Consider the following 57671-nt stretch of genomic DNA (forward strand, 5'->3'; position numbering starts at 1 on the left):
GGATAAGATGAAAGACGAAGCTAAAGAAGAGGGATCGTCTAAGGCTAAAGGGAAGAGGGGTAAGAAGGGTAAGGGAGAGTAAAAAGAAAGAATATATAAAATAGGGAAAGGGCGTAAATTGGACTTCTCCCTTTGTTTTTATAAAAATTTATAAAGGGTATGACTCTATATTTTTCGGAGGCAGATAAGATTGTAAATTTTAGCTATTGTTTTGTCTGGGTTTTGGCAGAAATTGTTATGTCTAAGCATATTAACTTTATTTACTTCTCTGTTATTTTACCTAGTTGCTTTATTGCTTTTACAATTACTTTAGATTTTGAATAATTTATTCATAGGTAAATTTAAATCCGCATAATTTATTTATATTGTTTATTTGCTTTTAAATTTTTGCTGGATACAATTATACGATCTAAATTTTTAAAGGATTTTGAGCTTAAGACTATGAGCAACAAAATAAAATTTATCAAAAATATTTTCTGGCTTCTGTTCGAACATGGTATTAGGATCGGCGGCAGTATTGTGACGGCGTCGATTTTAGCCAGAGTTTTAGGGGTTGAAAAATATGGAATTTTTCAATATTTATTGGGGCTTATAGTTATTTTCAAATCGCTTTCATATGTCAATCCGGCAGAGATTATGGTGCCTAGGCTTACGAACGCGGATGCCATGCAGCGCAGATATTTAATGGGAGGCGGCTTTTTTATAAGAGCGTTTTTCTGCATAGTAGCATACATTGCTTTTTTGGTATTCGTATATTTTGGTGATGATATAAAAGTATTTTATTTGGGTTTGGTTCTTGGATTTTGTATATTGCTAGACGAGGCATTTGGTATAGTCACGGCTTTTTTACAATCTCAGACGATGATAAAATATAGAAGCGTGCTATATATCTGCTTTACGATCATCAAGATTACTATTTTGGCATTACTATTTTGGCTGGAAGTCACGAATATCTATCTTTATGCTTTTGTGTATATATTGGAGAGTATTTACATGGCGTTAGGTTTACTTTGGATCTATAAATTTTTAAATAAAGAGCTATTTTTTACATTTGATTTTAATAAAATTTTGTCTCTTCTTAAAGATGGATTGCCATTTTTTCTAGGTATCTGCTTTATGTGTATATTTTTGAGGGCGGACATCGTTGCGACGCGTTATCTAAGCGATGGCACGACTTTGGGGTTATATGCCTCGGCGATTCAGCTTTTTGGTAGCGTGACTGCTATCGCGCCAATTATAGCGGTATCATTTGCACCTTTATTTGTTTATAAATTTGACGAACTATACGCCATAAAGAAAAATATATGGCTGCTTGCTTGCGGTATGATTACTATTGCGCTTTTTACGTCTATGGCGATGTATTTTTTATCGCCAATTTTAATAAGCTTAATATTCGGAGTTAAATTTAACGACGCAGTAGAAATTTTTAGATATCTATTATTTATTTTGCCGCTTATATTTTTAAATGAGGCCTTAAATTTATATATAATTAAAATGAAGTTGGGTAAACTCCTTATTTATAAATGGGGGCTTGCCCTAGGCAGCGCTGTTGCGGCTTATTTATGTTTTATACCGCTGTACGGTGCCGTAGGGACGGTGATCGGACTTGGAGCCGGGTATTTAGTGGCATGTATATTCGGCGTCGCGGCGGTTTTAATGATTAATGAAATTTAACGGGGACTGCGTGTGAATGGGGTTTTAATATCCATAATAGTACCAATATATAATGTCGAAAAGTATTTTAGAAAATGTATCGATAGCATCATAAATCAAACTTATAAAAATTTAGAGATAATATTAGTTGATGACGGAAGTACCGATGGTTGCTTTGAAATTTGTGATGAATATGCGTTAAAAGACGGGCGTATAAAAGTAATCCATAAAGAGAACGGCGGTCTTAGCGATGCTAGAAATGTAGGCATCGATATTGCAAGCGGTGAATATTTAACTTTTATAGATAGCGATGATTGGGTAAGTAAATTTTATATACAAAATTTATATTGCTTGATAGATAGATGCGATGCGGATATGGCTATCACCTCAATTAGGCGTGCTTATGAAGACAGCGAGGATAAAATTTATGAAAAAAGTATAAACGATGAGCCTATTTTAATCCATACAGCTAAGGAATGCGTAGAAAATCTATTTTGTGGTAAATTTTATAATGTCGGTGCGGTTGCCAAAATTTATAAAAAAGAGTTATTTGCAGGCATTAGGTTTCCAAAAGGTCAGATATACGAAGACCTTTCGACCACACCCATAATAGCTTCAAAAGTAGACAAAATAGCTTTTTGCGACTTGAAGGATTATTTTTACTTTATAAGAGATAATTCTATCATGACGAGCAAAGGCGATATTAAAGATTTAATTATATTTAATATCCTAGACGAGCTAAAAAAATATTTCCGCGATGATAAAGATATCGTAAAATCCATAGAGATCAGAAAGCTCAGAGACGCATTTATGACCTTTTATAAATTTAAGGATAATTTAGACGATTTGGGCAGGGGTACTCTAATAAAAATGGATAAGATAATAAAAAACAATTCCGCGATCGCGCTGAAAGATAAAAATTCTAAGACGCAGGATAGGATCGGGGTTATTATATATAATTTATTAGGATTAAAAGCCTATCTAAAATTTAGAGAGATAGCTCTTTGGGTTAGGAAAAATACCTCTAAATAGACAATGAGTTAAAATATGCACACTTTATACGCAATTTTTATATTTTATTTTTTCGCCGCTTTAGCATATGGTTTTTCTATAAAATGCAGACAAATTCGACCTCCGCTATACTATGCTTTTTTATCTATCTTTTTTATTCTGGTGGCATTTCAGGATAATTACGGGACCGATTACGAGCTTTTTAGAGATATATTTTTAGGCAAGATTGAGCTATTTCCCCTATACAAGGGGATAATTATGTACTTTTTAATAAAATTTTTAAGCCCTTTGACCACAAATTATGTGCTATTTTTTACTATTTGGGCAGTGGTGCAGACCATCGCTTTAAATTGCATGATCAAAACATATGAGAAATTCTACCGTTTTGACGATAGACTTCAAATTTTTACATATATACTTTTTACTTTATCGTTTTTTGCTATGTCTTTTAATGCCTTTAGATCAATAATTGCTACAACCTTTATACCGATAGTTTTCATTTTATATTATGAGCGTGAAATTTTAAAATCTTTTGTGATTACTGCCGTAGGAGCGCTTTTTCATCCGACCATTATTATTATAATACCTCTATTTTTGATATTTGATTTATTTAAAAAGCACTATAAAGCCGCCTTGATGATTTTTACATTTATGCTATTTTTTGTATTTAATAGGATTGGAATCATTCAGATGGTTGCGGAATTTATCTATAATCACATCCCTGCCAATATCTACACGGACTATCTAGTCTCTTATCATATGAAACCGTATAGCGAAAGCATTTTTAGCTATTTGGGCATCTATTTTATTCTTTTTACGAATATGCTGTCTGTGCTGTTTTACAAAAAAGAGACGGATAAAAAGAGCATATTTTTATACAATCTCGCGTACTTTGCGGCACTGCTGCGGATTTTATTTTACGGCATCCCTATTTTAGGCAGAGTTTATTTGCTATTTAGCGTTTTTGAATTTTTTATCCCCTATGTTTTATTTAAAAATTTAAACACAAAAAAAACCTTCTACTTGGGGTATTTTATCCTAATAGCTTTTTTTATCACCGTGATAAAATATCTATTATTTAATAACAGGGTCTCGTTTTGAAAAAAATTTTTATTATCGGCGGAGCCGCTTCTATGATGATAAATTTCAGAAAAGAATTTATCGCTAGGCTCGCCGGGCAAAATTTTAAAATTTATTGCCTAGCGGATGATTACGACGATACTTCACGCAGCAGGATCAAGGAGCTCGGAGCGACGGCTTTGGATTACAGGCTAAATTCCAAAGGCTTAAATCCGCTTAGAGACGCCATTGCGGTATATGATTTGATAAAGCTCATTAAAAAACATAAGCCGGATATCGTATTTAGCTTTTTCGTCAAGCCCGTGATTTTCGGCACCATAGCGGCAAGATTAGCTGGGATACCGCGTATCGTCGGTATGCTTGAGGGGCTAGGCGGGGCCTTTACTTTGCATAAAAACGGATCTTCCGCTAAGGCTAAATTTATAAAATTTATTCAAATTTTACTTTATAAGTTTAGCCTTCCTCTGCTCGATAAACTCATCTTGCTAAATAACGACGATAAAAAAGACCTCGTAGATAGATATAAAATCGACGTAAAAAGCGTTGAAATTTTAGGCGGCATCGGGGTCGATCTGGTTAAATTTAAATACTCCAGGGCGCCCGCAAAGCCCGTGAGTTTTATATTTGTAGCTAGGCTTTTGGCGGAGAAGGGGGTGTTTGAGTATCTGCGGGCCGCAAAGATCATAAAGCAAAAGCACAAAGAGGCGAAATTTTATATTTTAGGCTCCTTTGACGAGACAAATCCTTTCGGTCTGAAAAAACGACAGCTAGATATGTATCTAAACGACGGTATCGTGATATATCCGGGCTTCGTGGAGAATGTGGATGAGTGGATCGCGGGCTCTAGCGTGTTCGTACTGCCGTCGTATTACAGAGAAGGCGTCCCTAGAAGCACGCAGGAGGCGATGGCGATAGGCAGGGCGGTGATCACGACCGATAGCGTGGGTTGCAAAGAGACGGTCGCGGACGGACTGAACGGCTTTTTGGTGCCGCCGTACGAATATGAAGCCCTGGTGCAGAAGATGGAGTATTTTATACAAAATCCAGGAGCGATCGATACAATGGGACTGGAGAGCAGAAGGATAGCGGAGGAAAAATTTGATGTTCATAAAGCAAACGATAGGCTTTTAAAGATGGTTTTGGGAGATTAAATTTCATAAACCCTTTTTTCTGATCATAACGGCGATCGTCACAAAGATCGTCTTGATCTCCAGCCACAGCGACCAGTATTTGATGTAGTAGAGATCATACATTAGCTTTTGCTTGGCATCCTCGATGTTTTCTCCATATGGGTAATTGACCTGCGCCCAGCCGGTGATGCCGGGGCGGACCAGATGGCGTTCGTTGTAATAGGGGATCGCTTTTTCGTAGTTTCTGACCAAAATGTCCCACTCCGCGCGAGGACCGATCAGGTGCATATCTCCGCGCAGTACGTTGATGCACTGTGGCAGCTCGTCCATCCTGGTCTTTCTCATAAATTTGCCGAACTCAAACACCCTACTATCGTTTTTCTGCGTGTATGGATTATGAACGCAATGCTCGTGCATGGTTCGAAATTTATAACATCTGAAATTTTTCAAATTTAGTCCTACGCGATTTTGGATGAAGTATAATTTCCCCGGTGACTGCTCGTCTATCTTCTTTTTTACGTGAAATTTGATCGCAAAAAATATAACGTACAGGATCGCTCCGCCTATGTAGTCTATGACGCGCTTCGTAGCGTACTCGAAGTCGTTATACGGCCTAATGTTGCTTAAAAATTCCAAATCCCTATCGTCGTCGGGAATATAGCATTTATGAAAGAATTTTTCTAAAAATTTTTCGATAGTTAGAATTTTGAGCCGCTTGTGATTGAAGCGAAACTGCAAAAGCGTGAGGAATTTTATCATTTTAGGATCGATAAATTCTTTGGTGTTTATGATCAGAAATTTATAATTGTGATTTTTAAGTAGGTTTTCGATCTGTAGCTGGACCTCTGCAAAGGGGCGAGCGGCGTATTTTACGATGTCGACCTTATCGAATTTTTTATTAAGCCTTCCTAGCTCCGCGTCGGTAAATTTGTATTTTTCACCAAGAATTAGCATGCTTTTACCGCTTTTGCCTTTCGTAAAATTTTGTTATTTTAGCATTGTTGTGTTAAAAGATATTTAATTCGCGATTGCTTTTTGTCTAAGCGTGGGTTCATTGAAGATATATGGGGTTATGGGGTGGTGGTTAGAGGCAGAATCGAACTGCCGACACGCAGATTTTCAGTCTGCTGCTCTACCGACTGAGCTATCCAACCACCAAAAAGAAAAAGTAATTTTAGCCATGCAATACTTAAATCTCGGTTAAAATTTGCGATTTTGCCGTATTTTTACGCGCCGTGCGGCAAAACGGCCGGTCGCTCGCTCGGAATTTAAACCGAGATCTAGCGGTAGGCCTTTGCGTTGACGAGACAAGCGATCGCTCTAGGAAATAAATTCGCCGTCTTGTTCGGTTAAAATTTAGCGCGGCACGCTGCGGCTCCGCGCCTGCTCATATCGGCGTAGCGGGTCTATTTGGATAGGCGCCCGCTCGGGGCCGATTTTAATAAATTTCTTTTGACCCATGGGCATTGCGGCGTATTTAATGAGCCCACTCAATCCGCGAGCGCCGCGACGCACTTTTTAAATTCCTCACCGCGCTGTGCATAGCTTTTAAACTGATCCAAGCTCGCACACGCGGGGCTTAACAGCGCGATCTCTTTTTCTTCGCCGTCGTTTGTGCGGCGTTTCGGCGAAGAGGCATTGTCGCTTGCAGCAGATGAGCCGCCGCCTTTTTGCAGCGTATTTTCGCCGATCTTTGCGCTTTCTTTTGCCTTGCTGTCGCCGTCACACCTGCTATCCGTGCTTGAATTTTGTACTTCTAATTCGCTTGCGCCGCTTTGTTCAAAGCCTACGTCTCGGTAGCGCTTCGAAATTTCGCTCACCGCCGTTTGTAAAATTTCGCAGCGCACGCAAGAAAGTTCGTATTCGTCGCACAAACGCACGATTTTATCGGTATTTGAGCCGATCGCGTAAATTTGCAGATCGTATTTTTTAAACTCCGCAAAAAGCGGGTGCAGATCCACGCCTTTATCGTCACCGCCTAGGATCAGATGTATTTTGCGCCCCGCGTATCGCTTCAGCGCCTGCGCGCACGCATCGATGTTGGTCGCCTTCGTGTCATTGACCCAGAGCCTGCCGCGCGCGTCGGTAAATTCCTCGAGTTTATTGCCCTCGATCACGAAGTCGTTTAGTCGCGCGACGTCGCATCTGTCGAATAAAATTTTCTCCACGCACAGCGCCAAAAGCGCGTCGATCAAAAATGGCGTGCGGAATTTTATCTCGCCTAAATCGATGCCGAATTTTTGCGCCAGATCCGCTTCGTCATCATAGCAGATTACGCGAGCTAGGCTGTTTTGCGCGGCAGCGGAGCTTTCGTAGGCGCGCGGGATCAGCGCCACGGAGCCTTCGCGCATCGCTAACAGCGGCGAGAGTTTGGCGCGCTCATACTCCGCGAAATCGCCGTGCCAGCTGAGATGATCGGGCGTGATCGCAAGTAGCACGTAGATATCGGGGCGCGCATGCTTGGTGTAGTGCAGCGTAAACGAGCTCGTCTCCAGCACCCAAATTTTGGCGCTTTTATCAAGCTTTGCAAGCGGGACGCCCACATTACCGCCCATTTGCGATCCGTATCGCTCGAGCAGGTGCTGTATCATCTTCGTCGTCGTGGTCTTGCCGTTCGTGCCGCTGATCCAAATTTTAAGGCCTTCGTAATCGTCAAAATAATCATATTCGCTGATTAAATTTTGCGCCTTTCGCACCAGCTCGTGATGCGGCGGGAAGCCTGGGCTTGGGATTTCAAGCTCGCTTGCGGCGGGATTGAAATCACTCGGGTTTAAAAGCGCGTTGCCGAACTCATCCAGCTTCGGCGCGCCCGAAGAAATTTCAAATTTATCGTCGTAGATCTCCCAGGAGCCGTCTTTGTGGCAGCACTCGGCGATCGCGCGCGTCGTAAGTCCGTAGCCAAATAGCGATTTTTTCATTTTTCTCCCCTTTTGCCCCATAAAATTTGAGTTATCTCATCCGCGCTAAGCTCGCTTATTTCTCCGCTTCTCTCGCATCTTTCAAAAAGCCGCGGATCGTAAGTATCCTTAAAATTTAACTTTAAAAACTCGGTAAAATATCCACCGTCTGCGGCAAAATTAGGACGGTAGTAAAAAGCGTCTAAAAAAGCATCTCCCGTCTCGCACGGCTCAAAAGTGCTCATCCGCTCCACGATCTCGCGCAGTTCGTCCTTTGTGATATCCGATACCAATTGCGGCTCCGGTAGTGCGATATCGAAAGCCAAATTTTCCGCGCCGTCCGCTTCCCACCACTCCCAAAGATCAAATTTACTCATATCTTTGCCCGTGATTTCGTGTAGCGTCGCCTCTAGCTCGCGGTATTTTGCGCCGTCAGGATCGCCGTTATCGTCGCAGTAAGCCGTGTAGGCTAAAATTTGCTTTAAAATTTCGCCGTATCTTTCGCGCGCCGTTTCGAAGTCGGGCTTGATCTGCGCTCGCATTTTATCTCAGTTTCAGCGATGTCAGCGCTATGATATTTGCGATCAGCGCGATGATCCAAAAGCGGATAATGATTTTGTTTTCGACCCAGCCTTTAAGCTCGAAATGGTGATGTATCGGCGCCATCAAGAAAATTCTGCGCTTGAAAATTTTAAAGCTGCCTACTTGCAAGATCACGCTGAGCGTTTCGATGACGAAGACGAAGCCGATCATTATGAGTAAAATTTCATTCTTCGTGATGACCGCGCAGTATCCTAAAAACGCGCCTACGCTGAGGCTGCCGCTATCGCCCATAAAGACTTCGGCGGGGTAGCAGTTAAACCACAAAAACCCAAGCAGCGCGCCGATGAGTGCCGAGACGATGATGCAGACCTCGCCTGCGCCTGCGACGCGCGGTAGCAAGAGATACTGCGAGTAGATCGCATGCCCGCAGAGATAGGCGAACACGCCCAAGCTGCAGAGCGAAAATACCGACGGAATGGTTGCTAATCCGTCCAGGCCGTCGGTTAAATTTACCGCGTTTGAGCTAGCGCTTATCACGATCGTCCAAAACAGCGGCGCGAAGATCCATAAATTTAGCAGAGGGTACTTAAAAAACGGCACGAAAAATTCCCCGCCCAGATCGCTAAAAGCATAAAGCGTCGCCCCGATCAGAAAGGCCAAGAAATTTTGCAGTGCAAATTTAGCCCGCGCGCTAAGGCCTGCGTGGTTTTGGCGGCCTAAAATTTTAGAGATGTCGTCCTTAAAGCCTATGTAGCCGAAACCTACCAAGCAAAGCAGCCCGCATAGCACGAAGACGTTGTTTAGCTTGGCGCACAGCAGGCTTGCGAACACCGCGGCGGTAACGAAAACAAGCCCACCCATCGTCGGGGTTTTGCTCTTTTTCTGATGGTTTTGCGGCGCGAGCTCGTAGATGGGCTGCGCGGCGTGTCTGGCTTGCGCCCAGCGGATAAACCGCGGCATAGCCCAGACCGAAAAACAAAAAGCGATAAAAAACGCGATTCCTGCGCGCGCGGTGATGTATTGGAAAAAATTTATATTCGTAAGATGGTAAAGATAATAAAACAAAGTTTGCCTTTTAAATTTTATGAAATTTTATATGAAAACGCGCATTTTAGTATAAAAGAGGTAAAATTTAGCTTTTAGGGCGGATGAAATTTTGCCGCATTTGCCAAAAAAAAGTATAATGCCGCTCGTAAAAACAGCGCCGCAGAACCTGCTTCAAAAGACCTGTGCGGCGAAATTTAGACGAAATTTAGGAGCCAAAATGGGGCAAAAGACGATTTTACTTATCACCGACGGCATCGGCTTTAACGCTAGCGATAAATTTAACGCGTTTGCAAACGCGAAAAAGCCCGCCTACGATTATCTTTTTAAAAACGTGCCCAATACGCTGCTGCATACCTCTGGGCTTGCCGTGGGTTTGCCGCAGGGGCAGATGGGAAACAGCGAAGTGGGGCACATGACGATCGGAAGTGGTAGAATTTTATATCAAAACCTAGTCAAAATCGATCGCGCGATCGATGAGGGCTTGCTTGAGAAAAACGAAGCGCTGCAAAGCCTGCTTTCAAAGTGCCGCAGGGTGCACGTCATAGGGCTTTACAGCGACGGCGGCGTGCATTCGCATCTACGCCATTTCGACGCGATCTGCGAGATAGCGCAGAATGCGGGTTGCGAGACATGGGCGCACGCTATCACCGATGGGCGCGACGTTTCGCCGAGCAGCGGAGCGGAATTTTTAAAGCATTTGGAGGCTAAATTTAAAGTTGCGAGCGTGTGCGGGCGCTTTTACGCGATGGATCGCGACAAGCGCTTTGATCGCGTAAGGCGCGCTTACGACGTGCTTATAGGCGAAGCGGCGCCACTTAAAATTTCGCCTAGCGGGTACATACTGCAAAGCTACGAGTGCGGCGTGAGCGACGAGTTTATCGAGCCTGCGAGCTTTAACGGCTTTAGCGGTATCGGCGCGGATGACGGAGTGATTTTTATAAATTTTAGAAACGATCGCGCTAGAGAGCTTTGCGCGGCTTTGGGTGATGAGAGCTTTAGTGAATTCAAGCGGAAGTTCGTCGTACAAAATTTAATCACGATGAGCGAATACGACGCGAGCTTTAAATTTCCTCTGCTATTTGAGAAGCCCGTGCTAAAAAACACGCTTTGCGAAGTGATCGCGGAAGCCGGTCTTACGCAGCTTCACACCGCCGAGACCGAAAAATACGCACACGTGACGTTTTTCTTTAACGGCGGCGTCGAGGAGCCGCTGCCAAACGAAACTCGCGTGCTAATCCCGAGCCCAAAAGTAAAAACCTACGACGAGCAGCCGCAGATGAGCGCGCCTGCGGTGTGCGACGCGGTGATCCGCGGCATCGAAGCGGGGATCGATTTCATCGTCGTAAATTTCGCAAACGGCGATATGGTCGGCCATACGGGCAACTACGACGCCGCGATAAAGGCGGTCGAGGCGGTGGATGAGTGCATCGGTAAAATTTTAAGCGCGGCGAGGGCGCATGATTACGCCTATGTGCAGATTAGCGACCACGGCAACTGCGAGGCGATGCGAGACGCGGACGGCGAAATTTTAACCAACCACACGACCTTTGACGTATTTTGTTTCGTGCTAGGACGCGGCGTGCGCGAGCTAAAGAGCGGACTTGGACTTAGCAACGTCGCAGCGACCGTGCTAAAGCTAATGGGGCTGCCGAAGCCTGCGGAGATGGACGAGGCGCTATTCTGAAATTTCAACGGCGCAGGTTATAGCTAAATTTAAACGGCTAAAATTTAGGTAAATTTGGATAAATTTACGCTAGAAATTAAAATTTTAATAAAAGGACAAATATGAAATTTAGCGGGAAAAACGTTTTAATCACGGGCGCGAGCCGCGGTATCGGCGCACAGATCGCAAGGACTTTGGCCTCTTACGGACTTAAGGTGTGGATCAATTATCGCTCTGCACCAGAGCCTGCCGACGCGCTGCTAGAGGAGATCCGCGCAAACGGCGGAGAGGGCGCCGTGATAAAATTTGACGCGACGAACGAGGCGGAATTTAGCGAGGCGCTAAGCTTGATCGCGCAAAGCGACGGCGAGCTAAGCTATCTCGTAAATAACGCGGGCGTCACTAACGACAAGCTCGCGCTTAGGATGAAGCTGGAAGACTTCATGGGCGTGATCGAAGCAAATTTAAGCAGCGCCTTTATCGGCTGCCGCGAAGCTCTAAAGCTGATGAGCAAAAAGCGCTTCGGCGCGGTCGTAAACATCGCCTCGATCGTCGGCGAAATGGGAAACGCCGGGCAGGTCAATTACAGCGCGAGCAAGGGCGGAATGATCGCGATGAGCAAGAGTTTCGCAAAAGAGGGCGCCGCGCGCGGCATCCGCTTTAATTGCATAACTCCAGGCTTCATCGCCACCGATATGACGGACGCGTTAAGCGACGACGTAAAAGCAAGCTACGAAGCAAGCATCCCGCTTAAGCGCCTCGGAAACACGAGCGACGTCGCCGAAGGAGTTGCGTTTTTACTCAGCGACGGCGCGGGCTACATTACGGGCGAGACGCTTAAAATCAACGGCGGACTCTATATGTAGCGTTAAATAGCGGAATTTAAGGTTAAATATTATAGAATTACGCGGTATTTTTTTAAAGGAGTGCTAAAATGGCAGTATTTGAAGATGTAAGAGACGTAGTTGTAGAACAACTAAGCGTTAGCCCGGATCAGGTTAAACTTGACTCTAAAATTATCGAGGATTTGGGCGCGGACTCTCTTGATGTAGTTGAGCTAGTAATGGCTTTAGAGGAGAAATTCGGTATCGAGATCCCTGATAGCGAGTCCGAAAAATTAGTAAGCATTAAAGACGTAGTAGATTATATAGAAAATTTGCCTAAGAAATAAAATTTTAAGGAAGCGGTTTTGAAACGAGTCGTAGTAACGGGCATCGGGATGATAACCTCTCTCGGGCTTGACAAACAGAGCAGTTTTGAAAATATCTGTAACGGAAAAACCGGGGTTGATAAAATTTCGCTCTTTGACGCTAGCGAATTTCCGGTTCAAATTGCAGCTGAAGTAAAAGGTTTCGATCCTTCGAGCATAATCGAGGATGGAAAAGAGATAAAAAAGATGGATAGATTTGTCCAGCTGGGGCTTAAAGCCGCGGGCGAAGCTATAGAGGACGCTAAATTTAGCGGTTTCGATAGCGACGAATTCGGCGTTAGCTCGGCTAGCGGTATCGGCGGTTTGCCGAATATCGAGATAAATGCCAATACCTGCTTGCAGCGTGGCCCTAGGCGAATTTCTCCGTTTTTTATCCCCTCTGCGTTAGTAAATATGCTCGGCGGCTTTGTTTCGATATATTATAAATTAAAAGGTCCGAATTTATCCAGCGTTACGGCTTGTGCGGCTTCTGCGCATGCGATTATGGACGCTGCAAGAGTTATCATGATCGGTGAAGCGAAAAAGATGCTTGCAGTGGGAGCCGAGGCTGCGGTTTGTCCCGTAGGTATCGGCGGATTTGCTGCGATGAAGGCGCTTTGCGCTAGAAACGACGATCCTGCGCACGCTTCACGTCCGTTTGATGCGGAGCGAAATGGCTTTGTAATGGGCGAAGGCGCGGCGGCTTTGGTTTTAGAAGAGCTACAGGACGCAAAAGCGCGCGGCGCTAAAATTTACGGCGAGCTCGTAGGGTTCGGCGCTAGCGGCGATGCCTATCATATCACTTCGCCTAGCCTAGACGGCCCGATCCGCGCGATGAAAAAGGCCTACGAGATGGCGGGATGCCCGAAGATTGATTATATCAACGCTCACGGAACGTCCACTGCGATAAACGATAAAAACGAAACCGCGGCGTTAAAAGAGCTTTTCGGTGAGGGCAAGGTGCCTGCGGTCAGCTCCACTAAGGGTCAGTTAGGACACTGCCTGGGTGCTGCTGGAGCTGTAGAGGCTGCGATCAGCCTTTTAGCGATGCAAAACGGCATCATACCGCCTACGATAAATCAAATTTCAAAAGATCCCGATTGCGATTTGGATTACGTGCCAAACGTCGCTAGAAAAGCCAAACTCGATTGCGTTATGAGCAATAATTTCGGTTTCGGCGGCACAAACGCGTCGCTTATTTTCAAAAGAGTAGATTAATGGCGAGTTATTTGGACTTTGAAAAGTCTATAAAGCAGATCGACGAGGACATCACCGCTGCAAAAATTCGCGGCGATGAGGAGGCGGTCGAAATTTTAAATAAGAACCTCGAAAAAGAAATTTCCAAAGTTTATAAGAATTTAAACGAATACCAAAGACTTCAGCTTGCGCGCCACCCGGATCGCCCTTACGCGATCGATTATATTCGTGCGCTTTTGCAAGACGCTAGGGAGCTTCATGGCGACCGCGCCTTTAGAGACGATCCTTCGATCGTGTGCTATCTGGGCATTATGGGCAACCGCAAAATCGCCGTGATCGCCGAGCAGAAGGGTCGCGGTACTAAAAACAAGCTGAAGCGAAATTTCGGCATGCCCCATCCGGAGGGCTATCGCAAGGCTCTGCGCGTAGCAAAACTTGCAGAGAAATTTAACCTTCCTATTTTGTTTTTGATCGACACTCCGGGTGCATATCCGGGGCTTGGCGCCGAGGAGCGCGGTCAGAGCGAGGCTATTGCGCGAAATCTGTATGAGTTTAGCGATATTAAAACCCCTACGATTGCCGTAGTTATAGGCGAGGGCGGCAGCGGCGGAGCTTTGGCTATCGGCGTGGCTGATCGGCTAGCGATGCTTCAAAACTCAATTTTTTCGGTTATCTCTCCAGAGGGCTGTGCTGCGATTTTGTGGAACGATCCAAGCAAGAGCGAGGCCGCTACAAAGGCGCTAAAGATCACCGCTGAGGAGCTAAAAGAGCTGGGCTTGATCGACGACGTGATCAAAGAACCTAAAACGGGCGCCCACAGAGATAAAGACGGCGCGATAAAAGCGCTTGGAAACTACGTTTTAACCGAGCTGCATAAGCTAGACGATCTTAGCATAGACGAGCTCATCAGCAGAAGACAACAAAAAATTTTAAGGTTCGGTGCTTATAAAGAAAACTAAATTTTAAATTTCACGACTTTTTTAAAACCAAATTTAATAACTTCACACTCTAAGAGGACAAATGGAAAATACAAATCAAAATTCCGCTCAGACCGCCGTTTCAAATTCTAATCAAAACGGCAGAAAAACTTACGCTAAAACGCACGTTCCCGTCGAGGGCTACCAGATCGAGGAGCTCCGCTCGATGGATCTTGAAAATCTCATCGCCATAGCAGACGAGCTAGGCGTCGAGAACCCGCGCGAATTCCGCCGCCAAGCGCTCGTTTTTGAAATTTTACGTATGCAGACGAAGCAGGGCGGCTTCATACTTTTTACGGGGATTTTGGAGGTTACCGCCGAGGGCTACGGCTTTTTGCGCGGCATAGATTCAAATTTAAGCGACAGCGCTAACGATGCCTACGTGAGCCTAAGCCAGATCCGCAAATTTGCCCTGCGCGTCGGCGACATCGTCACGGGCCAGGTGCGCGAGCCGAAGGATCAGGAGAAGTACTATGCGCTTTTAAAGATCGAGGCGATCAATTACAAATCCATCCAAGAGGCCAGAGAGCGCCCGCTATTTGACAATCTCACGCCGCTTTTCCCGACCGAAAAGCTCAAGCTTGAATATGACCCGATGCGCCTTACCGGTCGCGTACTAGATCTTTTCACCCCGATCGGCAAGGGGCAGCGCGGGCTCATCACGGCGCCTCCGCGTAGCGGTAAAACGGAGCTTATGAAGGAGCTTGCCAACGGCATTACGCGCAACCACCCCGAGGTCGAGCTTTTAGTGCTGCTAGTCGACGAGCGCCCAGAGGAGGTAACCGACATGGAGCGCAGCGTGCGCGGCGAAGTGTTTAGCTCGACTTTCGATCAGCCTGCGTTCAACCACGTTCGCGTCGCCGAGCTCGTCATCGAAAAGGCAAAACGCGCCGTCGAAAACGGCAAGGACGTCGTCATCCTGCTTGATAGCATCACCCGCCTTGCGCGCGCCTACAACACCGTCACGCCTAGTAGCGGCAAAGTCCTAAGCGGCGGCGTGGACGCAAACGCCCTGCATAAGCCGAAGCGCTTCTTCGGTGCGGCGCGAAATATCGAAAACGGCGGCTCGCTTACCATCGTCGCTACCGCGCTCATCGAGACCGGCTCACGAATGGATGACGTGATCTTCGAGGAGTTCAAAGGCACGGGCAACAGCGAGATCATCCTCGATCGTAATATCTCGGACCGCAGAATTTACCCCGCGATCAACATTACCAAGTCGGGTACGCGCAAAGAGGAGCTTTTGCAAGGCAGCGAAAATCTGCAAAAAATCTGGGCGTTGCGCTCGGCGATCTCGACGATGGACGATGTCGAGGCGCTGAAATTTTTATACGCCAAGATGCTAAAAACCAAAGACAACACCGAGCTGCTATCGATAATGAACGGTTAAATTTTATTAAATTTAGCCTTATTTAAAATTTCGCTCCAAATTTAGCGGCATGGTTTATACCGCTTGTCGCAAATATTGCCACGTAGCTTCGTACGCGCTTTGAAGGCGTCGCGTCTTTTCTTTCAAGTTCCACTATGATAAGTTTAAATTTATCGCGATATTTGCTAAACGTTTTGCGCTCGCAGCACGAGGTGCGGCGCCGTCCGATAAAATTTTACTTCGGTAAAATCTATTCGTAAGATGTCAAGCGTAAAATTTTACGAGGAATTTTATGTTTTGCTACGCACGGAGCTAGGGCGCTTGATATCGTTACTTCAAATTAATATAATACTGCCAACATCATATCATTTCATAAGCTCAAAAAGCTTCATAAATCCTATATATCTGCTTCCGTGGTTGTCTAATCTAGCCTCATAGCAATCAATAATACCGAGGCAGCTTTCTTCAGAATCTATATTTTTTAAAAATATATCAAAATTCCGTTTCGTGCTATTGAATATAAAATTTGGATCGTCACGATACCGCTTGCTCGGCTCATACTCATTGGGGATACGTTTTATCGCTATAAATTTCATACAAAATTGGCTTTCGCCCAGTATTCTATCAATAAACGATGTTTCTTTACGACATTCTTTTATGGTGAAAGTATCTGATAAATAAATATTTGATAAGTAATGTTGATCAAGAATAATCACTCTACCTTTTTCTTTTTTATAGTCTATTTTTCTATTACCTTCAAATGGTCTATACGTGTAATTATCTCCCGCATCGACATTATTGACAGTATGGTGGTAGATAAAATCTGAAAAAGTCCATGGGATTTTTTCATCCGATACCATTTCGTCTGTAATATCTCTAAAAGGGAGTGAAGAATTTAGATCATGTATTGAATTAAAGTCCTTGTCATTTGAATGATTTTCAAAGATTCCGTTGATTTTAGAAATAGCTTCGTGAAATGTTAAGTTGGTATCTATGGTGTAAAGTTTATTGTATTTGGACTTCCCTTTATAATAATAATTTTCCAATTCGTCCTGTACGAAATTTTGCACCATCTCATCTTTGCTAAGCCATTTTAGATCGCCGAAGCTAAACCCGCTGTAATTAAGCGCGCCGACGATCACACAAACGCCGAGCGCCGCGATTAGGGCTTTGGCTATAAATTTAAGAGCTTTCAAAATTTACTCCTTTAGCAAAACGCTAGTTAAAATACGAGCCTAGCGGGTTGCGGTGTTAACGTTTAAATTTAGCTCACGCAAAGAGGGTTAAATTTAAACCCATGCCGCTTTAAATTTAACCGAATCGCTTCCTACTTTCCGCCGAAAAACAGCAGATTTGCCATTATGATCACGATCGCGACGGGCGCTACGAAGCGCAGCGAAAAGTACCAAATTTTAAATCCAAGCTCGCCCATGTCGGCGCCAAAAAGCCCGCGCAGGCGCTGCGCATCCATCACAAAGCCCACGAAGATCGCCGAGGTTAGCGCGCCTAGGGGCAACATGACGTTTGAGCTTACGAAGTCCAGGCAGTCAAAAAAGCTTGCGCCGAAAAGCCTAAACCTGCTCGCATAATCCGCGTGCATCGATAGTAGCGAGCATGCGCCTAGCACCGCTATGACGCACCCCGAGATGCAGACTGCGCGCAGGCGCGAAATTTTAAATCTGCCGATGAGATAGAAGACGAAGGGCTCTATCATCGAAACTGCGCTCGTGATTCCCGCGAAAAAGAGCGAGACGAAAAACGCGACTTCAAGCACCTGCCCCGCTAGCCCCATTTTTGCAAACATCGTAGTGAGCGATACGAAGACCAGCCCCGCACCCTGCGCGGGATCGGCATGGAATTCGAAGATGAAGGTAAAGACGATTAGCCCCATCATCAGCCCGATCGCGATATTGATAAATACGATGTTTACCGAGCTTCGCACGAGCCGCACCCCTTCGCTAAGCGACGCCGCGTATGCCGCGATACAGCCGACGCCCACGCACAGGGTAAAGAGAGCGAGCCCGAGCGCGGATAGGACGGAGCTAACGGTGATTTTGCCGAAATCGGGGTAGAAAAGAAATTTCGCCGCCGCGCCGAAGCCCTGCATCGTGCACGCATACGCAAGCATCGCGAGCAGCAGCACGAAAAGAAGCGGCATCATCACGACGTTTAGCCGCTCGATACCGCTTTTGATGCCGCGCGCGACGACGGAGAGCGTCAGCACGAGCGCAAGCGCGTAAAAGCCGAGGCTCGTGGCTAGCGAATGCGAGATGAGATCGTCAAAGACGGCGCCCGCTTCCTCGGCGGTTGCGGGCAGCGGGGAAAAGCCCAAAAATATATAGCGGATCACCCAGCCGAGGATGACGAGGTAAAACGACAGCACCAGCATGCCGCCCGCGATGAAAACGCCTCCCGCGCGCCATTTGCGTCCGCCGCGCGGCGCTAGCGTCTCGTACGCGCTCGGTAGATCCCTCCCGCTCAGCCTGCCTAGCGCCATCTCGGCTAAGAATATGCTAAAGCCCACTCCCAACGTGAGCGCGAGGTATAAAAGCACAAAGGCGCTGCCGCCGTTTTGACCCACGAGGGTGGGGAATTTCCATGCGTTGCCAAGCCCCACCGCCCCACCTGCGACGGCAAGTATGAAGCCGATTTTGCTAAATTTATCGTTCATTTTCGCTCCGATGATTTTTAAATTTTAAAGCCGCGAAATTTTAAAATTCCGTAGCGCAATCAGACACGGCTGCGCTACGGCGTCTTTGCCGCGGTCTTGCGCAGGTTGCCGCGCAGGTTAGCGCGGTCACGCCGAAGGCTGATTGCGGTCGCCGCATGCTCCTATCTAGACGTAAAATTCCAAGCGCGATTTTTGACAGCCGCCATGGCCGCTCACGGATCGCCGCAAGTTTGCTATGAAATTTTGCCCGTCGCTTTTGGACTGCTTTAGCGCCAAATTTTAACTTCCATGCTATCCATCCGCTTTGCAAATTTTAAAAATTTAAAATTTTTAGCTGATTGAGCGCGATCACTACGATCGCGACTGGCGCCACGAAGCGCAGCAGCACGAAATACCACAGCTTAAAGCCCATTCGTCCCATATATGGGCGCAGTAGAATTTCGACGGCTCGTTTTTTGATCACGAAGCCGACGAAAATCGCCACAATTATGCCGCTAAGAGGCATTAAGATATTTGAGGTTAGGTAATCAAGCACGTCAAAAAAGCTCTTGCCACCTAGGCTAAAGTATTCGCTCGTGCCTCTGTAATAACCCGAAATGCAGCATATCCCTAAAACATACGTCACGGCAAAAACTAAAAGTGAAGCGCGCTTTCGGCTTAGCTTGCGGGAGTTTACGAGATAATAAATCGCAGGCTCCAGCATCGAAATTGCAGAAGTAATCGCCGCGAATAACAGCGAGGTAAAAAATAAAAAGGCTAGGATGTTTCCGATCGCACCAAGCTTTGAAAAAAGCACCACCAGCGAGACAAACACTAGTCCCGGACCTTGCGCTTTGGGATCGCCACCGAATTCAAAGATGAAAGTAAAGACGATAAGCCCCATCATCACGCCGATTAGGACATTAATGCAGACGATATTTATGCTTGAGGTTAGGATATTAGTGCGCGCAGGCAGGCTTGCAGCATAGGTCATAATCGTAGTAACGCCAAGTGAGAGTGTAAAAAACGCAAGTCCTAGCGCCGAAAGAACGCTATCCTTATTAAGCTTGGAAAAATCAGGTACTAGCAAGAATTTCGCGCTACGTCCGAATCCATCGAAACTCGCGGCGTACATTAGCATTAAAACCAGCAAAATAAATAGAGCGGGCATCATCCAGACATTAAGCCGCTCGATGCCGCTTTTAACGCCCTTAGATACGATGAAAAAGCAAAACGCCGACGCTACGGTGAAGCACACCGCCACGCTTGAAAAATCGCTGCCTAAAAGTGCATTAAACGCTGCGCCGCTTTCATCTATGCTTTTTGGCAGATACAAAGCGCTTGAGACCACGTATTTTAGGATCCAGCCCATTACGACGCTGTAAAAAGCATAGATCAAAAGCGCACTAATCATAAAAAATCCCGCGTATTTCCATACGCCTTTGTATGAGGGTGCGAGCTTTTCAAATGCGCGCACCGGATCACTTTCGCTTAGCCTGCCGATGACGATCTCGGCTAAAAAAATCACGAAGCTAACCAAAAGCGTCAGCAAAAGATATAGCAAGATAAATGCGCTGCCGCCGTTGGTGCCTACTAAAGTGGGGAATTTCCACGCATTACCGAGCCCCACGGCGCTGCCTGCGACTGCGAGGATGAAGCCGATTTTGCTAAATTTATCATTCATATTATGCCTTGTGGCGGAATTTAAAAGGGCAATATTAGCAAAATCTAGCTTAACTCGCCAAGCTAACCGGGTGGAATTTAGGCAAACCCGCTATAATGCCGCGAATTTTAAAGGAGATAAAATGAAATCGATAAAAGAAGTGATGCTCTCTCGCCACAGCTGCCGTAAATTTTGCAGCGACAAGCTAAATAGCGAGCTCGTGCGCGAGATACTTGATCTTGCGCACTTAAGTCCCAGCTCATGCGGATTGGAGCCGTGGAGGATGATGATAATCTCGGATCCTTGTGAGCTAAAAGAGCTTTCTGTAGCCTGCAACAGCCAGCCACAAGTAGCCGAGTGCTCGCACGCCGTGATTTTAATCGCGCGTAACGATCTGCGCGTGGGCGAAGCGTATTTAGAGCGCACCGTCCGCCGCCGCGCAAATACTCCGCAAAAATATGAAGCTGCGATGAATTATTTCCGCGCGAAATTTGCGGGCTTAGACGACGAAGCGCTGATGAACTACGCGACCAAGCAGCTTTATATCTTAGTGGCAAATATCGCTAATATCGCCGAGGGCTTTGACGTGCGCTCGTGTATAATGACTGGTTTTGACGCCGCAGCTTTGGAAAAATTCTGCGCTTTAGAGGCGAAATTTCGTCCTGCGATCATCGTGGCTTTGGGGCGTGGTGAGCCTAGCAAATATTCACACACACGCTACAAGCTGAATGAAATTTTAATCTCTCGCGGCGGCAGCGAAAAAAGATAAAATGAAGCATTTCTGCTCGCAAAGCTTAGGCGCAAGCTTCGTTTATTAAAAGCATCGTTTTGCGAAATTTTATCGGTTTAAAAGTGCGATAGCGTTAAAATGCGCTTAAAATTTCAAAGGATAATCATGCAAGTCAAACTCCTAAATTTCACTCCGCTTTGGGTCTGCTCAAATGCGATCCGCACCTGCTGGCAGAGCTTTGAGCGCGGCGATTGCGGCGGCGCCAAAGACCTAGCGCTCATTGACCGCGTCGGCAACCAGCTCAAGCACTCAAGCACGCTCGAACACCTCTACTACAACTTCTACATCAGCGGCATCTCGCGCGCGCTGCTTCAGGAGCTGGCGCGCCACCGCCTAGCAAGCCTTAGCGTAAAATCCACGCGCTACACTCTCAAAGAATTGCGCGGCGAGGGTAGTTTCGCGCAAGGGGATTTCGAAAACGCCGCGCGATACATCGTGCTTACCGGCAACGAAACGGTCGATAATGCAAGTATCGCGGCTCTTGAAAATCTACGCGTAATCTTACAAAGCCCAATCAGCCTTGATATTGCCAAATACTGCCTGCCCGAGTGCTACAAGAGTGAGCTTAGCTGGAGCATAAACGCGCGTAGCTTGCAAAACTTCCTCGCTCTGCGTTCTAGTAAGGCGGCACTTTGGGAGATCCGCGAGCTTGCCGGTAAAATTTACGAAGCGCTGCCGCAGGAGCATAAATTTATATTCCAAAGCTGCATGGCGGGCGAGAAGACGCAGGACGAAGAGTAGCGAGCGGGATAAAATTTAGATACAAAAGGGCTGCGATGATAAAACTTACGCAGATGAGAGCGGCTTTTGAAAAAGAGGAGCCGAACGCGCTTTATCTTAGCTACTTAGGATGGGTAAAAACCCTGATTCCGTTTTGGAGGCAGGCCGTTGCGAGGATCGCGGAGCTAAGCGGCGCGGCGGATGAAAAAAGAGACAAGCATTTGCGAGCTATCGATAGCTCTTTGCAGCTGATGCAAGCTTGGCGATTTAAAAAGATAAAATACGTGCAAGCAAGAAGAAAAGAGATCGATAGCGCCATAAGTTTTATTCGAAACGGTGCCTTAACGCAGCAGGCATGCAGATACGCCTTTGCGCCCGTTTGCAGAAATTTAGCGAGCATTTTGCGCAGCTTTTTATACGTTTCGACTTTTGGCTATTCGGACGAGCAGCTTCCGACCGTATTCGCTCAAAAAATTTACGGCATTGCGCTGTGTCATACTCTCTTTCCCTTTGATACGGGCGATTTTGTGTATTATCTGCCGCGCGAAAAATCCATCCACACCGAAGACCCCGCCGATTTGGATAACTGGCATTTGATGATGGAGATAGCGGGCGGCGATTTAGGGATTTCTGCGTTGATTGAGCGGCTAAACGAACGCGCGTATGAAATTTGGACGAATTACAAAACGCCGTTTGAATGGAAATACGACGAGGGGATTTGGAATTTAGAATTTGAGAATGCTTCAAAAAGGCTGCACTATGCGGGCTTGCGGGCTTTTGCAAGTCTGAATAAAGCGGAATAAAAGGCACGCAAAATTTAAACCGCTTCTGAAATTTCATTCGCGGGCGGTAAAATTCTGTAAGTTTTTAATGCGTGTAAAATTTAAAATTTATTTGAGCGGGTTTTTTTTGGGTAGCCTGTGGTATAAATTTTAGCTGCCGCGTATTTTACGACTTGCGGCGCCGAGAATTGCAGCAGCGGCAAACCGAAAGCTCATAGGCGAGCGATAAATTTAAAGGACGGATCATGAAAAATCTAGCGCTTGTGATGTTTAGCGGACAGACGCACCTCGATTTCGTGGGATTTTACGATTGTATGCTAAGGCTCAAAGCCGTCCGTCCGCAGCTTGAGATGAGGTTTTGCTCGCGCGAGCAGCAGGTTTCGGACAGCGGCGGCCTTACGATCGATGGGGGCGAGATCACGACGGATCTAGGCGGCTTTGATGCGGTTTTTGTGCCCGGCGGTATGGCGACGCGCCGCCTGAGGGACGATGCGGGCTTCATCTCGTGGCTCGCGACCGCCCGCGATGCGAAGTATAAGTTTAGCGTTTGCACCGGTTCGCTGCTTCTGGGCGCGGCGGGGTTTTTGCGCGGAAAGCGCGCTACCACGCACCCGTTTTGCTACGATCTGCTGGCGCCTTACTGCGCGGATGTGGTGCACGAGCGACTCGTACGCGAAAGCCTGCCAGAAGGAGGCGAGATCATCACCGCAGGCGGCGTGAGCAGCTCTATCGAGCTTGGTCTTTGCGTGATCGAGAAATTCGCAGGCGCCTCTGCGCGAGAGGCTGCCGCTGCGGCGATGGATTATCCGTATTACGGCCTTAGAGGCAAGCCCGCGCGATGAAATTTTAAAGCCGCTAAGGTCGGCGGTGCGGTTTATAAATACCGCAGTAAATTTTAAAATAGAGAGGAGGTAAATCTTAATGCAAGCAGTAAAGATATTAAAAATATTGTGGAAAGTCATCAAGATCGTCATACTCGCAGCATTGATATTACCGTTTGCGGCATTGATATTGTTTGTTTTGTTTATAGCCTTTCTATTTTCACCCCTTAATACGGATTTTTCATATATAGAAAATAAAAATCTGGCTAAATTTGAAGCCTTGACAAATACGAAGGGAGAAACTTTGCTTATCTATCGCAAAAAAAGTCCTCCTTTATCGTGTAGTGAAAAAATACAGACTTGTATCTGTTACGCGCATTTTATAAAGGCGGATAAGCCTTTTATTTTGACGCAACAAAAAATGTTGCAAGAGGGCTACGAGTTTGTTTCCGAGTCCGATTGCATAGCTGAAACTACAAATTTGCATGAATTTAAACTATCGTGGGCGATGCCGTCTTATCATTATGCCGGCAGTCGGGAGTATTTGATATATGGTTCGATCAAAAATTTAAATATAACGGCAATAGTGAACGATAAAAGGCGAATATGGCACAAAAAAGAGCATGAATGGGGACAACCGAGCGATTATGATCACGAGGTTATTTTTTATCCGGAACTTAATATAGTTCAAATAAATAAAATGGGGTATTAATGGACGCATCTGTAATTGGTCGCGACGCTATTTTTAAAATTTATTGTAAAATTATGGCGTTAATTCGTTAAATTTAAAGGATTGGTATGCAGATAAACTTAGACGACGTGAGGATCGAGAGCGGCTGGAAAGAGGCGCTTAGGGAGGAATTTTTAAGCGAGTATTTTGCGAAGATCAAAGAAAATCTGCTCGCCGCAAAGGCGCGCGAGATCGTATATCCGCCGGGAAATTTGATCTTCAATGCCTTCAATCTCACTCCGTTTGAGCGGGTGCGCGCGGTAATTTTGGGGCAGGATCCCTACCACGGCGCGCATCAGGCGATGGGGCTTAGCTTTTCGGTGCCGCGCGGCGTGCGAATCCCGCCCAGCCTCGTAAATATCTACAAAGAGATTAAAAGCGATCTGGGTATCAGCGAGCCTGCTAGCGGCGATCTGAGCTACTGGGCGAAGCAGGGCGTGCTACTACTTAATGCGAGCCTTAGCGTGGGTGCGAACCGCGCGAACTCGCACAGCGGCTTTGGGTGGCAAATTTTTACCGACGCCGTGATTAAAATTTTAAGCGCTAGGCGGCAAAGCTTAGTCTTTATGCTGTGGGGAAATTTTGCCAAAGCAAAATCGGCGCTGATCGATGCGCAGAGGCATCTCATTTTAACCGCCGCGCATCCTAGCCCGCTTGCAGGAGGGGCGTTTTTCGGCTGCAGGCATTTTAGCAGATGCAACGAATATCTGCGCGCGCACGGTCTGGGAGAGATCGATTGGGATCTAAATCACGGCGCAGATTAAATGTATTTTAAATGAAATTTGCGTAAAATGCGCCGCAAAATTTCAAAGTAAAGAAATTTTAAAAAATGTCGAAAGGAGAAGTGAGCGAATAATATACGACCGGCTTAAGACGGCTTGCCGAAGCGACGCGAATGCGCGGCTAGGCTAATCATTGCAAATTAAAGGAACGATATGAAAAAGATAATTTTGGGAATTTTCTTGCTATTTACAAGTAGTGTAGTGGCAAATACCCTATCAGAGATCAGGCAATCGGGCAGTGTGCGTGTAGGCGTATTTGAGGCGCAACCCCCTTTTAGTAAATTCGAAGACGGCAAATTTCAAGGATTTGAGGTTACTCTAGCCGAGGCGCTATCAAAAGATATATTTGGCGGCAAGGCAGGCAAGGTGGAATTCGTGCCCGTAAAGGCTAGCGAGCGTTTAAAAGTGTTGGAAGAAAATAAAGTAGATATGGTGCTTGCGACCTTTACGATCACAAATGAGCGTAAGCAGCTAGTTGATTTTACGACGCCGTATTTCGCAGTAAATATCGGCGTGCTAACCCGCAAGGGAGATAAGATCAAAACTATGTCTGATTTACACGGTAAGCCGATCATCGCAGAAACCGGAACTACGGGCGAAGCGTATTTTAGAAAAGAGGGTTTTGAAATTGTAAATTGCGCTACCGCAAACGAATGCTATAAAATGCTAAAGGACGGTAAAGGCATCGGATATGCGACAGACAATCTGATAGTTTTAGCTTATGCCGTAATCGACAGCGACACCGAGGTAAATATCAAGAATTTAGGCGTTTCGGATTTCTTAGGCATTGCGGTTTCTAAGGGCAATAAGGATCTGCTTGAGTTCTTAAACGGCGAGCTAGTCAAGCTAAGCAAGAACGGCTTTATGAAAAAGACCTATGACGAGACGATTGAGCCGTATTACAAGGGCACTGCGGAGAAAAAATATTTCTTGCTGGATGATCTTTATAGCCTATTTTAGGTGGTCGTAGCGGTACAGCTCGCCTGAATTTGCTTGCAGTAAGCATAGCTGTGTGCTCTCGCCAGGTAAAATTTAAAAGGCTCGCATAGCCTTGCTATTTTGCCAGACTTTGCTAGCTTGGTTTAGATTGTAAATTTTACTAACGCACCGTTGCAGAATTTATAAAATTCCATAGAATTTCGCAGCGGCGTGCTATTTTTGCGCGGCGCTAATAGACGCACAGAATTTATAGCGAAGCGCTAAAATTTAATGAGAGCAGGCGGAGCTTGGCGCAAGGCAGCAAAATTTAAAAAGCCTCTATCATTATGCTTAGAAATTTTAGTTGCGAAATTTTATCGCTAAGCTCGCAATTTAGGGAATAATTTCAGTTTTGGTAAAATGAAATTTTAAGAAAATTTACATTACAATTACGAAAAATTTAAAATTCAAGGAGGAAATTATGAAAAAGTCATTTTTTCTTATTCTATTGTCGGCGATCTTTGTTTTTGCGAATTCCTTAAGCGAAATAAAGCAAAGCAAGGTTATCAGAGTGGGCGTTTATGAAAATGAGCCGCCTTTTAGTAAGTCGAGCGAGAAAGGATTTGAGGGATTTGAGGTCGAGCTTGCCAATGCGCTAGCCGGTAAAATTTTCGGCAACAGCGGCGGTCGTATCGAGCTTATACCGGTAACGAACGAAGTGCGCTTTCCGATGCTGCAAAACAATCAGGCCGATATGATAATCGCAGCCGCAAGTATCACTGAAGAGCGTAAAGGCAGCGTGGATTTTTCGATGCCGTATTTTACGGTGAATTTGGGAATTTTAACGAAAAAAGACTCAAATATTCACAAAATAGGCGATCTGATGGGCAAAAAGATCGGCATCATCCGCAAGACTACCGGCGAAGCGTATATCAAAAAAGACGGCGGTTATAATGTTTCTTATTGCAACGATTCGGTCGATTGCTATAGGAGATTAAAAAGTGGCGAGATCGACGGGTATTGCAACAACAACCTTTTTGTAATGGTCTATCCGATCGTAGATCCTGCGGTCGAGGTCAATATAAAAAATTTAGGCGATAATGTATTCTTAGGCGTCGCGGTGCAAAAGGGTAACGCGGAGCTGCTAGAAGCGATCAATAAAGGCTTGATCGCACTTAGCAAAGAGGGCTTTTTCAAAAAGGCCTATGAGGATACTTTCGAATCCTTCTATAAAGGCACCGTCGATAAAAAATACTTCTTGCTTGACGATCTTTACAGCTTTTTTTAATAAAAAAAGGAATTTGAAATGAAAAAATCACTGTTTTTAATTCTTCTATCTTGTATCTTTGCGCTTGCGAATTCTTTAAGTCAAATAAAGCAGAGTAAAGTCATTCGTATCGCTGTTTATGAAAATGAGCCTCCATTTAGTAGAGTTACGGATAACGGCTTTGAGGGCTTTGACGTAGAGCTTGCTAATGCAATCGGAGGCAAAATTTTAGGCGATACCGGCGGCAGGATCGAGCTCATACCGGTATCGGCGCAAGCGCGCTTTCCGTCCATTCAAAATAATCAGGCGGATATGCTTATCGCGGCTGCGAGCGTTACTGAGGAGAGAAAGAAAAATTATGAGTTTTCGATGCCCTATCTTTCGGTAAATTCCGGAGTTTTAACCAAAAAAAGCGACAATATCCAAAAAATGAGCGATCTACGAGGTAAAAAAGTAGGCGTCATCCGCGGCTCGACGGGCGAAGCGTTTATGCAAAAGGATGGCGGCTACAATCTAGTGTATTGCAAAAATTCCTCCGATTGCTACAAGCGGCTAAAAAGTGGCGAGATCGACGGTGCGTGCGACGATAATCTATTTGTGATGGTCTATCCGGTCGCAGATCCTAGCGTCGAGGTTAATATCAAAAGTCTTGGCGAGAATGTATTTTTGGGTATCGCGATGCAAAAGGGCAACGCAGATCTCGCAGAAGCCGTCAATCAAGCGCTCATCTCGCTTAGTAAAGAGGGCTTTTTCAAAAAGGCGTATAATGATACCTTCGAGCCTTTCTATAAAGGCACCGTCGATAAAAAATACTTCCTTTTAGACGACATATACAGCTTCTTTTAGAATTTTAAATTTGATGTGGGTTAGGATTTTAAGCTTTGCGGCTTTAAATCCTAACCCGCGCATAAGCGGTGCGTCATTAAAATTCCATCTCAAAATTTTGTCCTAAAATTTCATTTCAAATTTTATTAGTCCCACTGCCGCGCCTAAGCCCAGCGTGCACACGGCAGTCGTAATCTTTAGTATTTGCGAGTATTTACGGCGCGCAAAGCTAGATCGAGCTAGGCTTTAAAATTTTACTTCGAGCCCTTGGAATTTTCCAAATCCCGCATGCTCTCCTGCTGAGCCTGCACGAACGCCCCGTATCTCGTAAAAAGATAATCCTTGATCTCAAAAATCATCAATGTAAAAATCGAAGGCAGCGTAAAAAATCTAATCGTCATAAATACCAGATCAAGCGCATTTAGTTCGTCGCTGCCCGCGCGATACCCTCCCGCGCCCGCGGTTAAAATCCCATGCAGTGCCTCGTAGTTATAAAGGATGAAAATCGTCACGAAAAGCGTCGAGAGCTTCGATACGATCTTATTCATGATCTGCGCCACATCCTCATCTGCGATCACCGACATCGCAAACCACACGAGGGTGAAAAACAGCGGAAAGACGATGTTGAAATTTAGCGAGTTATCAAGCTTCTGTGCGCCCGTCACCGCGATGATCGCAAACACCGCCGCAAAGGGGATCACAAATAGCGCGAAGGTCATCGCCGATTTTATCGCCTTAAAAAAGCTATATGTAAGCAGAGGTGCGCCCAAAGCGAGCAAAAAGAGTGTCAGCGCGTAGTTTGCTTTGGCAAAACCATATAAATTAAACAGCGCAAATGCCGATGCTACGGCAAGTAGCGGCACGCTTAGCCTAAACAGCACCCCGTATTTGGCGTAAGCACGCGATACGACGGCATCTAGCCTGCTAAATTTGACGTTTAAGCTTTGCGCTCTGATGAAAAACAAAATGACGAATTTTACGATTACGTTTGGGCTCATACACACCTTTCCGTTTAAATTTATGAAATTTTATCCACTCTAAATTTGCGAAATTTTATCCGCGGAGCCTGTCCGTAGAATTTCACCGGCAAAATTTTCAGATAAAATTTTCCGCGTTAAAATTCGCTCTGCGCTAGCCTGCATAGGAATTTTATCTATGCCGTTCGCACGGGGCTTTCGTGCTATTCATACGACGGGATTTGAAATTTTTACTCACGCAATCCATGTTTAAAATTTCCGCTGCGTTTAAGACTTGCGCGGCAATAAAATTTCCGCAATGTAAATCGCAGTGCTAAAATTTACGGCCTCTGCGCCGCGCAGCTCGCAGTAAAATTCTCCATGCGAATAGGGCTTGCTGCTCAAAGTCTATTTCCGCTTGCTCGCGCCGCCCGCCAAGCTGAAGCCAAGAAGCGCGCCGTCTCACATCCAATCTAAAATTTGCGTGATCTCGGTGGCGTGAAAAATTTTAAGTCCCTGCGCATTTTGCGGCTTCATCGGGACGATCGCGTTTTTAAATTTCTGCATCGCGGCCTCCTTCAGGCGCGCATCGAGGTTGAAGATCTCTCTGATCTCGCCGTTTAGGCTCACCTCGCCGATGAAGACGCTCTCTTTACTGATCGGGCGGTTTTTGAAGCTACTTACGATCGCCGCGACGACGGCGAGATCGCACGCCGTTTCGGTGATCTTGACGCCGCCGCTTACGTTTACGAAGACGTCGTATCCGCCAAGCCCGATCTCAAGCTTGCGATCAAGTAGCGCTAGAAGCATATCGAGGCGGTTTTTATCAAAGCCCGTAGCGCTGCGCTTCGGGTAGCCGCTCTCGCACACGAGCGCTTGGATCTCCACGACGAGCGCGCGCGTGCCCTCCATCGTGATCGTGATCGCCGAGCCGCTTACCGCCTTGCCGCGCGTAAAAAATTTACTCGCGACGTCCTTGGCGCTTACGAGCCCGTGCGGCCCCATCTCGAAAATCCCCACCTCGCTCGTAGCCCCGAAGCGGTTTTTAAAACCGCGCAAAATTCTAAGCTGCTTGCTCGCATCGCCCTCGAAATACAGCACCACATCCACCATATGCTCTAATATGCGCGGGCCCGCGATCGAGCCCTCTTTGGTGATGTGGCCGATGATGAAGATCGAAATCCCGCGCGCTTTGGCAAGTCGCATCAGCTCGAAAGTGATCTCGCGCACCTGTGTGATCGAGCCCGGCGCAGAGGAGGCTTTGTCGCTAAAAAGCGTCTGGATGCTGTCGATGACGATAAACTTATAATCCCTGCGCTCCACCTCTTCAAGCACGGCGCTTAGATCTATCTCGGTGAGCAAAAACAGCTGCTCGCTTATCGCGCCCAGCCGCTGCGCACGCATTTTAATCTGGCTAGCGCTCTCCTCGCCGCTTACGTAAAGCACGGCGCGGCCGCCGCTTGCTAAATTTGCCGCGATCTTAAGCAGTAGCGTGGATTTTCCGATGCCGGGGCTGCCACCGATTAGCACGAGCGAGCCCTCCACGACGCCGCCTCCGAGAACTAAATTTAGCTCGCTATCCTTAGTGTCGATGCGTGAAATTTGCTCGATCTGTATCTCGCTGATCGCTTTGGCGCTTGCGGACGAGGCGCGGGTAAGCTCGCCCTCGATCTCTTTTAGCGCTTTGATCTGAGCGGGCTTGAGCTCGACGAAGCTATCAAACGCGCCGCAGTCGGGGCATCTGCCGAGCCATCTGCTTTGCTGATTGCCGCAGTGCTGGCACTCAAAAATCGTAGTTTTAATCTTCGCCATCTTTATCCCTCGCTCATTTTCGCTTAAATTTAGCCTCAAGCTTTGCGAAATTATACTTAAAATTTTTAAAATTTTAGCCGCCTTGCGCGCTGTTTGCGGGATCAAAAATCACGAGAGGGAGGATTTGCGGCTAAATTTGAGCTAAATTTAAATATGTTTTAAACATTTATAACTATAATACAAATTTCACTTTATTTAAAGAAGGTTTAAGATGAAGGGCAAGCTTAGTAGAAGCCAGTTTTTGACGATATCGCTTACGCTATTTGCGATGTTTTTCGGTGCGGGAAATTTTATTTTTCCGCCGGGTCTCGGTAGGGAATCCGGGCAGAATTTTTATATCGCGATAATGTTTTTTTGCGCTACGGCGGTGCTTCTGCCGGTGCTTGGCGTCGCAGCCATCGCGCGCGCAAAGGGACTTCAGAGCCTGGTACGCCGCATAGATCCGGTGTTTGCGATCGTTTTTACCGCGCTTTTATATCTTACGATCGGGCCGCTTTTTGCGATACCGCGTGCGGCAAATATGCCTTTTGATATCGCGATTAAGCCTTTTATTGCGGAAGATCGCCTTCAAATTTGGCTATTTGTTTATTCTGCGGCATATTTTGCGCTGAACTATTACATCTGTATGAACCCTTCAAAGCTCGTCGATCTGCTAGGAAAATACCTTACGCCGATACTTTTAGCGCTTATTTTGCTACTTTTCGGCGCGGGATTTTTGTTTCCTGTCGGAAGCTTCGTCGCCCCTAGCGGCGAGTACGTTGATCACGCCGCGGCAAAGGGCTTCGTAGAGGGCTATCAGACGATGGATGCGCTTGCGTCGCTGGCATTTGGAATCATCGTAATTAATGCCATTAAAGCAACCGGCGTGAGCGACGAGAAGCACCTCGTCACCTCTACCATAAAAGCAGGAATGATGTCGGGCGTCATACTGATGACGATATATTTCATGCTGGGCTATCTGGGCGCGACCTCCGCGGAGCTTTTCAAGGATGCGCCGAATATAAACGGAGCAGAGCTTCTGTCGCGAGTAAGCGATCATTACTTTGGAAGAGTTGGCGTCGTGATCCTAGGCAGCGCGTTTTTCCTAGCGTGCATCACCACGACTCTGGGTCTTATAAGCTCGGCTAGCGAATACTTTGAAGAGCTTACGAAAGGCAAGATCAAATATAAAACCTGGGCGATCGCTTGGTGCGTGATCGGCTTTGGAGTCGCAAATTTCGGCCTTACGACCATCATCAAAGGCTCCATCCCGGTCCTCGTCGCCATCTATCCGATCTCGATCATGCTGATAATCCTCTCGCTGATCAATCCGTGGATCGATTCAAGCAAGCTGATTTACCGCGCCTGCGTCTATGTCTGCGTAGTCGAGGGCGTCATAAACGGGCTTGATATTTTGGGGATTTCGGTGCCGCTTGTTACGTTTATCGTAAAGAAAATGCCGTTTTACGACTCGATGCTCGGCTGGATCGTGCCTAGCACAGTGACCTTCGCCGTGACCTACGTGCTGCATCTGATCTTTGAAAAAAGAGACGATAGCTTCTAAATTTAAGAACTATTTTAAAATTTAGCCGGGCTCTACGGGGCTCGGCATACTTCTAAATTTTAATTCGTCGCCGAATTTAATCTCCCATATTTTTCCATAGAATTTCGACATATAAAATAAGCCGTCTTCAAAAATTTAACTTAAATTTTACGCTAGAATTATCAAAATAAAATTTCAAAAGTAAGGATGGCAAGATGGGTAAGCGGGACGAGGCGCTAAGCTTGGCGCGAGATTTCGAACGCGACGGCTTTAGTATGCCTGATTTATACGAGCGGTTTTGGCGGCTGCAAGGCGACGAGACGGCGTATTTTACGCTAGCGGACAGCCTGCTGCGCGGGCGGAGGGACGGCCGCACGCTGCTAAAGGACGCTCTGGGCTATGTAGGCAAGGAGGATTTTAAAGCTCTGATCGCCACGGCGGTTGAAATTTTGCGCGAAGAAGCAGCAGGGTGGCGCAAAACCCAACAGGACGAAAGCGCGGCACAGATGGGAGAGAATGCACGCTCGGCGCGGGCGGACGAAAGCGCAGGCAAAAGTGTACGGCAACGCGGCAGAGATGAAAAGAGCTCGCGCTGGAAAAACGCCGAAGAGGTCATCATCATGGCAAGTCTCGAGTTCGCGCCGTTTTTGCACCCGTATCTGGGCGAGCTTTTTAAATTGCAGCCGAACGAGAGCGCGTATTACGCGGAGTATCCGTGGCGCGGGCTTAGTTGCGAGAGCTCGCAAATCTGGCGCGAGAGGCTTGCGGATCCGCATACGAGCAAAGACGATAAGCGAAAAATTTTTAGCTGCCTGCTGCAAACCCGCGATCCGCGAAACGTGAAATTTGCCTGCGAGTTCGCGCTTGCGGAGGATTTTTTCGACCGTCCGTGCGACCTGCTAGAGTATATCGGCTACTGGCTGGAGGCCGTGGGATTTACTTTTGAGCGGGTTAAATTTGACGCAGACGGCGAAGCTCAAGCGGCAGCGGATGAAATTTTAAAAACGGATGCAAACGAATGCAGCGGTGCCAAGCAAGCTCAAGCGAGCGAAAATCTTAAAAGCGGGCGCAGTCGAATATGACTCTAAATTTAACTCAAACGAAGCCAACTCCGATAAATCACAAAAAGCGCCGAACGATGAAATTTGCTTTGGCGGCGAGAAATTCAGGCTCAAAAGATACTGCGGCCAGCGCGTGTATCACATAATCTTTCCGCGCGGCTATTTCGGCGCGCCCTATGCGCCGCATCTGGCGAAACACCATCCGACCTGGCGGTTTGAGGGCGGCGAGGCAGGATATAAGCTCGGCGGGGTTTTGGATGAGGTGAACGGCGATGCGCAAAATCCGCTATTTCATCTTATCACGCTTGATCCGCCGCCCCGCGACTTGCCAGTGCGATCGCTACCCCGCCTAAACCTCGCTGCGCACGTCAGAGAGGTAAACGAAGGCGAGATAGTCTTTTACGAGCACGACGCGCAGGGTATGCCGCGACGTATCGGCGAAAGGACGCAGGTGGAATACGCATTTGACGAACCGATAAAGGAGTGCGAAGTAGTACTTGCGCCCACGCCGGCGCGCTGGACGGCTCAGGACTGGGGGATGTCAAACAGCAGGCAAAACCTCGCGCGCATCGGCGGCGAGCCATCATGGATACAGGGCGCCTTGATGCCGACGTGTCCGATATGCGGCGAAAAGATGGAGTTTTTGATGCAGCTTGACAGCGAGCTTCCAAGCTGCGAGCAAGGCGGCGAGGTGATGTTCGGCAGCGGCGGGATTTTGTACGTGTTTTGGTGCGAGCGGACGCGGGTGAGCGGGTTTTTCATACAGTGTACGTGAATAAAATTTAAGAAAGACGCGCAAATGGACGGACAGATGATCACGGCAAAAATAAAAAGAAGGGGCAATATCTGGTATTTTGACGATTATTTTAAGTCGCTTCGCAAGAATGAAAACGAAATAGCAAAGCCTATCAGGCGGTTTGTCTTGGATCCAAAAAGGTATCTGTTTAATACGAAAGAGACCCTTCACGACGCCGTTTTGACTGAATTTAAATTCGCCATTTTAAAAAACGAAGATAGATTAACGATGAAATTTTTATCGCCCTACCAAGATAGAAATTTTAAATTTATTTTCAAAAACGTCCTAGCCGTCCGCTTCAAAACGGACGACAAGAGCTTTAAAAATAACGATCTGATAGTTCATCAATTTTCGTTAAAGCCTAGAGGCCTTTGCGAGTATGATTTTATCTTTGTGAGCGGGCAGAGGATAACCGTGAAATTTAAGCGGCTTGAGATCATTGAAGAATTCTTGTAAGCACGCCGCGTTGCAGGCGGAGGGATTTTATGTTTTTTGATGCGAGCGGACGCGGTGAGCGCGTTTTTTATGCAGTGCACGTGAGCTAAAATTTTGTAAAATTCTAAGTAAAATTTGTTCTAAGATAATCGAGCGGCAAAATTTGACGAGCATTTCGGCGCGTAAATTTAAACTTCTTTGGCGAGAATATGAATATAAATTTACGCAGACACGCAGAGTTTAAGCGTAAATCCCATCTACCAGCGTCTCTACGAACTGATCCGAGTTAAATTCCGCCAAATCCTCCATCCGTTCGCCAACGCCGACGAAAAGTATCGGCAGCCGCAGCTCGCGCGCTATGACGAAAAGTGCGCCGCCCTTAGGCGTGCCGTCGAGCTTCGTGATGATGATGCCATCGAGCCTTACGATCTCGTTGAATGCCCTAGCTTGCGCGACGCTGTGATTGCCCTGAGTGGCGTCTAGAACGATGATCTTTCGGTGCGGTGCGCCGCTTTTTGCGCGGTCGCAGATGCGCACAATCTTCTCTAACTCCGCGGCTAAATTTTTCTGATTTTGCAGGCGTCCGGCGGTGTCGATCAGGACGCGATCGATGTTTTTGGCACTAGCTGAGCTAACGGTGTCAAACGCCACAGCAGCGGGATCGTGCCCTTGCGCGGTCGCTACGATCGGTAGATTTAGGATCTGCGCCCATTTTTTTAATTGCTCGACTGCGCCCGCGCGAAAGGTATCGCATGCGCCTAAAATCACGCTCTGGCTGCTATTTTTATATAAATTTGCAAGCTTTGCGGTTGTTGTAGTTTTGCCCGCGCCGTTTACGCCTAAAATCAGCTCAACGAAGGGTTTTCCACCCGCAGGACGGGCGATCTCGTAATCGAAATAGCTCTTCAAAACGCTCTTGAGATCATCTTTTGCGACCAGCTTTTTTGCGGGCAGTTTTTCTAAAATTTCCTCCACGAGCTCGTAGCCTACGTCGGCTTCAAGCAGCATCTCTTCTAAAATTTCTTTTGAAATTTTATCCTCGCCCTTTGCACCTCGCATCGCGTCTATGGTCTTGCTAAGCCCTTTTTTAAAAAATTCGAACATCAGAAAATTTTCTCCAATTCGGTCATTAAAATTTCTTCCGGCATCAGCCCGAAATACTGCGCGCTAAACTCGCCTTTTTCATCGTATATCGCCATATACGGCACTTCGTTTATGCCACCTAGCGCCTTTGTAAAAAAGTCCGTCCCTTCGCCGTAAGCGATCGCGTAATTTACTTCGTGTGCGCTTGCGTAATTTTTTGCATCGTCTAAATTCGCATCACCGATCATTACGCCGATTATGTCAAGCTTGCCAGAGTAAGCTTGCTTTGCGGCATTTAGCGCGCTTACTTGCACGGCGCAGGCGTCGCACCACGGCGTAAAAAACGCAAATAGCGTCACGGTGGAGTTATTATCGATTTGAAAACCCTGCTTTGTCTTTTGCATATTTAAAATTTTGCCGTTACTTAGCTGAAGTGTAAAAGGAGCGGTATAATCGACCTGGATCACGGCTTCAGTTTCGGACTGCGGCTGCGTGGCGTTGGCCTCGGTCGGGGTATCGCTTGATTTTTTATCCTCATCATCGCCGCAACCCGCAAGAAATAAAACAGCCGTAAAAAGTGCTAGAAAAAAACGAAATTTCATAATAAACCTTAAAATTTAATCGCAAGATTATACAAAAACTAGCTAAAATAAGCGTTAAAATTTTATAAAAGGCTTAAGCTATGCAAAAGAATGAATTTAGAGCAATTTGCAAATCGCGTTTAAAATCTCACGCCGTGCGCGCGGCTAGATGCGAGCATTACGCACTTTTATGGCGGCTAGAGCGGCTTATAAAATTTTTAAAAGCACGTAAAATTTTAATATTTTTGCCGATGAGCTACGAGCCGAACGTTTTGATTTTAAGAAAAAAGCTATCAAAAAGCTGTGAATTTTACGCTCCGTTTATGGTGGATATTAGCTTAAAAATGGTAAGATTGCGCCAGCCTTTTAAAATTTCACGCTTTGGATTGCGCCAGACGCTTCCGCAAAACGGGTATTTTAAAAAGGTTGATCTAGCCGTGGTTCCAGCTATCGGAGTGGATGGTGCAATGGCTAGAATAGGACATGGGAAAGGATTTTACGATATGTTTTTTTCAGGTCTGAAGCTTAAGCCCGCAATCGCGTTCGTGAGTATAAAAGACTGCTTTTGCAGCGAAATTTTATCGCTTGATCACGACGTAAAGGGCGATTTTTACATAACTCCGAGCCAAAATTACCTAAAAAGAGGAAAGTATGATAGAGATTTTAATCGCCTTGTGCGCTCTTGCGGTGGGCGCTGGCATAGGATACTTAGTAGCTAGAAAAATCAATAACGCCAATTACGATTTTTTCGTAGAACAAGCTAAAGCTAAAGCCAAAGCTATAGAATTTGAAGCCGAGGGCATCTTGCGAAATTCTAAAATTTCGGTGCAGGAAGCTGAGTTTGAAGCGAAGAAAAAATACGAAGATAAGGCAAGCAAACTGCAGAAGGAATTTAACGTTAAATTTGACGAGCTCGGCAAAAAGGAGCACGCGCTTCTAACCGAGCAAGAGATTTTAAAAGACAGCAAAAAAGAGCTCGAAAGTGCCAAAAAAGAGGCGAAATTCCTCTATGAAGAGGGCTCAAATTTAAAGAAAAGCTATGAAGAGAAGCTAGCTGAAGCGCTTAAGGTTTTGGAGCGCGTGGCAGGCTTTACGCAGGATGAGGCACGCGCGCAGGTGCTTAAAAAGGTCGAGGAGCAAAGCCGCACTGACATCGCTCACATCGTGCGAAAATATGAAGAGGAAGCTAAAAAAGAGGCGCGAAAAAAGGCGAATTATATTTTGGCGCAGGCTACGTCGCGCTTTGCGGGCGAGTTTGCGGCAGAGCGACTTATCAACGTCGTAAATATCAAAAATGACGAGCTTAAAGGCCGCATCATCGGTAAGGAGGGGCGCAACATAAAGGCGCTTGAGATGACCTTGGGCGTGGACGTCATCATCGACGATACCCCGAATGCGATCATCGTAAGCTCGCACAATCTCTACCGCCGCGCCATCGCCGTTCGCGTCATCGAAACGCTTATCGAGGACGGCAGAATTCAGCCTGCGCGCATCGAGGACATCTATAAGAAAATAAGCGATGAATTTGAAGCCAGCATCGCCGAAGAGGGCGAAAATATCGTAATGGATCTAGGCCTTAGCAAAATTCACCCGGAAATTTTAAAACTCATCGGCAAGCTTAAATTTCGCGCCAGCTACGGGCAGAACGCCCTTGCGCACAGCCTTGAGGTCGCGCATCTTGCGGGTATTATCGCCGCAGAAACGGGCGGAGATCAAAAGCTAGCCAAGCGGGCGGGTCTGCTTCACGACATCGGCAAGGCGCTAACTCACGAATACGAGGGCTCGCACGTGGATCTTGGCGCCGAAGTGTGCCGCCGTTACAAAGAGCATCCGGTAGTGATAAACGCGATCTATGCCCACCACGGCCACGAGGAGGCCACCAGCGTAGAAAGCGCCGCAGTCTGTGCCGCAGACGCGCTAAGTGCCGCGCGTCCGGGTGCTAGACGAGAGGTGCTAGAAAGCTATCTAAAACGCGTTAGCGACATCGAAGCGATCGCGATGAGTAAAACCGGCGTCAAGCAAGCCTACGCGATCAACGCAGGTCGTGAAATCCGCGTCATCGCAAACGCTAAGCTTATGAACGACGATGAGGCGGTTTTGGTCGCTAAAGAGATCGCTTCGGAGATCCAAGATAAGGTTCAATTCCCGGGCGAGATCAAGGTTAACGTCATACGCGAGCTTCGCGCGGTCGAGATAGCCAAATAAGGAGTGTGAAATGAAAAAATTTATAATCGCTTTATTTTTGCTTTTTAGCTCGGCATTTGCCGATGATGAGCTTATCATCAACAGCGCGAGCGCCTATTCGTCGGTGATGCGCACGAACGCGCAGTATAAATACCTAGCGCAGCAAGCCCGCGCGATAGTGATATTTCCGAGCGTCAAGAAGCTAGGCTTCATCATAGGCGGAATGTATGGCGAGGGGATCATTATCTATAATAACGACGGCGCGCATAGCGTAAGCGGCGCTGAGATCAGCAGCGCCAGCGTAGGACTTCAGATCGGCTATGAGGATAATTATCTGGTTATTTTCGTAATGCATGACGATGTAATCCAAAAAATGCGAAATTCCCAAATCACGCTTTCGGGCGACGCTACGGCAGTTGCAGGTAACTACAGCGCCGATTCTGGCTCGTTAGACGTGCTAAATCAAGATATGTATGTCTTTACGAACAAAGGCGGGCTGTTTGCGGGAGTGAGCCTGGGTGGTTCGGTGCTTGAGACTAAAAATGACCGTGCTTTTGATCCAAATACTGAGGGCTATGCGCTTTTGATGCGAGTAATCGGCGCAGATGAGTAAAATTTAGCTAAAGATGCTAAGGCGCATAGCTTAGCAAAAAATTTTGCTTTATGGGCGTTTTATTAGCGGCTTGGAATTTTGCTCGCGTAATTTCCGCAGAATAATGGACTTAGGCGCGTAATTTTATTGCAATTCGCGGGGTAGGAGACATTTGAAGATATCGCGTAAATCCTGCGTAATTCGCAAGTTACTTCGAATTCTAAAGAAGTCGAAATTTTGTAATTAAATTTAGAATTGCAAAATTTTACCGCTAAATTTTGCGGTGATTTTACTTGATGTCTAGAAATTTTATTTTAAAATTTCGCTTAATATTTTGCGGCGAAATTTTGTATTTCGCGGCAGCTGCGCGGAATTTTAATTTAATGTCGCAGTAAAATCAAGTAGCGTCGTGGGACGTTGGAGTGAAGTTTTCGCGCCGAATTTTAAAGCTGCTTTAGTCAAAATTTATAGAATTTTATACGATCTAATGAAAGGATTCGATGGAATCGATGTTTGCAAACCTCCATACGTGGGGGTATTTGATACTGTTTTTGTATTCGCTGGGCGGAGGATTTTTGGCGCTTGCGGCGGCGGGCGTGCTAAGCTCGGCCGGCGAGCTCAATATCGTCTTATGCATCGTAATCGCCTGCATATCGAACTTCATAGGCGATTCGGGGCTGTTTTTAGTAAGCCGCTACAATAAAAAAGAGATCATGCCATATCTGCGCAAACAGCGCCGTAACCTCGCTCTGGCGCAGATTTTATTTCGTAAATACGGCGACCGCATAATTTTAATCAAAAAATTTATCTACGGCCTCAAAACCCTCGTACCGATCGCGATCGGCATTACAAAATATTCGTTTTTAAAATTTAGCCTCATCAATGCCGTAAGCTCGCTCATTTGGGCGCTTGTGGTGGGGCTACTGAGCTACTACGCGGGTGATTTCGTGCGCGGGCTCTATGCGCATGTCAAGGACGCGCCGTGGATCGCTCCGCTGGCTCTAGGCGCGATAGTAGCGGCGATCGTGCTCTATTTTCGCTTCGCGACCCGCAAAAGAGGCTAGCAGTGGCAAAAAAGCTGATCCCGCTCGCAATTTTCGCAGCACTTCTTTTGGTGCTAAATTTGATCTCCAATTCGCGCAGTCCTACGACTAAAGATGAGCGGATTTTTACCTCCAAAACCCTGGATGCTGCGTCGCGTAAAAGCGGCGTGCAAAATTCTGCAAGCAGCACCGATCGTAAGATTTCAAGCTCACAAAATCCTGCAAGTGGCGCCGGCGCAAAAGATGAGAGCGGTGAAAAGGGCGCATATAGCACGAATATAGACGGCGCAAGAAGCGCAGACGGCGGAGCAGATCTAGGAGATTTAAAATCTCATCCGCGAGAAAACGAGCCCGCCGTGACAAATCCTAAAAATGAAGCGGACGTCCACAGGCGGCGTAGCGCAGATTATGAAGCTTCGCAATCTCAAAATCCTGCCGCAAATTCTAAAAATCAGCTCGCGGATGAGCCCTGCATAAACAGGGAGTGCGTGAGCGCTCATATCCGCCATACGGGCTCTTTGCCGCGAAATTTCATCACGAAAAAGCAGGCCGGCGAGCTTGGCTGGCAGGGCGGCGATCTGTGGCAATACGCGCGCGGCAAGAGCATCGGCGGCGATCGCTTCGGCAATTTCGAGCGCAGGCTGCCTGATAAAAAGGGGCGGATCTGGCGCGAGTGCGACATCGAGTATCGCGGCGGCCCGCGCGGCACGAAGCGGCTGATATTTTCAAACGACGGGCTGATCTTCTACACCGCCGATCATTACGAAAGCTTCGAGCGCGTGCAATGAGTTTAAATTTTAAAACGCGCAGCGCCGCAAAGATCATCATCGACGGCGCAAAGATTAGGCGCAAAGATCAAATTTTCGCGCTGTTTGCCGCAGCGCTAAATTTCAAGCCCGAATACGTCGCAAATTTAGACGCGCTCTACGACGCGCTGGGCGAGCGAGGCGGGCAAGTTTTCGTGATCATCAAAAGGGGTGGAATTTTAAAGCTAAGGCTGGGTAAATTTTATGATATTTTGCTGGAAGTTTTGCGCAGCGGCAAGGCGAAAATTTTAATCTTATGAGCTTGCGCGGCAGCCATTCCGCTTTAAAGCTAAATTTTGCCGAGGCAAAGATAGGTTTGTTTCGGCGCAGTTTCGAGCGTGCCGTTAAATTTTGCCGAATTTTAGAGTTTATTAAAAGAGGCAATTTTAGAAATTTCGCTCACAAAGCTCACGCGGTCAAATTTAAACTCAAGCCCATACTGCCAATCTCTGCGGCGCGGGTTTGTAAAGTCGTATAGCTTAACCGTCTCCGTTTCAAATTTAATCCTGAGCGCGAGATACCAGCAATCCCAGATCCCGCACGGACAGCCCAGTAGTACGACGTCCCGCTCATCTTGCGCCAGATCAGCCTCAAGCGCCGTGCGTAAAAATAGCTCCTCAAAATCGATCAAACTTAAGTAGGCGTAGCCTCCTGCAATACTAGCTTGCCCCTTTTGTGCCGCAAAGCTTCGCTCGCGCTGCCTAATCAGCTCAAGCAGGGGCTTATCGTTTATCGTAACGACGACTTCGGTAAGGCCCTCGCCGTTCATTTCGTAATCGTTTGGGTAAAATTTAATACTATCCATGCGGCAATCTCGCTAAATAATCTGTTTTGCGCCGTATTTGCACCGGTCTGCTAAAATTTTGTCGCAGTTTAGCGAATTTGAAGTGAAATTCGGTTGAAAATCAAAAATTCGCTGGTAAAGCACAAAGAGAATGGAGATTTTGTAAAATTTAGGGATTTCGGGCTTGCGGAGCTTGCTTTCGGTGAGCGCAAGCTTAAATTCACAAAAAAGTTCAATTTGCATAGATGAAAGAAGCGAAAATAAAAGGTTAAATTTCATCGCAGATCAAAGAGATCGAAACAAGAGTTAAATTTTACGGATAAAGAAGTCGAAATTAGAAACGAGGGGTTAAATTTAATTCGCTTTTGCGGGCGCTTAAATTTAACCCCGCCGCGGCTACATCATTTCGCCGCTTTTGTGCTCGTGCTCGGTGTAGGTTACCGGAATATCCTTCTTGCCTTTGCCCGGCGTATACACTCCCTCTCCGCGTTTGAAAAGAAGCTCGATGCCTTCGTTGTTCGTAAGCATTATGCCGCTTGCGGAAGCCGCGCGTTTAAGATTATGCTTTTTGCCTTTTTCGTCGGTTAACACGCCCGTTGCAAACATATCGTTCGAGCTAAGGCTGATGCGCTTATCTCCGGTATCTCCGAGTAGAAATACGATAGTGTGCGCTACAGACTCTTGCTTTTGCTGCGGAGCCGTATCGGCCTTAGGTTGGTTGCATCCGCTTAAAATCGCGATTGCCGCTAATGACGAGAATACAATTCGTCTCATTTTTTCTCCTTTAAAAAAAGTTCGCGAATTATATAGCCAAAAAGTAAATCCTAGATTTCGCGACTTTTTATTTAATCAAAGATTAACCCAAATTTAGTAAAATTCCAGCTGAAAACATCCCAAATAAGGAGAACCTTATGGCAGTAAAAATCGCAATTAACGGCTTTGGAAGGATCGGTAGGTGCGCGGCTAGAATTGCGCTAAGCAGGGACGATGTAGAGCTTGTGGCGATCAACGATACCGCTAAGCGCGAGCTTACGAGATATCTGCTTCAATACGACACCGTTCACGGCGAGTTTCGTAAAAAAGTAGAAATTCTAAGCGACGAATGCATAGCCGTAGACGGCAAAAAGATCCGCGTCTATTCCACCAGAGAGCCTGCGGAGCTTGATTTTGCGGGCGATGGTGCAGAAGCTGTGCTTGAATGTACTGGTGCGTTTTTAACGAGCGAAAAATGCAAGCCGTTCATAGATAACGGTATCGGCGTAGTCGTAATGAGCGCGCCTGCCAAGGATGATACGCCTACTTTTGTAATCGGCGTTAATGAGGGCGCTTATGCAGGACAGCGTGTCATCTCAAACGCTAGCTGCACCACTAACGGCCTGGCTCCGATTGCAAAAATTTTAGACGATGAACTTGGTATCGAAAAGGGTCTTATGACGACGATCCATGCCTATACACATGGACAGAGCCTAGTTGATGTAAAAGCTAAGGACTTTCGCCGTTCACGCGCTGCAGCTCTTAATATCGCTCCGACTACGACGGGCGCGGCAAAAGCGATTAGTAAGGTACTTCCTCAGCTAAGCGGTAAGATGCACGGACAATCTGTGCGCGTGCCGGTGGCTAACGTATCGATGGTTGATCTAACGGTGCTAACGCGCAAGCAGACGAGCGCCGAGGAGCTAAATGAAATTTTCCGTCGCTATGCTGCTAAAGAGATGAAAGGAATTTTGCTCGTAGACGACGATAGCCGCGTCAGCAGCGATTTTTGTACTTCAGAATACTCCAGCATAGTAGCTAGCGACTGCACGCAGGTAATTGACGGCAATCTGATAAAAGTGATGAGCTGGTATGACAACGAGTGGGGATATAGTGAGCGCCTCATCGATTTGGCCCTATATGCGGCAAAAAGAAGGAAATAAGATGGGCGAAATTCTTTCGATTAAAGATTTGAAATTTAAAGACGGCGCGCGCGTTTTTATCAGGTGCGATTTTAACGTGCCGATGGATGAGTTTTGCAATATTACGGACGATCGTCGCATTCGTTCGTCTATCCCTACGATTAAATATTGCTTAGACGAGGGCTGCGCGGTAATTTTAGCCAGTCATTTAGGGCGCCCGAAAAACGGATACGAAGAAAGACTTAGCCTAAAACCTGTGGTAAAGAGGCTATCTAGGCTTTTGGAGCGCGAGATAAAATTTGTCTCCGATGTCGCGGGTGAGGAAGCCGTAGCTGCGGTAAATTCGCTTAAAAAGGGCGAAGTGCTTTTGCTAGATAATCTGCGATTTGAAAAGGGCGAGAGCAAAAATGACGAAGCTTTAGCTAAGAGGCTTGCGAGCTACGCGGAATTTTATATCAACGACGCTTTTGGTGTATGCCACCGCGCGCATGCTTCGGTAGAAGCGATTACGAAATTCTACGATGAGGCGCACAAGGCGGCGGGATTTTTGCTGCTAAAAGAGATAAAATTTGCTAAAGACCTTATTAAAGATCCTGCGCGTCCTTTCGTAGCCGTAACGGGCGGCAGCAAAGTAAGCGGCAAGCTTCAGGCGCTTAAAAATTTACTTCCTAAAGTCGATAAGCTCATCATCGGCGGCGGCATGGCGTTTACGTTTTTAAAAGCCGTCGGATATGACATCGGCAAATCTTTGCTCGAAGAGGATCTAATCGAGGAAGCAAAAAATATTCTCCGCAATGCTCGCGAGCTTGGGGTTAAAATTTATATCCCCGTCGATGCCGTCGCAGCTCCGCAATGCTCGCAAGATGCCGTTACAAAAAAGGTTACCGTCCAAGAAATTCCAAGCGATTGGATGGGGCTAGATATCGGACCTGCGACCGTAGCGCTTTTTAAAGAAGCCCTAGACGATGCACAAACGATCTGGTGGAACGGACCGATGGGAGTTTTTGAGATCGATAAATTCGCTCGTGGCAGCCTGCATATATCGCACGCGATCGCAGATAGCGACGCCACGACCGTAGTGGGCGGCGGCGATACTGCAGATGTCGTCGAACGCGCGGGCAACGCTGATGATATGACTTTTATTTCCACCGGAGGCGGTGCGAGCTTAGAACTCATCGAAGGCAAGGAGCTGCCGGGCGTGCGAGTGCTTACTGCTAAAACGGAGCTGCGATGATACTGGCGGCGAATCTTAAATGTAACCATACCCGTGCTAGCTTTGAGCAGTACGCTAAAGCTTTAGATGAAGGCTTAGCGGGCGGAATTTCGCGCGAGAATGAAATTTTAGTTTTTCCTCCCGCTAGCGCATTTTGCGCGAAAGTGAAAAATTTCACCCAAGGCGCGCAAAATTTCTATCCTGCCGCGCACGGCAGCTTTACAGGCGAGATCGGCGGCGATATGCTGGCGGAATTTGATATCAAAACCGTTCTTATCGGACACAGCGAGCGGCGCGTTATTTTGGGCGAGAGCGCGGAGCTGATAAAAGAAAAATTCAGTTTTGCCGCAGCACGCGGCTGGTGCATCGTCTTTTGCGTCGGCGAGGACGAGGCGGCATTCGCGCAAGATCGCAGCGAGGATTTTGTAGCAGCACAGCTTGAGGGTATCGATCTGAAATATCCGAGCTTAGTGCTAGCCTACGAGCCCGTCTGGGCGATCGGTACAGGCAGAAGCGCGCAGTGCGAGCAGATCGAAATAATGCTGAAGTTTTTACGCGCTAAAAGCTCCGCGCCACTGCTTTACGGAGGCAGTGTAAATGCGGAAAATATCGCAAAAATTTGCGCGATAAGAGGTTGCGACGGGGTGCTAGTGGGGACGGCGAGCTGGGACGCCTCTAGCTTTTTGGAACTTATACGCGTCGTCTCGCATCGCTATACTTCGTTGCCTTAAAATTTTGCTCGGTCATTACCTAATAGGGTAACTCCCGTCGCAAAATTTTAAGTCGCCTAGTCTAGCTTCGCGATACTGCCGCTATCAAATTGCATTTAAAATTTGGCATTTCGCGAGATTTTGCGAATTTTAATTTGTAAAATTTTAAGTCAAATTGCGAAGGATTTTTCGCTTAGTCAAGGCAAAATTTAAAAAATAAGCGGAGCGAACATATGGTTCGTGAGCATTATTTTTTAAATTTTAACGCAGAATAAGTAGAAAAAGCCAAGCAAATTTTAAAGGAGAAATAATGATTTTAAAAGGAAAAAAGGGCCTCATCGTCGGCGTCGCTAACGCCAAATCTATCGCTTACGGTATCGCCGAAGCTTGTCACGCCCAGGGTGCGCAGATGGCGTTTACCTACCTAAACGACGCGCTAAAAAAACGCGTAGAGCCGATCGCGGAGGAGTTTGGGAGCAAATTCGTCTATGAGCTCGACGTAAACAATCCTGCCCACTTGGACGGGCTTGCGGATCGTATCAAAGCAGATCTAGGCGAGATAGATTTCGTCGTGCATGCCGTGGCCTATGCGCCAAAAGAAGCACTTGAGGGTGAGTTTGTGAATACTACAAAAGAAGCCTTTGATATCGCGATGGGCACGAGCGTGTACTCGCTACTGAGCCTTACTCGCGCGGTGCTGCCGGTGCTAAAAGAGGGCGGCTCGGTGCTTACGCTCACATATCTTGGCGGACCAAAATTCGTGCCTCACTACAACGTTATGGGCGTCGCAAAAGCAGCTCTTGAAAGCTCAGTTCGCTACCTAGCACACGATCTTGGTGCGCGCGGCATCCGCGTAAACGCTATCAGCGCGGGCCCTATCAAGACGCTTGCTGCAAGCGGAATAGGCGACTTTAGGATGATTTTGCGCTACAACGAGATCAACGCGCCGCTCAAACGCAACGTCACGACGCAAGACATCGGCAAAAGCGCTATGTATCTGCTTAGCGACCTTGCTAGCGGCGTGACGGGCGAGGTGCACTACGTCGACTGCGGCTACAACATCATGGGCATGTGCGACGTGGCTACCGACGCCGATGGTAAGACGATCCTTGCGTGGGATGCGGCTAAGGCCGAATAAGCGGCGTGCAAAAAGGGCAAAATTTGACACGCACGGTATATTACGAGGCTAGGCACAAAGCTATAGCAGAAGGCGGCGTAGAGGGCATTGTCGCCGTTTTGCGAGGTGATGACGAGGCCGAGAAAGCCTCGCTTCTGTTGTGTCTAGATTATTACCTTGATCCCTACTATGGCTGCACGCTGGCGCATGAGAGCGAAATTTTCGCCCTTTTGCAGGAGCTGCTTCTTACCGAGCGCTCGCAAGCTATCAGAGACGATATTTTGCAGCTTCTGGGCGATTACTGCGGCGATTTTAGCGTGCTGCGAAGCAGGATTTGTGAGGCGTCCGGCGAGCTTTTGCCCGATATCAAGCGCTTGATCGAAAGATAAATTTAACGACCGGCGCACTTTCGTGCATGGTAATTGCGTCGCGGCGAGCGGTAGCGAAATTTGCCGTGCCTCCGCATACGCCCCTCTTTGTTGCGAAAATGCGGCAGCGTAAAATTTTAAGATTGGAAGCGGCGATGAGAACCTCGGATGAGCGAGGAGCTCTATTAGGCGCGTACCTAAAAACGGCATGGAGATAGAGGATTATTTCAGAGCCGTTTTTGAAAAAGCGATAAAAGCCGCCAGGAAGGAGCTTAATGAAAAAGGATTATATCTGCGTATTCGACTGCGAGACGATCCCAGACGTAGCGGCGCTGGTGCGGGTGCTGGATGAGGACGCGATCGCGGACTGCTTCGAGCCTTTCGATAAAAAAAGCTTCGCAAAGTTTCTTGACGCGCAGCTCTCGCAAAAGATCGGCGGCGAGAAGCAAAACGCGTCTTTAAATTTTGCTGTAAATTCGGCGGAGCAGAATTTTAAAATAGAAAATTCCGAGCAAAATTCCGCTGAAAATCCAACGCAGGGAAATTTTACGAGCGAAAATTTCATTCCGCAAAATACTGCGCCCAAAAATTCCGCATCGCTAAATTTAACCTACGACGATACCGCGCCTCAAAGCTCCGCAGCACAGTGCGTCGCGGTAGAAAATTCCGCGCTCCGAAGCCCTGCGCCTCAGAATTTCGCGGCGGAAAGCTCTACGTCTCGAAGCTCTGCATCCGAAAGCTCAAAGAGCGAAAATCTCGCTTTAAATTCTACGCAAGATCTCGCGTTAAATTTTAAAATTTACGGCGAGCAGCCGATCTTTAACGCAGATAAAAGCAAAATTTTAAACCACAAATTGCTCTCGCTTAGGGCGATGGAGATTTTCAAAGAAAAAACCGGCAGCGAATTCCTACCCGTCTGCTTCCACCGCGTAGTTAGCATTAGCGCCGTGATGGCGGACGGATTCGGCAGATTTTTGCGCGTCTCGACGCTTGATGGCGAGAACGAGCGCGATAAAATCTCAAAATTCCTAGCCTTCATCGAGGATTTTAATCCGCGGCTCGTGAGCTTCAACGGGCGCGGATTCGATCTGCCGATGATTATGGCGCGCGCGATGTGCTACGATCTAAGCGCCGCGGCGTATTTTGAGACGAACGATCGCGATAACAACAAGAGCAAATGGGAGAACTACCGCAGCCGCTACGACGGGCGGTTTCATCTGGACTTGCTCGATCACATCAGCGATTTTGGCGCCGTGCGCGGGCTCAAGCTCGATCATACCTGCGCTAGCGTGGGCCTTCCCGGCAAATACGACGTGCACGGAGATCAGGTCCTGCAGCTGTATTACGGCGGCGAGCAGGCCAAGATCGACGAGTACTGCAGATCCGACGTGCTCAACACCTACTGGCTGTTTTTGAAATACGAGCTTTTGCGCGGCAAGATCACCAAGGACGACTATCTGAATTATATCGCGGTGATGGGCGAATTTTTGCAAAAAGAGTGCGCGGGCATGAGCTACACGCCCGTTTTTTGCGACTTTATAGAAAGGGAGTTGGCGGCATATGCGAAGTGAAATTTTTAAAATTTTAAAAGGCGCGGTTTTGGGTGCGCTGTTTTTGCTCTGCGGCGCGGTCGCGGATGAGGCTAAATTTAAACCGATGCTGCTTAAAGAATACGTTCCGGGCATGAATATCACGGGCTGGGTGATTAGCGAGAAGCTAGACGGCGTGCGCGCGATCTGGGACGGCAAAAATCTGCGCTCCAGGCGCGGCAAGATTATAAACGCTCCTGAGGGCTGGAGCGCGGGCTTTCCGCCGTTTTTCGTCGACGGCGAGCTATACACGGCGCGCGGAGAGTTTGAACAGCTCGTTTCGATCGTCTCTTCTAGCGTGCCCGATGAGCGCTGGAGCAGGGTGAAATTTTACGCGTTTGACCTGCCGAAGGAGCAGAAAAACCTAAGCGCGAAGATGGAAATTTTAAGAAATTTTATCGCCTCAAGCGGCGCGCAAAATTTACTCATCGTGCAGCAAACTCCGGTAAGCACGCACGCCGATGTGCAGGCGTATTTTGATCGCGTCATCGCCGCTGGCGGCGAGGGGGTCGTGCTGCGCGATCCAAACGCGCTTTATGAAAGTGGGCGCAGCGATAAAATTTTAAAATACAAAAAGACGCACGATAGCGATTGCAAGGTCGTAAAAATCAACCCCGGCTACGGCAAAAACGAGGGCAAGATGGGCTCACTTAGCTGCGTGGATCTACGTAGCGGAGCGAAATTTAAAGTAGGTTCGGGCTTTAGCGACGAAATGCGGGCAAATCCGCCTAAGGTGGGCACGATCATCACCTATCAATACCAAAACCTAACCCGCGAGAAAAAGCCGCGCTTCCCCGTATTTTTGCGCGTGCGACCAGCGATTTAATCTAAGGGGCTATAATCGCGTACTTTGATAAATTTGATCCGAAGGAGAATAGATGAAAATTTTAATTACAGGCGGCGCGGGATACATCGGTAGCCATGTCGCAAAGGCGCTTTTAGAAGCAAACCGCCACGACGTCGTCATACTGGATAATCTTTGCAAGGGCTCGATGCGAGCGATCGAGGCGCTTCGCAACGCGGGCGAGTTTGAGTTCGTACAAGAGAGCCTAGAAAACACCCCCGCAATCGAGAAGCTTTTTAAGCGCGAGAAGTTTGACGCGATCATTCACTTTGCGGCGTTTATCGAGGTTTTTGAAAGCACGCAAAATCCGCTAAAATACTACCTAAACAACACCGCCAACGCGATGAATTTAATCGCGCTTGCGAACAAATACGGCGTGAAAGACTTTATCTTTAGCTCCACTGCGGCGACCTACGGCGAGCCCGACATCCCGCAAGTAAGCGAAGAAACTCCGCAAAATCCGATCAATCCGTACGGTAGAAGCAAACTGATGGTCGAGTGGGTGCTAAAAGACGCGGCAGCGGCAAATCCAAATTTTAAATATGGAATTTTGCGCTACTTCAACGTTGCAGGGGCCGCAAGCGACGGCACGATCGGGCAAAACTACCCGAACGCGACGCATCTAATTAAGGTTGCAACCCAAACGATCGTCGGCAAGCGCGATAAGATGAGCATTTTTGGCGATGATTACGATACCAAGGACGGCACCTGCATACGCGACTACATCCACGTAGAGGACCTCGCAAGCGCGCATCTGGCGGTGCTTGATTATCTGCAAAGCGGTGAGAGCGCGGTCTTTAACGTAGGCTACGGCACGGGCTTTAGCGTAAAAGAGGTCGTCAATGAAGCTAAAAAAGTAAGCGGCGTGGATTTTAAAGTGGAGATCGCTTCACGTAGAGCTGGCGATCCTGCCTGCCTCATTTCAAACGCCGATAAAATTCGCACCAAAACCTCTTGGCATCCCGAGCACGAGAGCTTGGATGAGATCATCCTAAGCGCGCTTAATTGGGAAAAGAAGCTCTAGGTTCTAGCGTGAAAGTGCGATTTGAAATTTTAAAATTTTACTCCGCCGCGTTTAATCGCGGCGAGCAAAAGGAAGCCTTGTTTGCTTAAAATTCTAAACGCCCCCGAAGCCGCGCAGCGTAAGCTCGGCGTCGTGCTATCGTATGTGAATATCTTTGTTTCTACGATACTTACTTTGGTTTATACGCCGTTTTTCCTGCGGGCGCTGGGGCAGAGCGAGTTTGGGCTATATTCTTTAGCGAGTAGCGTTATCGGCTATTTGGCGATTTTGGATTTGGGTTTCGGCAATGCCGTGACGGTCTATACCGCCAAATACGCCTCAAGCGGCGAAGTGGAGCGCATGCATAAGCTGCACGGAACGATCTTTAGTGTGTATCTGGTAATGAGCGCGGTGATCGTGATTGCAGGAGCTGCGCTGCTAGCTAATCTGCACGCGATTTTTGGCGCTAAGCTAAGCGCTAATGAGATGGGCGAAATTCGCATTATGCTAATGCTGCTAACTGCGAATTTAGCGATTAGCTTTCCTTTTAGCATCTATTCGTCGATCCTTACGGCGCATGAGAATTTCGTATTTATCAAGCTAGTTGGGATCTTTCGCACGATCGCTCTGCCGCTAGCTGCGGTGCCTGCGCTACTTTTGGGATATAAGGCTATCGCGATCGTAATCATCGCTACGGCGGTAAATTTAATCTGCGTCGCGGCAGATTTCATCTACTGCAAGCGCAAAGTCTCGCCCGTGATAAGCGTGCGAAATTTCGATGCCTCCACGCTTAAGCAAATTTTTGGCTACTCATTTTTTATATTTTTAGGAATCGTAGTCGATCAGGTAAACTGGAATGTCGATAATTTTATCTTAGGCGCTGTAGCAGGCGCTACGGCGGTCTCCACGTATGCCGTAGCAAGCACGATAAATGCCACTTTCGTCACGCTTTCGCTCACCATTAGCGGCGTGATGCTTCCTAAAATCGCCAAAATGGTCTCTGCAAACTCCACCGATTCCGAGCTTAGCGCGGAATTTATCAAAATAGGCAGGCTACAATTTTACGTGATATTTTTTATCGCGTCGCTTTTGGTGATTTTTGGACGGGAGTTTATCGTGCTATGGGCTGGCGCAAATTATGAAATTTCATACGCAATCGCGCTTATTTTGGTGCTTCCAGTAAGCGTGCCGTTGATTCAAAATTTAGGCCTAGCCGTGCTTCAGGCAAAAAACAAAGTCAAATTTCGCTCAATCGCCGCGTTTTGCGTCACGCTCGTAAATATCGCTATTTCTATTCCGCTAGCTAAGGCTTACGGTGGCGTGGGCGCTGCGTGCGGCACGGCTTTTGCTATCACCTTGCTAAATATCTGCGTGATGAATATCTACTATGCTCGTGTAATCGGACTTGACATCGCTAAATTTTGGCGAAATATCGGCGCGATGGTAGTAAAATTTGCTCCCGCAATCGCAGTAAGCCTAGTGGTAAATTACGCATTAGGCTTACATGGAGTGAGCTTTTTGCTAATTTGCGGCGGGCTTTATTCGGCTATGTTTGTGCTAAGCGCATATTTTTGGGCGATGAACGATTACGAACGCGCGATTTTTGGTGGCATTGCAGCTAAGATAAGGAGGCGGGCTTGAGCTTCAATGTAATTAGCGAAGTAGTTACGAAAGACCGCTGTATCGGCTGCGGCGTCTGCGCGAGCAGCTGCCCTTTTAGCGTGCTAAAAATGCGGCTTGGAGGCAATGGATTTTACGCGCCCGAGGAGGGCGAAGGGTGTCGCGACAAATGTGATATCTGCCTAAAAGTCTGCCCGTTTTACGAAAAAGACATGCTTGAAAATGAGCTAAATTTTAAATCATACTCAGAGCTGGAAAGCTTTAGTCCTGATTTTGGCAGGTTTTTAGCCACTTATAAATTTTACAAAAAAGATGAAGCGCAGCGCCTAAGCAGTGCAAGCGGCGGTGCGGGAGATTATATTTTTCGCGAGCTTTTTGCGCGCGGGCTCATTGATTACGCGATTTGTGCCGTGCCTGCGGACGAGGGGGATTTTATAGCCCAAAATCCCAAGCGGGATTTTTCTGCCTGCAATAATTTAGCGCAGCCACAGAATTTGCAAAATTCCGCAACCAAAAATTCCAAGCAGAATTCCGCAATTCCGAATTTAACGCAGAATTTGGCGGATGATGATTCTATAAATTTTACGAGTGCGCAAAATTCCTTTTGCGAAAATTTTACGCAGAATTCTATGCAGAATTTTACAAATGAAAATTTCGCACAGAATCCTAAAGCTTCTTGTAAAAATTCCGTATCAGCACAGAATTTTGCCTGCGAGAATTCTAAAAACACGCGAAATTATGCGGGCGAAAATTCCGTGCCACTATTTAAATTTAGCGTGATAAAAAATGCCGATGAGCTTACTCGTGCGCGCTCGTCCGCTTACTATCCGCTCACGCTTGAAGCAGTGCTAAAGGAGATGTCGCGCCGCGATGGTAGATATGCGATCAGCGCGCTGCCGTGCTTTGCAAAAGCTTTAAGGCTTGCTGCGAGCAAAAATCCGCACCTCAAATCCCGCATAAGCTTTATTATCGGGCTGGTTTGCGGACAGGGCAAGGGTGCTGGCTTTACGCATAAGCTGGCAGATCTTGCGTTTAAAGAGCGTAAGCAGCTCGCGGCGGTTAATTACAGATATAAAATCGCGGGCAAAAGCGCGATGAGCTTTGGTTTTAAATTCCGCGCTGCAGACGGCAGCGAGGCGATAGACGATCGCAGTAGTAGCGCCTTTGCGTACTGGAGTTCGCGCGCTTTTACGCCTCTTGCGTGCAACGCCTGCACTGACGTTTTTGCTAAATGCGCCGACGTCGTGCTGATGGATGCGTGGCTGCAAAGCGAAATGAGCGAGTGGCGCGGCACATCGCTCGTAATTACGCGCGCAGCTCAGATCGACGCGCTATTTTCGCAGCCTACGAAGCAGGCACGCGAGGAGATTTTTTGCGAGCGGATATCCGCAGCGGAGGTGCAGCGCTCGCAGCAAAGCCAGGTGGAGTGCAAAAACGAAATTTTTTACGGCGCGAAAAACCCGCTTAAGCGTTACATCTTGCGCCAGAAGCTTCAGATCCAGCGATATAGCGCTACGCATTTTGATTGTGATGATTTCATCGCTGCTAGGCTTAAAAAAATTGCCGCCGCAAATAAAGTGCTAGCGCTTTTGGCGCTACCAAAGATCGCGGCATATAAAATTTATAGGAAGTTTGCATGAAGATCGGGATTTTTACCCTGCCGCTAGTAAATAATTACGGCGGAATTTTACAAGCTTACGCGCTAAGCCGCGTGCTAGTGGGGCTTGGGCATGAGCCACGTCTCATAAACTTGCGCCTGCAAAGAAGTAAACTATCGATTGCGTATATTAAATTTTTAGTGGCATGCGCGCTTAAAAAGGAGCTTTGCGGCGCGAAATTTAATCCCTCTTACGAGCGCGATACTAGCGAGTTTGTATCGGAAAATATTCCTTCAACCGCGCCTGTTTGCACGCCTGCGGATTTAAAGGCGCTGTGCGAGAAAGAACGCTTTGAAGCGGTGATTTTAGGAAGCGATCAGGTTTTTCGTCCTAGCTATTTTGCGGATTTTGCAGATTGCTTTAGCCTTGGATTTTTGCCGCCTAACTGCACGCGGATCGCCTATGCTGCGAGCTTCGGCGGAGATAGGCTCTGTGGGCTTAAAAATCCCGCAGATTTAAAAGCTCACGCTGCGAATTTGGCTAAATTTAAAGCTATTTCGGTGCGTGAGTGCGATGGTGTAAAGCTTGCACGCGAATGCTTTGGCGTAGATGCGCACTGGGTACTGGATCCTACGCTTTTGGCTAACAAAGAGATTTACGATAAATTTTTAAGCCATGCGCCGCAGCGCAAGGGTTTTGCCTATATCCTAGATCCATCGCCTCGCTCTGAAGCGACGATAGAGCTACTAAAAAAGCAAAGCGGCCTAGAGATAGATGAGGTGAACGACCGCGGCAACCGCATCGGCATAAAAGCGTGGCTAAGCGCTATTGCGGGCGCGGAGTTTGTGCTAACCGACTCATTTCACGGCTGCGTATTTTCTATAATCTTTAATAAGCCGTTTTTTGTGCTCGTTAACGCTAGTCGCGGCGCGTCGCGCTTTAGCTCGCTTTTGGGCTCGTTCGGGCTTGAAGATAGAGCTTTGCAAGATCCCAAAGACGCGCGCTTGAACGCGACTATCGATTGGGATGGCGTAAATGAGGCGTTGCGCCGTAAAAGAGAGGACTCGATGAAATTTTTAAAAACAAGTTTAGGCTCATAAAATGAAAATAGCTATGGTAATTTCTGCTTTAGGCAAGGGCGGTGCCGAGCGCGTGCTAAGCGTGCTGGCAAATTTTTTCTGCCGTGAGAATGAAGTCTGTGTGATAAAATTTGACGCAGACGAGCCGTTTTATGCGCTGGATCCTAAGATCGAGCTTATTAGCTTGGATTTGGGAGTGGGCGATTTGGGAGTATTTGGCAATATAAAAAAGCGCTATGATAAAATTTTAGCCTTGCATAGGCTTCTAAAAAGTCGTAAATTTGACGTAGTAATCTCGTTTTTAGATAATACCAATGTCCTTACGCTTATCGCAAATCTTGGAGTTGGGCAGAAAATCATCGTCTCCGAACACACCAATCATCGCTTTTTAAAAAGTCCGATCTGGCGCGCACTAAAGCGGATCTTTTATCCGCGAGCTGCAGGTCTTAGCGTGCTTAGTAAATTTGATCTGGATCATTACACATATGTGCAAAATCGCGTGATTATGCCTAATCCGATGTTTGAGATCAGCCATGCTAAAGACGCCCGCCCGCCTAAAGAAAATATCATCCTAGCAGCCGGCCGACTCAATGTCTATAAGGGCTTTGATGTCCTTCTTAAGGCACTTGCGCTTATAGATTTCAATCTTTTAAAAGAGTGGAAGGTGGTGATCGCAGGCGACGGAGAGGAGCGAAAGAGCCTTGAGAGTCTAGCTGCGAAGCTGCGCTTAAATGTGCAGTTCATCGGCTTTGTGCGCGATATCGAGAGCTTATATGAACGCGCTAAAATCGTAGTCGTAACCTCCAAGATGGAGGGCTTTTGCAATATTTTGATGGAAAGTATATTTTTCGGCACCGCTAGAATTTCTACGGATTGCATCGCAGGTCCTAGCGAGCTTATAAGCGACGGCATAGATGGGTTTTTGTGCCCTGTAGGCGATAGCGCAAGTATCGCTAAAAAGCTTGAAATTCTAATGAGCGACGAAAAGCTGCGCGAGCGGCTCGTGCAAAACGCCTCCAAGCGCGAGGAGAGCTTTAAAATTGAAACGATCGGGCGACGCTGGTTGGATTTTATAGCCGCTACGATACACAGGGAGGAATAATGAGCGAAAATCCCCTAATCTCGGTCATCATTCCCGTTTATAATGTTAAAGAATTCCTGCGCGCTTGCGTGGAGCGCATCACGGCGCAGACCTATACTAACTTAGAAATTTTGCTCGTAGATGATGGCTCAAATGACGGCAGCGAGGCGATTTGCGACGAATACGCCGCGCGTGATCCTCGTGTGCGCGTGCTGCATAAGCTAAACGGCGGGCAGGCTAGCGCACGAAACGCTGCTTTAGATGTCGCTCGCGGGGAGTTTATCAGCTTCGTAGATAGCGATGATTTGATAAGCCTTGATTTGATTGAGACGCTTTTTCGCCTGACGCAGAAATTTTGCACCAAGATCGCTATGTGCGGCTACGCGGCATTTAGCGACGAGAGCGAAATAAATAATTTCAAAGTGGCTTTGAATTTTAAAGAAAATCAAAATTCTAAAGAGATTAGCGATCCAGGAGGGGTTGCAAATTCAAATGCCAGCGCAGGCGAATATAAAATATCGCCGCAAGAGCTTTTTAGACGCAGCTGCACGCAGGATCCGTATTTTAGCACCGCGGTTTGGCGCGCGCTGTTTGCTCGCGAAATTTTCGCCGCTTTGCGCTTTCCTGCGGGGCAGATCTATGAGGATGTGGCGATATTTTTCGATATTTTTAACGCTTCTATTGCGGCGTGCACGGATGAAATTTTATATTTTTATCGCGTAAGGGCGGGCTCGACGGTAAACTCATTCGCGCGCAGGCATCTAGCGGTCATCGCTGCGGTGCGCCGCTATACTGAGGCGATCGCTGCGAATTATCCGAGCTTGGCGCGCGAGGTTAATTTCACTCGCTGCGAGTCCGCGCTGAATACGGCGTTTTTAATCATTAAATCAAGCTTTGATGCCGCAGGCTCGGATGGGGATGCGACTTCTCCTTCCGAGGCTAATATGTGCAGCTTGGCAAACGAGGCGGATTTGCATGGAGCTGATAGTTTATCTTGCGCATGCTGTGAAAATTCCGCAGTTAAAAATTCAGCCAAGCAAAATTATATGCGAAATTCCGAGCAGAATTCCGCGTCGCAAAGAAAGATCGCAGATCCCTGCTCTCCTTTGAGCGCTGCAGAAGCTGCGCAGCAGATCCGCTCACTGCACGCTTTGGTGCGCGAGCGGCTGGATTTTGGATTTTTCGCGGCGCATGCAAGCCGCACGCAGACGCTGATGATGGTCTTATTTTATGCTAGCCCCGCGCTTTTGCGGCTATTTTATAAAATTTATCGGAAGCTAAAATGAAAATTTTATTCGTCATCGCGGCTCTTAGAAACGGCGGCGCCGAGCGCGTGCTGCAGGTCTTGGCGGACCATTTTGCGCGCGCAAACGACGTTACGATCGCGATTTTGGAAAACGACGAGGGCAGGTATAAATTTAGCGAAAAGATAAAATTTTTGCATCTGGATGTTTATAAAAATGGCGGCAGGTTCGATAAATACAGAATTTTGCGCGAGTGTTTCAAGCGCGAGCGCCCAAGCGTCATCATCAGCTTTATGGACTGGACGAACGTAGCGTGCGTGATCGCAAGCTTTGGGCTAGGCATCCCGCTCATCGCGACCGAGCACAACGCGCACGATTATCTGCGAAGCGGGCTTTTTAGCCGCGTGCGCGATCTGTGCTACAAAAAGGTAGACGCGCTTACGGTGCTTACGCGCTCGGACTTTGAGTACTATTCGCGATTCGTTAAAAACTGCTTCGTCGTGCACAACCCCTTTTTCGGCGAGATCTGCGATACCAAGGGCGCCAAGCGAAACGTGATCTTAAGCGTCGGCAGGCTCGAGCCCGTAAAGGGGTATGAAATTTACTTTGACGCGCTAAGCAGGATCGATAAAAGTCTGCTTGCGAAGTGGGAAATTTTAATCGCGGGCGACGGCTCGCTGCGCGAAAGCTTGCGCGAGCTCGTGGCGCGGCTCGGGCTTGAAGTGCGATTTTTAGGGCATAAGCAGGATGTGAGCGAGCTGTATAAAGAAGCCAAAATTTTTGTGCTAAGCTCGCTTAGCGAGGGGCTTTCGAACGTGCTGATCGAGTCTGCGTTTTACGGCTGCACACGGCTTAGCAGCGACACAGCGGGTGCAAAAGAGCTCATAAAGGACGGCTTTAGCGGCATTTTGTTTAAACGCGGCGATGCGAATGAACTTGCGAGCAAGCTTG

The 57671-nt window shown here is 47.2% G+C and carries 56 protein-coding genes and 1 tRNA gene (1 of these 57 running past the window's edge); 43 read left to right on the plus strand and 14 right to left on the minus strand.

Annotated features, from left to right (window positions below):
• Positions 1-441: 441 nt before the first annotated feature.
• The 4 genes from QZ176_RS03545 to QZ176_RS03560 are packed head-to-tail and all read left to right on the plus strand — an operon-like array spanning position 442 to position 4895.
• Positions 442-1674 carry an oligosaccharide flippase family protein gene (locus tag QZ176_RS03545; protein WP_295151308.1) on the plus strand — a complete coding sequence of 411 codons (1233 nt, stop codon included), beginning with the start codon at positions 442-444 and terminating at the stop codon, positions 1672-1674.
• Between the two features lie 12 nt (positions 1675-1686).
• Positions 1687-2685, plus strand: a complete 999-nt coding sequence (locus QZ176_RS03550) for a glycosyltransferase family 2 protein (RefSeq protein ID WP_295151310.1) — start codon at positions 1687-1689, stop codon at positions 2683-2685.
• A 15-nt stretch (positions 2686-2700) separates the two neighbouring features.
• Complete coding sequence (locus QZ176_RS03555) at positions 2701-3765, plus strand: EpsG family protein (RefSeq protein WP_295151311.1); 1065 nt, start codon at positions 2701-2703, stop codon at positions 3763-3765.
• Entirely contained in the window at positions 3762-4895 is a 1134-nt protein-coding gene (locus tag QZ176_RS03560) for a glycosyltransferase family 4 protein (RefSeq protein WP_295151312.1), read from the plus strand. The genes QZ176_RS03555 and QZ176_RS03560 overlap by 4 nt, the downstream gene beginning before the upstream one ends.
• Positions 4896-4898: 3 nt before the next feature.
• On the opposite strand, the gene QZ176_RS03565 is transcribed toward QZ176_RS03560, so the two are convergent.
• From QZ176_RS03565 to mraY, 5 genes are all read right to left on the minus strand, one after another.
• The gene (locus tag QZ176_RS03565) at positions 4899-5828 is read right to left on the minus strand and encodes a sugar transferase (RefSeq protein WP_295151313.1); all 930 of its coding nucleotides are present in this window, start codon (positions 5826-5828) and stop codon (positions 4899-4901) included.
• Between the two features lie 124 nt (positions 5829-5952).
• Positions 5953-6028, minus strand: a tRNA-Phe gene (locus QZ176_RS03570).
• Between the two features lie 336 nt (positions 6029-6364).
• Entirely contained in the window at positions 6365-7792 is a 1428-nt protein-coding gene (gene murD, locus QZ176_RS03575; protein ID WP_295151314.1) for a UDP-N-acetylmuramoyl-L-alanine--D-glutamate ligase, read from the minus strand.
• Positions 7789-8313 carry a hypothetical protein gene (locus tag QZ176_RS03580; protein WP_295151315.1) on the minus strand — a complete coding sequence of 175 codons (525 nt, stop codon included), beginning with the start codon at positions 8311-8313 and terminating at the stop codon, positions 7789-7791. Before QZ176_RS03580 ends, murD begins: the two co-directional genes overlap by 4 nt.
• Position 8314: 1 nt before the next feature.
• The gene (mraY, locus tag QZ176_RS03585) at positions 8315-9379 is read right to left on the minus strand and encodes a phospho-N-acetylmuramoyl-pentapeptide-transferase (protein ID WP_295151316.1); all 1065 of its coding nucleotides are present in this window, start codon (positions 9377-9379) and stop codon (positions 8315-8317) included.
• A 199-nt stretch (positions 9380-9578) separates the two neighbouring features.
• Here mraY and gpmI point away from each other — a divergent pair, with 199 nt between their 5' ends.
• The 6 genes from gpmI to rho all read left to right on the plus strand — a co-directional run bounded on the left by gpmI (position 9579) and on the right by rho (position 15777).
• Complete coding sequence (gene gpmI, locus QZ176_RS03590; RefSeq protein WP_295151427.1) at positions 9579-11045, plus strand: 2,3-bisphosphoglycerate-independent phosphoglycerate mutase; 1467 nt, start codon at positions 9579-9581, stop codon at positions 11043-11045.
• A gap of 101 nt (positions 11046-11146) precedes the next feature.
• The gene (gene fabG / locus QZ176_RS03595; RefSeq protein ID WP_295151317.1) at positions 11147-11890 is read left to right on the plus strand and encodes a 3-oxoacyl-ACP reductase FabG; all 744 of its coding nucleotides are present in this window, start codon (positions 11147-11149) and stop codon (positions 11888-11890) included.
• Between the two features lie 68 nt (positions 11891-11958).
• The gene (gene acpP / locus QZ176_RS03600; protein WP_005873350.1) at positions 11959-12195 is read left to right on the plus strand and encodes an acyl carrier protein; all 237 of its coding nucleotides are present in this window, start codon (positions 11959-11961) and stop codon (positions 12193-12195) included.
• An 18-nt stretch (positions 12196-12213) separates the two neighbouring features.
• Positions 12214-13431: a beta-ketoacyl-ACP synthase II gene (locus tag QZ176_RS03605; protein WP_295151318.1), complete on the plus strand. Its 1218-nt coding sequence runs from the start codon at positions 12214-12216 to the stop codon at positions 13429-13431.
• Positions 13431-14369 (plus strand): acetyl-CoA carboxylase carboxyl transferase subunit alpha, encoded by a 939-nt coding sequence (accA, locus tag QZ176_RS03610; protein WP_295151319.1) that lies wholly within the window; start codon positions 13431-13433, stop codon positions 14367-14369. Before QZ176_RS03605 ends, accA begins: the two co-directional genes overlap by 1 nt.
• 61 nt (positions 14370-14430) lie before the next feature.
• Positions 14431-15777: a transcription termination factor Rho gene (gene rho / locus QZ176_RS03615; RefSeq protein WP_005873347.1), complete on the plus strand. Its 1347-nt coding sequence runs from the start codon at positions 14431-14433 to the stop codon at positions 15775-15777.
• A gap of 344 nt (positions 15778-16121) precedes the next feature.
• Here rho and QZ176_RS03620 read toward each other — a convergent pair whose 3' ends face one another.
• From QZ176_RS03620 to QZ176_RS03630, 3 genes are all read right to left on the minus strand, one after another.
• Entirely contained in the window at positions 16122-16952 is an 831-nt protein-coding gene (locus tag QZ176_RS03620; RefSeq protein ID WP_295151320.1) for a hypothetical protein, read from the minus strand.
• A 131-nt stretch (positions 16953-17083) separates the two neighbouring features.
• On the minus strand, positions 17084-18427 hold the full coding sequence (locus QZ176_RS03625) for a sodium-dependent transporter (protein ID WP_295151321.1): 1344 nt from the start codon (positions 18425-18427) through the stop codon (positions 17084-17086).
• A 313-nt stretch (positions 18428-18740) separates the two neighbouring features.
• Positions 18741-20090: a sodium-dependent transporter gene (locus tag QZ176_RS03630; protein WP_295151322.1), complete on the minus strand. Its 1350-nt coding sequence runs from the start codon at positions 20088-20090 to the stop codon at positions 18741-18743.
• 121 nt (positions 20091-20211) lie between these two features.
• Here QZ176_RS03630 and QZ176_RS03635 point away from each other — a divergent pair, with 121 nt between their 5' ends.
• The 9 genes from QZ176_RS03635 to QZ176_RS03675 all read left to right on the plus strand — a co-directional run bounded on the left by QZ176_RS03635 (position 20212) and on the right by QZ176_RS03675 (position 27725).
• Positions 20212-20838, plus strand: a complete 627-nt coding sequence (locus QZ176_RS03635; protein WP_295151323.1) for a nitroreductase family protein — start codon at positions 20212-20214, stop codon at positions 20836-20838.
• A 126-nt stretch (positions 20839-20964) separates the two neighbouring features.
• Positions 20965-21600, plus strand: a complete 636-nt coding sequence (gene thyX / locus QZ176_RS03640; protein WP_295151324.1) for an FAD-dependent thymidylate synthase — start codon at positions 20965-20967, stop codon at positions 21598-21600.
• A gap of 35 nt (positions 21601-21635) precedes the next feature.
• The gene (locus QZ176_RS03645; RefSeq protein ID WP_295151325.1) at positions 21636-22382 is read left to right on the plus strand and encodes a hypothetical protein; all 747 of its coding nucleotides are present in this window, start codon (positions 21636-21638) and stop codon (positions 22380-22382) included.
• Between the two features lie 224 nt (positions 22383-22606).
• Positions 22607-23203, plus strand: a complete 597-nt coding sequence (locus tag QZ176_RS03650) for a DJ-1/PfpI family protein (RefSeq protein ID WP_295151326.1) — start codon at positions 22607-22609, stop codon at positions 23201-23203.
• A gap of 79 nt (positions 23204-23282) precedes the next feature.
• Complete coding sequence (locus QZ176_RS03655; RefSeq protein WP_295151327.1) at positions 23283-23894, plus strand: hypothetical protein; 612 nt, start codon at positions 23283-23285, stop codon at positions 23892-23894.
• Positions 23895-23980: 86 nt separating this feature from the next.
• Positions 23981-24676 carry a uracil-DNA glycosylase gene (gene ung / locus QZ176_RS03660; protein WP_295151328.1) on the plus strand — a complete coding sequence of 232 codons (696 nt, stop codon included), beginning with the start codon at positions 23981-23983 and terminating at the stop codon, positions 24674-24676.
• Positions 24677-24847: 171 nt separating this feature from the next.
• Positions 24848-25654, plus strand: coding sequence for a transporter substrate-binding domain-containing protein (locus QZ176_RS03665; RefSeq protein ID WP_295151329.1), 807 nt, complete (start codon positions 24848-24850; stop codon positions 25652-25654).
• Positions 25655-26093: 439 nt separating this feature from the next.
• Positions 26094-26900, plus strand: a complete 807-nt coding sequence (locus QZ176_RS03670; protein WP_005873331.1) for a transporter substrate-binding domain-containing protein — start codon at positions 26094-26096, stop codon at positions 26898-26900.
• A gap of 18 nt (positions 26901-26918) precedes the next feature.
• The gene (locus tag QZ176_RS03675) at positions 26919-27725 is read left to right on the plus strand and encodes a transporter substrate-binding domain-containing protein (RefSeq protein ID WP_295151330.1); all 807 of its coding nucleotides are present in this window, start codon (positions 26919-26921) and stop codon (positions 27723-27725) included.
• Between the two features lie 233 nt (positions 27726-27958).
• Here QZ176_RS03675 and QZ176_RS03680 read toward each other — a convergent pair whose 3' ends face one another.
• On the minus strand, positions 27959-28702 hold the full coding sequence (locus tag QZ176_RS03680; protein ID WP_295151331.1) for a hypothetical protein: 744 nt from the start codon (positions 28700-28702) through the stop codon (positions 27959-27961).
• 420 nt (positions 28703-29122) lie between these two features.
• Complete coding sequence (gene radA, locus QZ176_RS03685) at positions 29123-30472, minus strand: DNA repair protein RadA (protein ID WP_295151332.1); 1350 nt, start codon at positions 30470-30472, stop codon at positions 29123-29125.
• A gap of 211 nt (positions 30473-30683) precedes the next feature.
• On the opposite strand from radA, the gene brnQ reads away from it, so the two are divergent.
• The 4 genes from brnQ (at position 30684) to QZ176_RS03705 (ending at position 34307) form a co-directional block, all read left to right on the plus strand.
• Entirely contained in the window at positions 30684-32015 is a 1332-nt protein-coding gene (brnQ, locus tag QZ176_RS03690) for a branched-chain amino acid transport system II carrier protein (protein WP_295151333.1), read from the plus strand.
• A gap of 194 nt (positions 32016-32209) precedes the next feature.
• Entirely contained in the window at positions 32210-33076 is an 867-nt protein-coding gene (locus tag QZ176_RS03695; protein ID WP_295151334.1) for a hypothetical protein, read from the plus strand.
• Complete coding sequence (locus QZ176_RS03700) at positions 33021-33830, plus strand: hypothetical protein (protein ID WP_295151335.1); 810 nt, start codon at positions 33021-33023, stop codon at positions 33828-33830. Before QZ176_RS03695 ends, QZ176_RS03700 begins: the two co-directional genes overlap by 56 nt.
• Before the next feature lie 24 nt (positions 33831-33854).
• On the plus strand, positions 33855-34307 hold the full coding sequence (locus tag QZ176_RS03705) for a hypothetical protein (RefSeq protein ID WP_295151336.1): 453 nt from the start codon (positions 33855-33857) through the stop codon (positions 34305-34307).
• A gap of 219 nt (positions 34308-34526) precedes the next feature.
• On the opposite strand, the gene ftsY is transcribed toward QZ176_RS03705, so the two are convergent.
• Positions 34527-35390, minus strand: a complete 864-nt coding sequence (ftsY, locus tag QZ176_RS03710; protein ID WP_295151337.1) for a signal recognition particle-docking protein FtsY — start codon at positions 35388-35390, stop codon at positions 34527-34529.
• Complete coding sequence (locus tag QZ176_RS03715) at positions 35390-35971, minus strand: TlpA disulfide reductase family protein (RefSeq protein ID WP_295151338.1); 582 nt, start codon at positions 35969-35971, stop codon at positions 35390-35392. Before QZ176_RS03715 ends, ftsY begins: the two co-directional genes overlap by 1 nt.
• A gap of 80 nt (positions 35972-36051) precedes the next feature.
• Here QZ176_RS03715 and QZ176_RS03720 point away from each other — a divergent pair, with 80 nt between their 5' ends.
• The 6 genes from QZ176_RS03720 to QZ176_RS03745 all read left to right on the plus strand — a co-directional run bounded on the left by QZ176_RS03720 (position 36052) and on the right by QZ176_RS03745 (position 40835).
• Entirely contained in the window at positions 36052-36669 is a 618-nt protein-coding gene (locus tag QZ176_RS03720) for a 5-formyltetrahydrofolate cyclo-ligase (protein WP_295151339.1), read from the plus strand.
• Entirely contained in the window at positions 36602-38155 is a 1554-nt protein-coding gene (gene rny / locus QZ176_RS03725; protein WP_295151340.1) for a ribonuclease Y, read from the plus strand. Before QZ176_RS03720 ends, rny begins: the two co-directional genes overlap by 68 nt.
• A gap of 10 nt (positions 38156-38165) precedes the next feature.
• Positions 38166-38747 carry a lipid-binding SYLF domain-containing protein gene (locus tag QZ176_RS03730; protein ID WP_295151341.1) on the plus strand — a complete coding sequence of 194 codons (582 nt, stop codon included), beginning with the start codon at positions 38166-38168 and terminating at the stop codon, positions 38745-38747.
• A 479-nt stretch (positions 38748-39226) separates the two neighbouring features.
• Positions 39227-39790 carry a DedA family protein gene (locus QZ176_RS03735; RefSeq protein ID WP_295151342.1) on the plus strand — a complete coding sequence of 188 codons (564 nt, stop codon included), beginning with the start codon at positions 39227-39229 and terminating at the stop codon, positions 39788-39790.
• 2 nt (positions 39791-39792) lie between these two features.
• Positions 39793-40557: a ribonuclease domain-containing protein gene (locus QZ176_RS03740; RefSeq protein WP_295151343.1), complete on the plus strand. Its 765-nt coding sequence runs from the start codon at positions 39793-39795 to the stop codon at positions 40555-40557.
• Positions 40554-40835: a barstar family protein gene (locus QZ176_RS03745; RefSeq protein ID WP_295151344.1), complete on the plus strand. Its 282-nt coding sequence runs from the start codon at positions 40554-40556 to the stop codon at positions 40833-40835. The genes QZ176_RS03740 and QZ176_RS03745 overlap by 4 nt, the downstream gene beginning before the upstream one ends.
• A 101-nt stretch (positions 40836-40936) precedes the next feature.
• Here the strand turns inward: QZ176_RS03745 and QZ176_RS03750 are convergent, their stop codons facing one another.
• Both QZ176_RS03750 and QZ176_RS03755 read right to left on the minus strand, forming a co-directional pair.
• Complete coding sequence (locus QZ176_RS03750) at positions 40937-41380, minus strand: hypothetical protein (RefSeq protein WP_295151345.1); 444 nt, start codon at positions 41378-41380, stop codon at positions 40937-40939.
• A 375-nt stretch (positions 41381-41755) separates the two neighbouring features.
• Positions 41756-42133 (minus strand): hypothetical protein, encoded by a 378-nt coding sequence (locus QZ176_RS03755; protein ID WP_295151346.1) that lies wholly within the window; start codon positions 42131-42133, stop codon positions 41756-41758.
• Between the two features lie 137 nt (positions 42134-42270).
• Between QZ176_RS03755 and gap the strand changes: the two genes are divergently transcribed.
• The 14 genes from gap to QZ176_RS03825 all read left to right on the plus strand — a co-directional run.
• Positions 42271-43275, plus strand: a complete 1005-nt coding sequence (gene gap, locus QZ176_RS03760; RefSeq protein ID WP_291938027.1) for a type I glyceraldehyde-3-phosphate dehydrogenase — start codon at positions 42271-42273, stop codon at positions 43273-43275.
• A 1-nt stretch (position 43276) separates the two neighbouring features.
• Entirely contained in the window at positions 43277-44488 is a 1212-nt protein-coding gene (locus QZ176_RS03765; protein ID WP_295151347.1) for a phosphoglycerate kinase, read from the plus strand.
• A complete protein-coding gene (locus tag QZ176_RS03770) occupies positions 44485-45198 on the plus strand; it encodes a triose-phosphate isomerase (protein WP_295151348.1) in 714 nt (237 codons plus the stop codon). The genes QZ176_RS03765 and QZ176_RS03770 overlap by 4 nt, the downstream gene beginning before the upstream one ends.
• A 289-nt stretch (positions 45199-45487) precedes the next feature.
• Positions 45488-46315 carry an enoyl-ACP reductase FabI gene (gene fabI, locus QZ176_RS03775; RefSeq protein WP_295151349.1) on the plus strand — a complete coding sequence of 276 codons (828 nt, stop codon included), beginning with the start codon at positions 45488-45490 and terminating at the stop codon, positions 46313-46315.
• A 23-nt stretch (positions 46316-46338) separates the two neighbouring features.
• Positions 46339-46683 (plus strand): hypothetical protein, encoded by a 345-nt coding sequence (locus QZ176_RS03780; protein ID WP_295151350.1) that lies wholly within the window; start codon positions 46339-46341, stop codon positions 46681-46683.
• Between the two features lie 254 nt (positions 46684-46937).
• On the plus strand, positions 46938-48233 hold the full coding sequence (locus QZ176_RS03785) for a 3'-5' exonuclease (protein WP_295151351.1): 1296 nt from the start codon (positions 46938-46940) through the stop codon (positions 48231-48233).
• Complete coding sequence (locus QZ176_RS03790; protein WP_295151352.1) at positions 48223-49077, plus strand: DNA ligase; 855 nt, start codon at positions 48223-48225, stop codon at positions 49075-49077. Before QZ176_RS03785 ends, QZ176_RS03790 begins: the two co-directional genes overlap by 11 nt.
• 52 nt (positions 49078-49129) lie before the next feature.
• On the plus strand, positions 49130-50119 hold the full coding sequence (gene galE / locus QZ176_RS03795) for a UDP-glucose 4-epimerase GalE (protein ID WP_295151353.1): 990 nt from the start codon (positions 49130-49132) through the stop codon (positions 50117-50119).
• An 81-nt stretch (positions 50120-50200) separates the two neighbouring features.
• Entirely contained in the window at positions 50201-51739 is a 1539-nt protein-coding gene (locus QZ176_RS03800; RefSeq protein WP_295151354.1) for an oligosaccharide flippase family protein, read from the plus strand.
• Positions 51736-53358, plus strand: a complete 1623-nt coding sequence (locus tag QZ176_RS03805; RefSeq protein WP_295151355.1) for a Coenzyme F420 hydrogenase/dehydrogenase, beta subunit C-terminal domain — start codon at positions 51736-51738, stop codon at positions 53356-53358. Before QZ176_RS03800 ends, QZ176_RS03805 begins: the two co-directional genes overlap by 4 nt.
• Positions 53355-54416, plus strand: coding sequence for a polysaccharide pyruvyl transferase family protein (locus QZ176_RS03810; RefSeq protein ID WP_295151356.1), 1062 nt, complete (start codon positions 53355-53357; stop codon positions 54414-54416). Before QZ176_RS03805 ends, QZ176_RS03810 begins: the two co-directional genes overlap by 4 nt.
• A gap of 1 nt (position 54417) precedes the next feature.
• Entirely contained in the window at positions 54418-55497 is a 1080-nt protein-coding gene (locus QZ176_RS03815; protein ID WP_295151357.1) for a glycosyltransferase family 4 protein, read from the plus strand.
• On the plus strand, positions 55497-56762 hold the full coding sequence (locus tag QZ176_RS03820; protein WP_295151358.1) for a glycosyltransferase: 1266 nt from the start codon (positions 55497-55499) through the stop codon (positions 56760-56762). Before QZ176_RS03815 ends, QZ176_RS03820 begins: the two co-directional genes overlap by 1 nt.
• Positions 56759-57671, plus strand: partial view of a glycosyltransferase gene (locus tag QZ176_RS03825; RefSeq protein ID WP_295151359.1) — the 5' portion only. The gene runs 131 nt beyond the window's last position; the window shows 913 of its 1044 coding nt (coding positions 1-913); its start codon is at positions 56759-56761; the stop codon falls past the right edge of the window. Before QZ176_RS03820 ends, QZ176_RS03825 begins: the two co-directional genes overlap by 4 nt.

Source organism: uncultured Campylobacter sp., assembly GCF_905373215.1.
In the GTDB taxonomy this organism is placed as follows: Bacteria; Campylobacterota; Campylobacteria; order Campylobacterales; family Campylobacteraceae; genus Campylobacter_B.

Coding starts and splice junctions, on each gene's coding strand:
- QZ176_RS03545 (WP_295151308.1), top strand. CDS start 442: ATGAGCAACAAAATAAAATTTATCAAAAATATTTTCTGGCTTCTGTTC.
- QZ176_RS03555 (WP_295151311.1), top strand. CDS start 2,701: ATGCACACTTTATACGCAATTTTTATATTTTATTTTTTCGCCGCTTTA.
- QZ176_RS03565 (WP_295151313.1), bottom strand. CDS start 5,828: ATGCTAATTCTTGGTGAAAAATACAAATTTACCGACGCGGAGCTAGGA.
- murD (WP_295151314.1), bottom strand. CDS start 7,792: ATGAAAAAATCGCTATTTGGCTACGGACTTACGACGCGCGCGATCGCC.
- QZ176_RS03580 (WP_295151315.1), bottom strand. CDS start 8,313: ATGCGAGCGCAGATCAAGCCCGACTTCGAAACGGCGCGCGAAAGATAC.
- gpmI (WP_295151427.1), top strand. CDS start 9,579: ATGGGGCAAAAGACGATTTTACTTATCACCGACGGCATCGGCTTTAAC.
- fabG (WP_295151317.1), top strand. CDS start 11,147: ATGAAATTTAGCGGGAAAAACGTTTTAATCACGGGCGCGAGCCGCGGT.
- acpP (WP_005873350.1), top strand. CDS start 11,959: ATGGCAGTATTTGAAGATGTAAGAGACGTAGTTGTAGAACAACTAAGC.
- accA (WP_295151319.1), top strand. CDS start 13,431: ATGGCGAGTTATTTGGACTTTGAAAAGTCTATAAAGCAGATCGACGAG.
- rho (WP_005873347.1), top strand. CDS start 14,431: ATGGAAAATACAAATCAAAATTCCGCTCAGACCGCCGTTTCAAATTCT.
- QZ176_RS03625 (WP_295151321.1), bottom strand. CDS start 18,427: ATGAACGATAAATTTAGCAAAATCGGCTTCATACTTGCCGTCGCAGGT.
- QZ176_RS03630 (WP_295151322.1), bottom strand. CDS start 20,090: ATGAATGATAAATTTAGCAAAATCGGCTTCATCCTCGCAGTCGCAGGC.
- QZ176_RS03635 (WP_295151323.1), top strand. CDS start 20,212: ATGAAATCGATAAAAGAAGTGATGCTCTCTCGCCACAGCTGCCGTAAA.
- thyX (WP_295151324.1), top strand. CDS start 20,965: ATGCAAGTCAAACTCCTAAATTTCACTCCGCTTTGGGTCTGCTCAAAT.
- QZ176_RS03645 (WP_295151325.1), top strand. CDS start 21,636: ATGATAAAACTTACGCAGATGAGAGCGGCTTTTGAAAAAGAGGAGCCG.
- QZ176_RS03650 (WP_295151326.1), top strand. CDS start 22,607: ATGAAAAATCTAGCGCTTGTGATGTTTAGCGGACAGACGCACCTCGAT.
- QZ176_RS03655 (WP_295151327.1), top strand. CDS start 23,283: ATGCAAGCAGTAAAGATATTAAAAATATTGTGGAAAGTCATCAAGATC.
- ung (WP_295151328.1), top strand. CDS start 23,981: ATGCAGATAAACTTAGACGACGTGAGGATCGAGAGCGGCTGGAAAGAG.
- QZ176_RS03665 (WP_295151329.1), top strand. CDS start 24,848: ATGAAAAAGATAATTTTGGGAATTTTCTTGCTATTTACAAGTAGTGTA.
- QZ176_RS03670 (WP_005873331.1), top strand. CDS start 26,094: ATGAAAAAGTCATTTTTTCTTATTCTATTGTCGGCGATCTTTGTTTTT.
- QZ176_RS03675 (WP_295151330.1), top strand. CDS start 26,919: ATGAAAAAATCACTGTTTTTAATTCTTCTATCTTGTATCTTTGCGCTT.
- QZ176_RS03680 (WP_295151331.1), bottom strand. CDS start 28,702: ATGAGCCCAAACGTAATCGTAAAATTCGTCATTTTGTTTTTCATCAGA.
- radA (WP_295151332.1), bottom strand. CDS start 30,472: ATGGCGAAGATTAAAACTACGATTTTTGAGTGCCAGCACTGCGGCAAT.
- brnQ (WP_295151333.1), top strand. CDS start 30,684: ATGAAGGGCAAGCTTAGTAGAAGCCAGTTTTTGACGATATCGCTTACG.
- QZ176_RS03695 (WP_295151334.1), top strand. CDS start 32,210: ATGGGTAAGCGGGACGAGGCGCTAAGCTTGGCGCGAGATTTCGAACGC.
- QZ176_RS03705 (WP_295151336.1), top strand. CDS start 33,855: ATGGACGGACAGATGATCACGGCAAAAATAAAAAGAAGGGGCAATATC.
- ftsY (WP_295151337.1), bottom strand. CDS start 35,390: ATGTTCGAATTTTTTAAAAAAGGGCTTAGCAAGACCATAGACGCGATG.
- QZ176_RS03715 (WP_295151338.1), bottom strand. CDS start 35,971: ATGAAATTTCGTTTTTTTCTAGCACTTTTTACGGCTGTTTTATTTCTT.
- QZ176_RS03720 (WP_295151339.1), top strand. CDS start 36,052: ATGCAAAAGAATGAATTTAGAGCAATTTGCAAATCGCGTTTAAAATCT.
- rny (WP_295151340.1), top strand. CDS start 36,602: ATGATAGAGATTTTAATCGCCTTGTGCGCTCTTGCGGTGGGCGCTGGC.
- QZ176_RS03730 (WP_295151341.1), top strand. CDS start 38,166: ATGAAAAAATTTATAATCGCTTTATTTTTGCTTTTTAGCTCGGCATTT.
- QZ176_RS03735 (WP_295151342.1), top strand. CDS start 39,227: ATGGAATCGATGTTTGCAAACCTCCATACGTGGGGGTATTTGATACTG.
- QZ176_RS03745 (WP_295151344.1), top strand. CDS start 40,554: ATGAGTTTAAATTTTAAAACGCGCAGCGCCGCAAAGATCATCATCGAC.
- QZ176_RS03750 (WP_295151345.1), bottom strand. CDS start 41,380: ATGGATAGTATTAAATTTTACCCAAACGATTACGAAATGAACGGCGAG.
- QZ176_RS03755 (WP_295151346.1), bottom strand. CDS start 42,133: ATGAGACGAATTGTATTCTCGTCATTAGCGGCAATCGCGATTTTAAGC.
- gap (WP_291938027.1), top strand. CDS start 42,271: ATGGCAGTAAAAATCGCAATTAACGGCTTTGGAAGGATCGGTAGGTGC.
- QZ176_RS03765 (WP_295151347.1), top strand. CDS start 43,277: ATGGGCGAAATTCTTTCGATTAAAGATTTGAAATTTAAAGACGGCGCG.
- QZ176_RS03770 (WP_295151348.1), top strand. CDS start 44,485: ATGATACTGGCGGCGAATCTTAAATGTAACCATACCCGTGCTAGCTTT.
- fabI (WP_295151349.1), top strand. CDS start 45,488: ATGATTTTAAAAGGAAAAAAGGGCCTCATCGTCGGCGTCGCTAACGCC.
- QZ176_RS03785 (WP_295151351.1), top strand. CDS start 46,938: ATGAAAAAGGATTATATCTGCGTATTCGACTGCGAGACGATCCCAGAC.
- QZ176_RS03790 (WP_295151352.1), top strand. CDS start 48,223: ATGCGAAGTGAAATTTTTAAAATTTTAAAAGGCGCGGTTTTGGGTGCG.
- galE (WP_295151353.1), top strand. CDS start 49,130: ATGAAAATTTTAATTACAGGCGGCGCGGGATACATCGGTAGCCATGTC.
- QZ176_RS03810 (WP_295151356.1), top strand. CDS start 53,355: ATGAAGATCGGGATTTTTACCCTGCCGCTAGTAAATAATTACGGCGGA.
- QZ176_RS03815 (WP_295151357.1), top strand. CDS start 54,418: ATGAAAATAGCTATGGTAATTTCTGCTTTAGGCAAGGGCGGTGCCGAG.
- QZ176_RS03820 (WP_295151358.1), top strand. CDS start 55,497: ATGAGCGAAAATCCCCTAATCTCGGTCATCATTCCCGTTTATAATGTT.